The organism is Bradyrhizobium sp. CCBAU 11430 (assembly GCF_028128855.1).
GTDB classification, from domain to species: domain Bacteria; phylum Pseudomonadota; class Alphaproteobacteria; order Rhizobiales; family Xanthobacteraceae; genus Bradyrhizobium; species Bradyrhizobium ottawaense.
In genome coordinates this window covers 113164-169269 of record NZ_LBJV01000062.1, presented here as the reverse complement: position 1 = coordinate 169269, position 56106 = coordinate 113164, and the positions used below count along the sequence as shown (strand labels likewise).

Annotated in this window: 53 protein-coding genes (2 of these 53 cut by a window edge); 16 read left to right on the top strand and 37 right to left on the bottom strand. The window is 63.7% G+C overall.

Annotation, left to right across the window (positions count from 1 at the left end):
* The 3 genes from XI04_RS22285 to XI04_RS22275 form a co-directional block, all read right to left on the bottom strand.
* Positions 1-260 carry the start of a carbonic anhydrase gene (locus XI04_RS22285; protein WP_038948696.1) on the bottom strand. The gene continues 484 nt to the left of window position 1, outside the view, so only the first 260 of its 744 coding nucleotides appear in the window; its start codon is at positions 258-260; its stop codon lies beyond the left edge, outside the window.
* A 130-nt stretch (positions 261-390) separates the two neighbouring features.
* Positions 391-3894 carry a DNA polymerase III subunit alpha gene (dnaE, locus tag XI04_RS22280; RefSeq protein ID WP_271608976.1) on the bottom strand — a complete coding sequence of 1168 codons (3504 nt, stop codon included), beginning with the start codon at positions 3892-3894 and terminating at the stop codon, positions 391-393.
* A 487-nt stretch (positions 3895-4381) separates the two neighbouring features.
* A complete protein-coding gene (locus XI04_RS22275; protein WP_271608977.1) occupies positions 4382-5107 on the bottom strand; it encodes an outer membrane protein in 726 nt (241 codons plus the stop codon).
* A gap of 253 nt (positions 5108-5360) precedes the next feature.
* Here XI04_RS22275 and XI04_RS22270 point away from each other — a divergent pair, with 253 nt between their 5' ends.
* Together XI04_RS22270 and XI04_RS22265 are read left to right on the top strand one after the other, a co-directional pair.
* Complete coding sequence (locus XI04_RS22270; RefSeq protein WP_028141507.1) at positions 5361-5678, top strand: DUF3551 domain-containing protein; 318 nt, start codon at positions 5361-5363, stop codon at positions 5676-5678.
* Between the two features lies 1 nt (position 5679).
* Complete coding sequence (locus XI04_RS22265; protein WP_028141506.1) at positions 5680-5946, top strand: DUF3551 domain-containing protein; 267 nt, start codon at positions 5680-5682, stop codon at positions 5944-5946.
* A gap of 59 nt (positions 5947-6005) precedes the next feature.
* Here the strand turns inward: XI04_RS22265 and XI04_RS22260 are convergent, their stop codons facing one another.
* The gene (locus tag XI04_RS22260) at positions 6006-6644 is read right to left on the bottom strand and encodes an HD domain-containing protein (RefSeq protein ID WP_028141505.1); all 639 of its coding nucleotides are present in this window, start codon (positions 6642-6644) and stop codon (positions 6006-6008) included.
* A gap of 44 nt (positions 6645-6688) precedes the next feature.
* Entirely contained in the window at positions 6689-7150 is a 462-nt protein-coding gene (locus XI04_RS22255) for a carboxymuconolactone decarboxylase family protein (protein WP_028141504.1), read from the bottom strand.
* Between the two features lie 108 nt (positions 7151-7258).
* Between XI04_RS22255 and pdxR the strand changes: the two genes are divergently transcribed.
* A complete protein-coding gene (pdxR, locus tag XI04_RS22250; RefSeq protein ID WP_271608978.1) occupies positions 7259-8668 on the top strand; it encodes a MocR-like pyridoxine biosynthesis transcription factor PdxR in 1410 nt (469 codons plus the stop codon).
* 21 nt (positions 8669-8689) lie between these two features.
* On the opposite strand, the gene map is transcribed toward pdxR, so the two are convergent.
* The 3 genes from map to XI04_RS22235 form a co-directional block, all read right to left on the bottom strand.
* On the bottom strand, positions 8690-9439 hold the full coding sequence (map, locus tag XI04_RS22245; protein WP_212476799.1) for a type I methionyl aminopeptidase: 750 nt from the start codon (positions 9437-9439) through the stop codon (positions 8690-8692).
* Between the two features lie 123 nt (positions 9440-9562).
* On the bottom strand, positions 9563-10462 hold the full coding sequence (locus XI04_RS22240; RefSeq protein ID WP_167456569.1) for a GNAT family N-acetyltransferase: 900 nt from the start codon (positions 10460-10462) through the stop codon (positions 9563-9565).
* Positions 10463-10524: 62 nt separating this feature from the next.
* A complete protein-coding gene (locus XI04_RS22235) occupies positions 10525-11901 on the bottom strand; it encodes an FAD-binding oxidoreductase (RefSeq protein WP_028141500.1) in 1377 nt (458 codons plus the stop codon).
* A 108-nt stretch (positions 11902-12009) separates the two neighbouring features.
* On the opposite strand from XI04_RS22235, the gene XI04_RS22230 reads away from it, so the two are divergent.
* Positions 12010-12918: a LysR substrate-binding domain-containing protein gene (locus tag XI04_RS22230; protein WP_028141499.1), complete on the top strand. Its 909-nt coding sequence runs from the start codon at positions 12010-12012 to the stop codon at positions 12916-12918.
* A 211-nt stretch (positions 12919-13129) separates the two neighbouring features.
* Here the strand turns inward: XI04_RS22230 and XI04_RS22225 are convergent, their stop codons facing one another.
* Positions 13130-16279: a GAF domain-containing protein gene (locus tag XI04_RS22225; protein ID WP_271608979.1), complete on the bottom strand. Its 3150-nt coding sequence runs from the start codon at positions 16277-16279 to the stop codon at positions 13130-13132.
* 401 nt (positions 16280-16680) lie between these two features.
* Here XI04_RS22225 and XI04_RS22220 point away from each other — a divergent pair, with 401 nt between their 5' ends.
* Positions 16681-17976, top strand: coding sequence for a hypothetical protein (locus tag XI04_RS22220; RefSeq protein ID WP_271609013.1), 1296 nt, complete (start codon positions 16681-16683; stop codon positions 17974-17976).
* Between the two features lie 47 nt (positions 17977-18023).
* Here XI04_RS22220 and XI04_RS22215 read toward each other — a convergent pair whose 3' ends face one another.
* Entirely contained in the window at positions 18024-18803 is a 780-nt protein-coding gene (locus tag XI04_RS22215; RefSeq protein ID WP_038948707.1) for a helix-turn-helix transcriptional regulator, read from the bottom strand.
* A gap of 110 nt (positions 18804-18913) precedes the next feature.
* Between XI04_RS22215 and XI04_RS22210 the strand changes: the two genes are divergently transcribed.
* Positions 18914-19993, top strand: coding sequence for a zinc-binding dehydrogenase (locus XI04_RS22210; RefSeq protein WP_152102890.1), 1080 nt, complete (start codon positions 18914-18916; stop codon positions 19991-19993).
* 94 nt (positions 19994-20087) lie between these two features.
* Here the strand turns inward: XI04_RS22210 and XI04_RS22205 are convergent, their stop codons facing one another.
* The 10 genes from XI04_RS22205 to XI04_RS22160 all read right to left on the bottom strand — a co-directional run bounded on the left by XI04_RS22205 (position 20088) and on the right by XI04_RS22160 (position 30934).
* Entirely contained in the window at positions 20088-20792 is a 705-nt protein-coding gene (locus XI04_RS22205; protein WP_018320184.1) for an ABC transporter ATP-binding protein, read from the bottom strand.
* A 7-nt stretch (positions 20793-20799) separates the two neighbouring features.
* Positions 20800-22080, bottom strand: a complete 1281-nt coding sequence (locus tag XI04_RS22200; RefSeq protein ID WP_018320183.1) for a lipoprotein-releasing ABC transporter permease subunit — start codon at positions 22078-22080, stop codon at positions 20800-20802.
* Positions 22081-22168: 88 nt separating this feature from the next.
* Positions 22169-23488 carry a proline--tRNA ligase gene (gene proS, locus XI04_RS22195; protein ID WP_271608980.1) on the bottom strand — a complete coding sequence of 440 codons (1320 nt, stop codon included), beginning with the start codon at positions 23486-23488 and terminating at the stop codon, positions 22169-22171.
* 144 nt (positions 23489-23632) lie between these two features.
* Positions 23633-25195 carry a copper resistance CopC/CopD family protein gene (locus XI04_RS22190; RefSeq protein ID WP_271608981.1) on the bottom strand — a complete coding sequence of 521 codons (1563 nt, stop codon included), beginning with the start codon at positions 25193-25195 and terminating at the stop codon, positions 23633-23635.
* Entirely contained in the window at positions 25195-25737 is a 543-nt protein-coding gene (locus tag XI04_RS22185) for a YcnI family copper-binding membrane protein (RefSeq protein ID WP_271608982.1), read from the bottom strand. Before XI04_RS22185 ends, XI04_RS22190 begins: the two co-directional genes overlap by 1 nt.
* Positions 25738-25766: 29 nt before the next feature.
* On the bottom strand, positions 25767-26303 hold the full coding sequence (locus XI04_RS22180) for a copper chaperone PCu(A)C (protein WP_152102889.1): 537 nt from the start codon (positions 26301-26303) through the stop codon (positions 25767-25769).
* 28 nt (positions 26304-26331) lie between these two features.
* On the bottom strand, positions 26332-26829 hold the full coding sequence (locus XI04_RS22175; RefSeq protein WP_152102888.1) for a TlpA disulfide reductase family protein: 498 nt from the start codon (positions 26827-26829) through the stop codon (positions 26332-26334).
* Positions 26826-28037: a sialidase family protein gene (locus tag XI04_RS22170; RefSeq protein ID WP_271608983.1), complete on the bottom strand. Its 1212-nt coding sequence runs from the start codon at positions 28035-28037 to the stop codon at positions 26826-26828. The genes XI04_RS22175 and XI04_RS22170 overlap by 4 nt, the downstream gene beginning before the upstream one ends.
* 26 nt (positions 28038-28063) lie before the next feature.
* On the bottom strand, positions 28064-30217 hold the full coding sequence (locus XI04_RS22165) for a TonB-dependent receptor family protein (RefSeq protein ID WP_370157321.1): 2154 nt from the start codon (positions 30215-30217) through the stop codon (positions 28064-28066).
* Between the two features lie 342 nt (positions 30218-30559).
* The gene (locus XI04_RS22160) at positions 30560-30934 is read right to left on the bottom strand and encodes a DUF2946 family protein (protein ID WP_271608985.1); all 375 of its coding nucleotides are present in this window, start codon (positions 30932-30934) and stop codon (positions 30560-30562) included.
* Between the two features lie 479 nt (positions 30935-31413).
* On the opposite strand from XI04_RS22160, the gene XI04_RS22155 reads away from it, so the two are divergent.
* The 7 genes from XI04_RS22155 to XI04_RS22125 all read left to right on the top strand — a co-directional run bounded on the left by XI04_RS22155 (position 31414) and on the right by XI04_RS22125 (position 37802).
* Positions 31414-31818, top strand: coding sequence for a globin (locus tag XI04_RS22155; RefSeq protein ID WP_161966434.1), 405 nt, complete (start codon positions 31414-31416; stop codon positions 31816-31818).
* Positions 31819-31956: 138 nt separating this feature from the next.
* Complete coding sequence (locus XI04_RS22150) at positions 31957-32979, top strand: sugar ABC transporter substrate-binding protein (RefSeq protein WP_028141484.1); 1023 nt, start codon at positions 31957-31959, stop codon at positions 32977-32979.
* Positions 32980-32985: 6 nt separating this feature from the next.
* Positions 32986-34488, top strand: a complete 1503-nt coding sequence (locus XI04_RS22145; protein WP_212476811.1) for a sugar ABC transporter ATP-binding protein — start codon at positions 32986-32988, stop codon at positions 34486-34488.
* An 11-nt stretch (positions 34489-34499) separates the two neighbouring features.
* Entirely contained in the window at positions 34500-35525 is a 1026-nt protein-coding gene (locus XI04_RS22140) for an ABC transporter permease (RefSeq protein ID WP_028141482.1), read from the top strand.
* Between the two features lie 349 nt (positions 35526-35874).
* Positions 35875-36393 carry a hypothetical protein gene (locus XI04_RS22135; protein ID WP_271608986.1) on the top strand — a complete coding sequence of 173 codons (519 nt, stop codon included), beginning with the start codon at positions 35875-35877 and terminating at the stop codon, positions 36391-36393.
* Positions 36394-36652: 259 nt separating this feature from the next.
* Positions 36653-37318, top strand: coding sequence for a hypothetical protein (locus XI04_RS22130; RefSeq protein WP_271608987.1), 666 nt, complete (start codon positions 36653-36655; stop codon positions 37316-37318).
* Positions 37319-37553: 235 nt separating this feature from the next.
* Positions 37554-37802 carry a hypothetical protein gene (locus XI04_RS22125; protein WP_271608988.1) on the top strand — a complete coding sequence of 83 codons (249 nt, stop codon included), beginning with the start codon at positions 37554-37556 and terminating at the stop codon, positions 37800-37802.
* 44 nt (positions 37803-37846) lie between these two features.
* On the opposite strand, the gene XI04_RS22120 is transcribed toward XI04_RS22125, so the two are convergent.
* The 5 genes from XI04_RS22120 to XI04_RS22100 are packed head-to-tail and all read right to left on the bottom strand — an operon-like array spanning position 37847 to position 43257.
* Entirely contained in the window at positions 37847-38896 is a 1050-nt protein-coding gene (locus XI04_RS22120; RefSeq protein ID WP_271609014.1) for an ABC transporter ATP-binding protein, read from the bottom strand.
* Complete coding sequence (locus XI04_RS22115) at positions 38889-39869, bottom strand: ABC transporter ATP-binding protein (RefSeq protein ID WP_271608989.1); 981 nt, start codon at positions 39867-39869, stop codon at positions 38889-38891. Before XI04_RS22115 ends, XI04_RS22120 begins: the two co-directional genes overlap by 8 nt.
* Positions 39866-40687 (bottom strand): ABC transporter permease, encoded by an 822-nt coding sequence (locus XI04_RS22110; RefSeq protein WP_018320167.1) that lies wholly within the window; start codon positions 40685-40687, stop codon positions 39866-39868. Before XI04_RS22110 ends, XI04_RS22115 begins: the two co-directional genes overlap by 4 nt.
* Entirely contained in the window at positions 40684-41607 is a 924-nt protein-coding gene (locus tag XI04_RS22105) for an ABC transporter permease (protein ID WP_038971434.1), read from the bottom strand. Before XI04_RS22105 ends, XI04_RS22110 begins: the two co-directional genes overlap by 4 nt.
* A gap of 60 nt (positions 41608-41667) precedes the next feature.
* Positions 41668-43257, bottom strand: a complete 1590-nt coding sequence (locus XI04_RS22100) for an ABC transporter substrate-binding protein (protein ID WP_028141476.1) — start codon at positions 43255-43257, stop codon at positions 41668-41670.
* A 272-nt stretch (positions 43258-43529) separates the two neighbouring features.
* Between XI04_RS22100 and XI04_RS22095 the strand changes: the two genes are divergently transcribed.
* Entirely contained in the window at positions 43530-44414 is an 885-nt protein-coding gene (locus XI04_RS22095; RefSeq protein ID WP_028141475.1) for a hypothetical protein, read from the top strand.
* 163 nt (positions 44415-44577) lie between these two features.
* On the opposite strand, the gene mtnK is transcribed toward XI04_RS22095, so the two are convergent.
* Complete coding sequence (gene mtnK / locus XI04_RS22090; RefSeq protein WP_028141474.1) at positions 44578-45867, bottom strand: S-methyl-5-thioribose kinase; 1290 nt, start codon at positions 45865-45867, stop codon at positions 44578-44580.
* On the bottom strand, positions 45864-46166 hold the full coding sequence (locus XI04_RS22085) for a hypothetical protein (protein ID WP_162130971.1): 303 nt from the start codon (positions 46164-46166) through the stop codon (positions 45864-45866). Before XI04_RS22085 ends, mtnK begins: the two co-directional genes overlap by 4 nt.
* Here XI04_RS22085 and XI04_RS22080 point away from each other — a divergent pair.
* Entirely contained in the window at positions 46144-46593 is a 450-nt protein-coding gene (locus XI04_RS22080) for a YidB family protein (protein WP_028141472.1), read from the top strand. The genes XI04_RS22085 and XI04_RS22080 overlap by 23 nt on opposite strands.
* Positions 46594-46625: 32 nt before the next feature.
* Positions 46626-46889, top strand: coding sequence for a GlsB/YeaQ/YmgE family stress response membrane protein (locus tag XI04_RS22075; protein ID WP_028141471.1), 264 nt, complete (start codon positions 46626-46628; stop codon positions 46887-46889).
* A 90-nt stretch (positions 46890-46979) separates the two neighbouring features.
* Here XI04_RS22075 and XI04_RS22070 read toward each other — a convergent pair whose 3' ends face one another.
* From XI04_RS22070 to XI04_RS22025, 10 genes are all read right to left on the bottom strand, one after another.
* A complete protein-coding gene (locus tag XI04_RS22070; RefSeq protein ID WP_028141470.1) occupies positions 46980-47327 on the bottom strand; it encodes a hypothetical protein in 348 nt (115 codons plus the stop codon).
* A 48-nt stretch (positions 47328-47375) separates the two neighbouring features.
* The gene (locus tag XI04_RS22065) at positions 47376-47651 is read right to left on the bottom strand and encodes a DUF1467 family protein (RefSeq protein WP_028141469.1); all 276 of its coding nucleotides are present in this window, start codon (positions 47649-47651) and stop codon (positions 47376-47378) included.
* A 9-nt stretch (positions 47652-47660) separates the two neighbouring features.
* Complete coding sequence (mce, locus tag XI04_RS22060) at positions 47661-48065, bottom strand: methylmalonyl-CoA epimerase (protein WP_028141468.1); 405 nt, start codon at positions 48063-48065, stop codon at positions 47661-47663.
* A 67-nt stretch (positions 48066-48132) separates the two neighbouring features.
* A complete protein-coding gene (locus XI04_RS22055; protein ID WP_212428612.1) occupies positions 48133-49803 on the bottom strand; it encodes a ribonuclease J in 1671 nt (556 codons plus the stop codon).
* A complete protein-coding gene (locus XI04_RS22050; RefSeq protein WP_271608990.1) occupies positions 49803-50609 on the bottom strand; it encodes a biotin--[acetyl-CoA-carboxylase] ligase in 807 nt (268 codons plus the stop codon). Before XI04_RS22050 ends, XI04_RS22055 begins: the two co-directional genes overlap by 1 nt.
* 1 nt (position 50610) lies before the next feature.
* Positions 50611-52047 carry an NADH-quinone oxidoreductase subunit NuoN gene (gene nuoN / locus XI04_RS22045; RefSeq protein ID WP_028141465.1) on the bottom strand — a complete coding sequence of 479 codons (1437 nt, stop codon included), beginning with the start codon at positions 52045-52047 and terminating at the stop codon, positions 50611-50613.
* 22 nt (positions 52048-52069) lie between these two features.
* Complete coding sequence (locus XI04_RS22040) at positions 52070-53578, bottom strand: NADH-quinone oxidoreductase subunit M (protein ID WP_038948733.1); 1509 nt, start codon at positions 53576-53578, stop codon at positions 52070-52072.
* Entirely contained in the window at positions 53579-55657 is a 2079-nt protein-coding gene (gene nuoL, locus XI04_RS22035; RefSeq protein WP_095425441.1) for an NADH-quinone oxidoreductase subunit L, read from the bottom strand.
* A gap of 8 nt (positions 55658-55665) precedes the next feature.
* A complete protein-coding gene (gene nuoK / locus XI04_RS22030) occupies positions 55666-55974 on the bottom strand; it encodes an NADH-quinone oxidoreductase subunit NuoK (RefSeq protein ID WP_008547737.1) in 309 nt (102 codons plus the stop codon).
* Positions 55971-56106: the final stretch of an NADH-quinone oxidoreductase subunit J gene (locus tag XI04_RS22025; RefSeq protein WP_018320150.1), read on the bottom strand. The gene runs 503 nt beyond the window's last position; the window shows 136 of its 639 coding nt (coding positions 504-639); its start codon lies beyond the right edge, outside the window; its stop codon occupies positions 55971-55973. Before XI04_RS22025 ends, nuoK begins: the two co-directional genes overlap by 4 nt.

The following is a 56106-nucleotide window of genomic DNA, read 5'->3' as shown; positions in this document are numbered from 1 at the left end:
CCGACCAGCGCTTCGCGCTCATGCGTGAAGTCGTGGCGGCGCGACACACCCGACACGTAGCGCGCATTGCCCTCCATCAGCTTCTTGAGCGCCGCATCGGGCGACAGCACGTTCTGAGGTTTGGGCGGCGCCTTCGCCTCCTTGGCCGACGCGGTCCCGCCAAACGCTGCCACTCCGAGCGCCGAAGCGGCAAAGAGCATCATGGAGCGCCGCGAAGGAGCGGTCGATTGAAGCAGATTTTCAGAGCATTTGTCGCACATGGTTGTTGTTCTTCCTGGCTTCCCGCCCAACGCGATTCTCGTGACAACAACTGATAGCTGCGCGCGAGCGACTTCGAAACCGGGCGCGGGCCAAATAGTTAAGCTTTGGTTTGCGGCGGGGCCCGCAATGTCAGAGCTGTTGCACGTCTACCACGCCCGCGACCGCCTTGATCGCGCCGGCGATCTGCGGCGAGACCTTGAAGCGGCCGGGCAGCTTCATCTCCACCTCGGTCTCGAGGTCGAGCATCATTACCAGTGAGACCTCACCGTCGCCATTCGAGCGCGGTGCGATGCCCGGACTGCCGACTTTCGGCGCGGCGCCGTTCGAGGCGGCCATGTCGGCCCCGGCCAAACGCTTGGCGATCGAGTCCAGCGGCTTGGTGTCGCGCAGGAAGATGCGCAGGCCCTTCTGCGTCTTGGCGGCGGCATCATCCAGCGGCTCGGCATGCAGCACGCGGGCGCGAACGTCCTCGCCCTGCAGCTCGGCGCCGAGCTGCAGCAGCACGGCAGCGCCCGGCTCCAGCACGTCGCGATATTGCGCGAGGCCTTCGGAGAACAGCACCGCCTCGAAGTGGCCCGTGGGATCGGAGAGCCCCATGATGCCCATCTTGTTGCCGGTCTTGGTGCGCCGCTCCATGCGCGAGACCACGGTGGCTGCGACCTTGCCGGCGGTGGCACCGGTCTTCACCGCGCGCGAAAACTCGGCCCAGCTCTGCACCCGCAGCCGCTTCAGCACGGTGGCGTAATCGTCGAGCGGATGGCCCGACAGGAAGAAGCCGACGGCATCGTATTCGCGGCGGAGCTTTTCGGCCGGCAGCCACGGCTCGATCTGCGGCAGCATGATGGTCGGCGCATCCGCCGACATGCCGAACATGTCGTTCTGGCCGATGGTCTCGGCCTGATGCGCGCGCTGGCAGGCGGCGAGGATCGAGTCCGCGCCGGCGAAGACGCGGGCGCGGTTCGGCTCCAGCGTGTCGAAGGCCCCGGCGGCGGCAAGACTTTCGATGATACGCTTGTTGATCGCGCGCGGATTGACCCGCGCGGCGAAGTCGGCGAGCGAGGTGAACAGTCCGCGCTTGGCCCGTTCCTCGATGATCTGCTCGATCGCCTGGATGCCGACGCCCTTCAACGCTGCGAGCGCGTAGTAGATGACCTTGTCGCCGACCTCAAAGGTCGCGCCGGAACGGTTGATGTTCGGCGGCTCGACCTTGATACCGAGGCGCTGCGCCTCGGCGCGGAATTCGGAGAGCTTGTCGGTGTTGTTCAGATCGAGCGTCATCGACGCCGCGATGAACTCCACCGGATAATGCGCCTTCATGTAGGCGGTGTGATAGGACACCAGCGCATAGGCCGCCGCGTGGCTCTTGTTGAAGCCGTAGTCGGCGAACTTGGCCAGCAGCTCGAAGATGGTCTCGGCCTGCGCCTTCGGCACGCCGTTCTTCACCGCGCCGGCGACGAAGATGTCGCGCTGCTTGTCCATCTCGGCGCGGATCTTCTTGCCCATGGCGCGGCGCAAGAGGTCGGCGTCGCCGAGCGAATAGCCCGACATCACCTGCGCGATCTGCATCACCTGTTCCTGGTAGATGATGACGCCGAACGTCTCTTTCAGGATCGGCTCCAGCACGGGATGCAGATATTCCGGCTCCTCGTCGCCGTGCTTGCGCGCGCAATAGGTCGGGATGTTCGCCATCGGACCCGGGCGATACAGCGCCACCAGCGCGATGATGTCCTCGAAACGGTCGGGGCGCATGTCGACCAGCGCGCGCCGCATGCCCTGGCTTTCAACCTGGAACACGCCGACCACCTCGCCGCGCGCCAGCATCTGGTAGCTCTCGGCATCGTCGATCGGCAGCGTGGCGAGATCGACGTGGATGTCGCGCGGCTTGAGCAGCTTGCAGGCGACATCAAGCACGGTCAGCGTCTTCAGGCCGAGGAAGTCGAACTTGACGAGGCCCGCGGGCTCGACCCATTTCATGTTGAACTGGGTCACCGGCATGTCGGATTTGGGATCGCGGTAGAGCGGCACGAGCTCGCTCAGGGGGCGATCACCGATCACGATGCCGGCGGCGTGGGTCGAGGCGTGGCGGGTCAGGCCTTCCAGGCGCTGGGCGATGTCGAAGGCGCGTGCCACCACCGGATCTTCATCACGGAACGCCTGGAGCTTCGGCTCGCTCTCGATCGCGGCCGCGAGCGTGACGGGCGCGGCGGGATTCTGCGGCACCAGCTTGGTCAGCTTGTCGACCTGGCCATAGGGCATCTGCAGCACGCGGCCGACGTCGCGCAGCACGCCGCGCGCCTGCAGCGTTCCGAAGGTGATGATCTGCGCCACCTGATCGCGGCCGTAGCGCTGCTGCACGTAACTGATCACCTCGCCGCGGCGGTCCTGGCAGAAGTCGATGTCGAAGTCCGGCATCGAGACGCGTTCGGGATTGAGGAAGCGCTCGAACAGCAGGCCGAACTTGATCGGATCGAGATCGGTGATGGTGAGCGCCCACGCCACCAGCGAGCCTGCGCCGGAGCCGCGGCCCGGCCCAACCGGAATGCCCTGGCCCTTCGCCCATTTGATGAAGTCGGACACGATCAGGAAGTAGCCCGCGTATTTCATGCGCATGATGACGTCGAGCTCGAACGCCAGGCGCTTGCTGTAATCCTCGTCCGTCATGCCCTGCGACAGGCCGTGGACCCGCAGGCGATTGACGAGCCCCTCCTCCGCCTGGCGCTTCAGTTCCGCCGCCTCGACCGCGGCGGCGTCCGAGCTCTGCGCGGCACCGACGGTGAAGAACGGCAGGATCGGCTTGCGCGTCATCGGGCGGAACGAGCAGCGCTCGGCGATCTCCACCGTCGAGGCCAGCGCCTCCGGAATGTCGGCGAACAGCACCGCCATCTCGGCGCGCGTCTTGAAGCGATGATCCGGCGTGAGCTGCTCGCGCTCGGTCTCGGCGATCAGCCGCCCGCCAGCGATGCACAGCAGCGCGTCATGCGCTTCGTAATCGTCGGTCGCGGCGAAATACGGCTCGTTGGTCGCAACCAGCGGCAGTCCCTTGGCGTAGGCGAGGTCGATCAGGCCGCTTTCGACGCGCCGCTCCTTCTCGGTGTTGTGGCGCTGCAATTCGATGTAGAGGCGGTCGCCGAACAGGCCGGCCAGACGCTCGCAGCGCAAGGCGGCGAGCTCGGCATGACCGCCGGCCAGCGCCAGCGAGATCGGCCCGTCAGGTCCGCCCGTCAGCGCGATCAGCCCCTCGGTCTCGCCCTCGAACCAGTCGAATTTGACGAACGGAGCATGGCTATCCGGCGATTCGAGGAAGGCGCGCGAGTTGAGCCGCATCAGGCTGCGATAGCCGCGCTCCTGCGCGGCCAGCAGCACCACGCGCGACGGCCCCATCGCGTTGCGCGCATTCGGATCCTGGTCGCCGAAATCGATCGCCAGCTCGCAGCCGACGATCGGCTGGATGCCGGAGCCCGCCATCTTGTCGGAAAACTCCAGCGCACCGAACAGATTGTCGGTGTCGGTCAGCGCCAGCGCCGGCTGATGGTCCTTCTTGGCAAGCTCGGCGAGCTTGGCGATCTTGATCGAGCTCTTGAGCAGCGAATAGGCCGAGTGAACGTGAAGGTGGACAAATCCGGCGCTCGGCATGGTCGCGTGACGGCCTCTTGCAGATGGAATGGAGCGGTCGCCGGCTCCTCAAGGCATCATGCACTCGCCGTTTGCCTTCGTTTGCCGACTCGCCTCGCAATGGTGAGGTGTCGCAGCTTCAGAGTCTACGCCGGAGCGGCCAATTGGCCGCGTCGTCCTGCTTTTCCCCAAGGGGGCACCGGTAAAGGGGAGCTGCGGTTTACAAAACCGCTGCCCCTAGAGCTGCGGTATGACCTGCGCCCAGATCGCGATCATCCCGACGAACAGCGTGATCGACGCCAGTGCGGCGGCCTCTTCCACGAAAACCCTGAACATGGCTTGCTCCCTTGTTGGAACGTATGAAGAACATTGTTCTCATTTCGTTCTCAAGAGTCAAGCATGGCGGACGACCTCCAGGAGCAATGGTTAACTCGCTGAATTCACGCAATAAAAAAGCCCCGGCCAAGGCCGGGGCTTTCGAGGACCGCTCAACGAAGAACGATCAGTCTCAGTAACGGCCAATCATCGGGCCGCCGAACTTGTAGTTCAGGCGGACGAGACCAATGTCGACGTCCTGCTTGATGCGGTCGGTACCCGCGAGGCCGGCGAAGGTGACGTCCTTGTCCGACAGGAAGATGTGGTTGTACTCGACGCCAACCGACCAGTTCGGCGCAAAACCGTACTCGAGGCCGGCACCGACCGTACCACCCCACCGGGTCTGGTCGTTCGAGGACAGCAGCGCGCCCGAGACCGTGCTGGAAACGTCGTACTTGACGCCGACCACAGCCGCACCGCCCTTGACGTAGAGCAGGACGTTGTTCCAGGCGTAGCCGACCTGACCGGTGATCAGACCGAACGAGTCGATCTTCGAGCGGTTGCGAGTTGCGAACAGCGCGCTGACATTGTCGCCCGAGAAGTCGGCCCAGTTGCCCTGACCTTCCACGCCGAACACCCACTGGCCGGACTGAAAGCGATAGCCGATCTGACCACCGACCGTGCCGCCGGTCGCATCATGCGAACCTTCGCGGCCGCCGCCGACGAGATCCCAGGTCGAGTGCGACGAACCGCCGCCGCCGTTGATGCCGATGTAGAAGCCGCTCCAGTCATAGACCGCGGCGATCGCCGCCGGCGGCGCCTTGGTGTACGGCCGAGCTGCGAGGTCGGCAGCCAGCGCCGGCGCAGTCGCGCTCAGCGCGACAAGGCTCACAGCGGCAAGCAACAAATTCTTCTTCATTTGAGTCCCGTTCCAGTTTCGTCGTTAGGCCCCCTGGCCGCAGCGTGGTCATAACAGTGATCGACGGAATTGCTGTAACCTCGACGCAACAGTTCGCTCCAAAGGCCCCCGCTTCATTAATGAAGATTTATCAGCGCGTTCTGGAAACCCTTTGAAATAAGTGTTTTCTGTAGTTCCATTGTCGGCGACACGAGATAAATTGCATGCGCGCGTAACAACGTCGCGCGCACATTCGCGTGATGGAGAATTGAAGATGCGCAGACGAATTGTCCTCCCCATTGTCGCCACACTTTCGCTCGCTACCGCCACATTTGCACTCGTGTCGAGCACATCAACACCCGCACGCGCGTTCGGAACGCATCATCCATTCTGCCTCACCGGCGATGAATGGCCGGGCCTGAGCAATTGCAGGTTCGACACCTACGCGCAGTGTCAGGCAAGCGCATCGGGACGCGCGCTGACCTGCATCGCCAATCCGTATTTCGTCGGGCAGAGCGACGACCCCTACGCCTACCAGAATCGTCCGCGCGCGCAGACGCCGGGCTATTCACCAGGCTACTTCCTGCGCTGAGATGCGCCGGGCTCGCCTCGCACTGGTCGTGATCGGCCTGCTTCTCGCGGGCGGATCTGCACCCGCGCAGACCTACGATCCGAGCTATCCCGTGTGCATGCAGATCTACGGCCCCGTCGGCTATTTCGACTGCCGCTACGGCTCGCTCGAGCAGTGCCGATATCTCGCCGTCGGACGCTCGGCGAGTTGCGTGGTGAACCCGTATTTTCCGCTGAAGAAACCAACGCGCCCTCGCCGCTCGAGCGCGCCGCCTCGCCCCGGATCCTAACCGTTCAGTTTCCGCCGGAGATAGGGCGGCGTAGGCGTGCGGCGAATGCCGTCATCGGCTCAGCTCTGCCAGGGCGTGCTGCGGATGCGCGTGCACGCATTCGGCTTGCGGAAGCTGGGATCGTGATCCTCGATGTAGTCGAAATTGACCGTCCCGAACGTCGTCTGCGGCTTCTTCAGCGCCGAGCAGGTCTGCACCTTCAGGAACTCGTTCTTGAAGTCGCCGCGCGGAAACGCCGAGATCACCTGGTCGCGCTGCTCCGGCGTGTAGTCGTCATACCCAATGCCCACGACGTCCACCAGGACACCCGCGTTGGTGAGCGCGATTTCCGGCCGCATGAATTGCGGAATGCCGGGCGTGGTGTGCAGCGCGATTGCCTCCCACACCAGATCGGCTTGCGGCTCGGCGATGCCGCGCGCCCGCAGGAACTCACGCGCAGCGTCGGCTCCGTCAACCTCAAATCGCTTTGTCTGCGTGTGGTAATGGTCGACGAGGCCGAGATCGTGAAACAACGCCGCGACGTAAAGAAGTTCGGGATCGAATTTCAGCTGCTGACGCAGCCCCTTCATGGCACCGAAGACGTAGACTCGGACGGAATGGTTGAAAAGCATGTCGTCTTCGTGGCTGCGCACCAGTTCAGCCGCCTCGCGCGCCAGCTTGCTGTCGGGGATTTTGACGCTGGAAATCACGCTCATCATCTTCAAGCTCCTACTTTGCATTTCGACTGATGCCGCGCGATCCGTCAGGCCGCCTTCTCGAGCGCGGCCTGCGGAGTATTTCGGAAGCTGATCGACATGCGATTGTACGCATTCATCAGGCTGATTGCGATCGTGAGATCGACAAGCTCGCGCTCGCTGAAGACCTTGCGGGCGGCTTGATAGGCTTCATCGGGCACGTTGGTCTCGGCGACGCGGGTGACAGTCTCGGCCCAGGCGAGGGCCGCGCGCTCGCGGTCGTCGAAGAGATCGCCGGCCTCGGCCCAAGCCTGCAGCAGCGCGAGCTTTTCGACCTTCACACCGCTCTTCAGCAGATCCCGCGTGTGCATGTCGAGGCAGTAGGCGCAGTTGTTGATCTGTGAGACGCGCAGGTAAGCGAGGGTCACCAGCGTCGCGGGAAGCCCACTCTGCATGACGTAGCCATAGACGCCGCCCAGTGCCTTCGCGCCTGCCGGTGCAATGTGGTTGTAGTTGAGGCGTTCACTCATCCGCTTTCTCCTTGATGATCGAGGGAGCCCCTCTTTCCTCCCTCAGATGCCCCTGCCGTGGTCTATAAAAAAGGACCAAGAACGCGGGAAAATCGTGTACCAAGGATCATGACCAGATCGCTGCGGCTGAAGCTCGACCGGTCGGCGAAGACGCCGCTGGCGGAGCAAATCCACAGGGGGATCAGGGCCGCCATCGAGCGCGGCGTGCTCGCCCCGGGCGCGCGCCTGCCCTCATGGCAGGATTTGGCGGCCCAGCTTGGCGTCGCGCGCGGCACCGTGCGCTCAGCCTATGAAAAGCTCTCATCGGCCCAACTGGTCATCGCGGCCCGCGCGACAGGCACGCATGTCGCCGACCGACCGTCCATTCCCGTGCGGCGGGACAAGGCGCCGGACCCCGGCTCGTTCATGGAGATGTACCAGGAGCTCACGGCGGGGCCGGCGATCTTCCAGATGGGCGTTCCTTCGCAGGAGACCTTTCCTGCGACGCTGCTCGCGCGAATGCGCGCACGGGCGGTTCGCGTCGAGATGAGCGCACCTGCGATCTACCCCGACCCGCGCGGCGAACCGGACTTGCGACGCGAGATCGCGGCCTACCTTGCGCTGGCGCGCGGGATCGAATGCGCACCGTCCCAGATCATCATCACCAGCGGCTTCAGCGGCGGCCTCGGCCTGGCGCTCCGTGTCCTCGACCTCGGGCAAAGGAAGAAAGTCTGGATGGAGGATCCCGGCTTTCCCTTCACCCGGCACGGCCTCGAACTTGCGGGCCTGTCGATCGTGCCAATCACGGTTGACGCAGATGGGATCGATGTCGATGACGGCCTGCAACAAGCGCCCGACGCCGCGCTGGTTGTCGTGACACCGGGGCAGCAGGCGCCGCTCGGATCCACGCTGTCACTGGCACGTCGATCGCGCCTGCTCGACTGGGCGAACCAAAACAACGCCTGGGTGATCGAGGATGACTATCTCAGCGAACTTCAGCTCAAGGGCCGGGCCACGCCGGCGCTCGCCTCGCTCGATCGCGCCGGCCGCGTCATTCACATTGGCTCCTTCAGCAAGACCGTAACCCCTGCCCTACGGCTCGGCTTTGTCGTTGCACCGGCCGCTCTGGCGTCGCGATTCGCCGAGACCGCAGCGTGCCTCGCGCCGGCACCCGGACCCGCGGTGCAGCTCGCCACGGCAGACTTCATCCGCGAGGGCCATTATCTGCGGCATCTGCGGCGCACCAAGCGCGCCTACACCGCGCAAGGCGATGCATTGCTGAAGCAGCTTCGAACGCGCACCACGAACGTTGCGATTGCAGGACTGGCCGCGGTCCTGCGCTTGCCGGACGGAGCGCCTGATCTTGCCATCGCCAGGCAAGCCGCAGCGTTCGGACTTGCGCCCACGCCGCTCTCGCTCTGGTATGCCTCGAAGGCTTCGGCGCGCCCGGGACTGTTGCTAGGCGTCGCGACGTCTCCACTCAAAAGGATCGAGGCGTCCTGCGACCGGCTCCTTCAGATCATCGACCGCCTGACGTGATCCGACTCCGGCGTCGGCGGCTTAACCCGCCAGCGTCACGATCAAGGGTCCGTTGCGGGTGGCGATCACGGTGTGCTCGTATTGAACGGTCGGCGCCTCGGGGCTGCTGTAGAGCGTCCATGGGTCGTCGCCATTCTCCGCCCATTCGGCACCCATGGAGAGGAACGGCTCGACGGTGAACACGAGGCCATCGTTCATGATGCGGCGTTCGGAGCGGTCGGGCCAGGTTGCAATCTCCGTCGGCTCCTCATGGAGCGACAGGCCGACGCCGTGACTGGCCAGATTCCTGACCAGGCTGTAGCCTTTCTTCCGCGCAAAGGTCCCGATCGCCTGGCCGATCCCGGCAATCGGTTTGCCGGCGCCGACCTGCTGCAGGCCGGTCCACATCGCCCGCCGGCCGTCCCGGCAAAGACGTTCGATCGCGCGGTTTACGGGGGGAACGGCGAAGGAAGCACCCGTATCGGCGAAGAAGCCATTCTTCTCGGCTGACACGTCAATGTTCACGAGGTCGCCGCGCGCGATCCGCCGTTCGCCCGGAATGCCGTGAGCGATCTCCTCGTTCACGCTGATGCAGGTCGCCCCGGGAAAATCATAGGCCAGCTCCGGGGCCGAACGCGCGCCGGCGGCCTCCAGGAGCTTTCGCCCGATCTGGTCGAGCTCGGAGGTGCTCATGCCCGGCTCAATCGCCTTGCCCATCGCCTCCAGCGTATTGGCGACGATGCGACCGAGCTCTTTCAGGCGCGTCAGGTCGTTGTCATCGGAGATTGTCATGTCAGGGCTCTTGTCCGGGAGGCCCGGACATAGCCCCTGCGAGGTCGGCTTGCAAACGCAGCGTGTACGCCAGAACCGTTCGCGCGGCCTAGTCAGCGTTCCGCCAACGCGGGATCGCAAGATCTACATGAAACCCGGATTACGCGGGAGGTAACTGACCCAATCTCCGAACTGCCGATTGGACATCAGCAGCATCGGGAGCGTCAGATGCATGCCGTGGTCGGTCGCCACTTTGAGCGCCGGCTCGCTCGTACCCGGCACGAAGGCCGAGATGGTTGGAACACCGCCCCGTGCCGCGAGCGACAGCGCAGCCGCAAGGGCGGGGCCAACCAGATCCTGCCGGCGGACCGCGAGCGGACCAATGTGTCCATCCGAAACGTAGACGTACCCGACGCACTCGCGGCCGGCGTGAATGGTGAACCCGTTCGTCGTGCTGTCGCCCAGGAGATATCGGTGATGCTTCGCTCTGGAAACGCCGAGAGCGCTGATATCAATGGGCACCAGGTCCTCGAACCGGGCCGTCGCGGCGGCAAGAGGTTCAAGACGCAGCAGCGGCTCAGCCAACCGTGACGCCAGGCGGTCACGAGGCGCGCTGACCATGTAGATCGGACAGCGCGGGAATAGTCCGTGACGGATGTAGAGGCCTTGAGACACGTTGTTGAAGGTGAAGGTGATCAACGCCTTGACGGATGCTCCGCGCGTTGCCGCGTGAGCGAATGACTTCCCGAGCAATTGATTGCCAATGCCGTCGCTCTGGCGATCAGGCGCCACGAACAACTGCGCCAAGAACCAAAGCTCGCCACACACCCAGCTCCACGCGAAGCCGACAATGTCTCCGTCGACATCGGCAACCCATAGACCTTCGGGATCATCCGCAAGCGAGAAGGCCTGAAAATGGTGCGGGCGAGAGGATGCCATCTTGCCGAACCCCCGCCGTTCCGTGAGTTCGTTGATGCTGGCGACCACGATCTCGTCGGCTCTCGCCAAATCGTCGCTACAAGCGGGCCGGCACACGACAGCCATTCTCGAATCCTCCCGAAGAGATCAACACGGCCCATGGGAGCGACGAAATCCTCAGCCGGCAATCAGGCCAGGGGCCGGATGTTCTGGTTCATGCGGAAGAAGTTGGTCGGGTCGTATTTCGCCTTGATCCGCTGCAGTCGCCGGTAGTTCGGTCCATAGGCGGCCGCGACGGGATCGCCCGTCTCGTCATCATCGAGATAATTGACATAGCGGCCGGAGGCGAAGAAGGGCCGCATCCTTTCGTAGGTGTCGCGCGCCCAGGACATGCAGCGGCTGGTATCGCTGGCCTGCATCCACTGCGCGAGAATCAGGAAATTATAGCCCTCCTGCCGATGCGGAAATGCCGTATCCACGGCATCGACGCGGGCCGCCGCGCCGTGGACGTGTTCGACCAGAAACTGCCCCATGGGAGTCGGGCAGCGCGCGAAGCATTCGATCATGGTCGCAATCGCGCCATCACTGAGCTCCGCGAGGAAGTTCGATTTCCAATAGTTGAAGGCGCCTTTCGGATAGTTGGCGTCGAGCATGCGGTTGAGGTCGCAATAGGGAATCGGCCCGACTGCATCCAGGATCGGAGTCCCGAACTGTTTCAGCGGCCGCACCGCTCGTTCGGCATCCGCCAGCGGTCCGCAGTGACTGGTGACCAGGACCGCGACCTCCGTGCCGGAGCCGTCTGGCGCATGCGTCAGGGATGCGAACAGCATGTGCTCGTCCGCGAGCGACCGCGTGCTGGTCCGGAAGAATTCGAGCACCTCGCGGGAGCGTTCGATGGGATGGACGATCGGGCCGCCGGTGATGATCGGCCCGATTGTATGAAGATCGTATTCGAGACTGGTGGCGATCCCGAAGTTTCCGCCGCCGCCGCGGAGAGCCCAGAACAGATCGGGCTCCTCTTGCCTGCTGGCGCGCAAAACCCTGCCATCGGCGGTGACGAGTTCGACGGCCCGCAGATTGTCCAGTGCCAGACCGTACTTGCCCATCAGCCAGCCCAGTCCTCCGCCGAGGGTCAGGCCGGCAATCCCGGTGGTCGAGACCACGCCGCCGGTGACCGCAAGTCCGTGAAGTTGCGTTTCGCGATTGAGCTCGCCCCAGGTGGCCCCGCCCTGCGCCCAGACGGTCTTGCCGACCGGATCGACCCGGACGCCCTTCATGGGCGAGAGGTCGATCATGATCCCGCCGTCGATGGTTGCGCGTCCTGCTACATTGTGGCCACCGCCGCGAACGGCGACCTCGAGGCCGAGCCTGGTCGCAAGAGCGACGGCGTCGACGACGTCGGCCACGCTGCGGCACCTGGCGATCAATGCCGGCCGCTTGTCGACCAGCCCGTTATGGACCTTTCGCGCCTCCTCATAGCCCTCGTCCGCCGGTTTGAGCAGTTGTCCTCCGAAGGAGGCGCCAAGATCGGCGGCAGCGCTGGCGACAGATGCGATGGACGACATGACCTGATCTCCTCAGCTTGACCCGCCATATCCTTGGCCGCGCACGATCTCCGCGCAAATCCGAAGAATTCAGGTGACGATGAATTGATTTCACCTAGACTGGCCGGCATGCACAAGCTCCCGCCCCTGATCGAGCTTCGCGCTTTTGAAGCCGCCGCCCGCCATCTGAGCTTCAAGAAGGCGGCGGCAGAACTCGGCGTGACGCCAACGGCGATCAGCCACCAGATCGGGTTGCTCGAGCAATATTGCGGTCGCGCTCTGTTCCGCCGCAGACCACGGCCACTCTCGCTGACCGATGCCGGAGCGCGGCTTTTCCCCGTCATACGCGGCGGGCTCGAGGCGTTTGCCGCCGCCGTTGCGAGCGTCAAGCAGGAAGGCGCCCAACAGCCTCTCCGCGTGACGACGACCAACGCGTTCGCCAGCCGCTGGCTCGTGCCCCGCCTGCCCCTGTGGCGCAAGTTGCATCCCGACGTGCCGCTGGAGGTCATCGGCACTGACACGGTGCTCGATCTGCAGGCCGGAGACGGCGACGTCGCCATTCGCTACGCGACCAGCCGAGTACGGCCGACAGACGGCATCGTCGAAGATCTCTTCACCGATACATTCTGGGCCGTCTGCAGTCCGCGCCTGCTTGCAACGGGGCGCTTGATGCGACCGGTCGACCTCGCAAATCACGTCCTGATCCACTCTTATTGGTCGCCGGCCGATCGTGAGCCGCCCACCTGGCAGCGATGGCTCGCCGCGGCTCAGCGCAGATGGCGTGACGTCCCCCCGTTCAAGGACATGCAGCACCTGAGTTTCCGCGAGGAATTGCACGCCATCGAGGCGGTGATCGCAGGACAAGGAATAGGAGTGTTCAGTGATGTGCTCACGGCACACGACCTCGCCGCCGGTACGCTCGTGAAGGCGTTCAAGTTGAGCTTGCCTGGCTACGGCTTCCATGTGGTCAGTAAGGCAGGCCATCCGCGCGCAAGAACCATCCGAGCCTTTTCGGAGTGGCTGCGATCAGACCCTTGATCCGTTTCTTGGTGTCGAACATCGGCCAAGTCATGATGTTGAGACCGATGCGTGTTTCGGATCTCGTGCGGCCCTCGCCATTCGAGGAATCCGGGGCCACCGTGCCGCATGCAGGCCGACGGTTTCGCCAGTCGGCTGCAAACGAGAGCATCAGGGCTTGAATGGATACCCGTCGGCTGGACCGGCTGGATTTGCCGGACCGAATAGACGATCAAATTTCGTCCAGCAAGGCACGGACTTTCGCGGCCAGATCTTCGATCGCAAAGGGTTTGGACAGCAGATGCTTGCCGGCATCGAGCATGCCGTTGTGAACAATTGCGTTGCGCGTGTAGCCGGTGGTGAACAGCACCTTCAAAGCCGGGTATCGTTTCGACAGTTCGCCCGCAAGTTCAGCGCCGGTCATGTCGGGCATGACGACGTCGGTAAACAGCAGATCCGGGACGAGACCGTTTTCGATCATCCTGATCGCCTCCTTGGCGCTCGCGGCCTCGATGACCGTATAACCAAGCTCCCGCAGGCTTTCGGATGAGATGCTGCGGACCCGCTCGTCGTCCTCGACGACGAGAATGGTCTCACTTTGAAGGCTTGCGCCGGGATGCGTCACTCCTTGCGATGGGGTCGATACTCCCTCGTCGCCGGCGAAGCGTGGAAGATAGATCTTCACCGTCGTGCCAACGTCGACTTCCGAGTAGACTTTGACGTGGCCGCCCGACTGCCGCACGAAGCCGTAGACCTGACTGAGGCCGAGGCCGGTGCCCTTACCCACGACCTTGGTCGTGAAAAACGGGTCGAACACCTTTCCCAGCACGTCGGGCGGAATTCCGGTGCCGTTATCCGTCACGGCAACGAGAACATATTGTCCGGGCGACAGGGCATATTCCCGGGCAAATTTCCGATCGATCGAGGCGTTGCTGGTCTCTATCGTCAGCCGCCCGCCCTTCGGCATGGCATCGCGCGCATTGACCGCAAGATTGATCACGGCGCTTTCCAGTTGGGCCGGATCTGCCTTGACGCGCCAAAGACCGGCCGCCAGGACTGCCTCGAGGCGGATAAGCTCTCCGAGCGAGCGTTCGAGCAGTTCGCTCATCCCCCCGATCATCTTGTTGATGTCCACGACTTCAGGCGCCAGAGGCTGCTGGCGCGAGAACGCCAGCAGCCTCTGCGTCAAAGTGGCCGCGCGATTTGCGCCGTCGATTGCACCCTCGATGAAGCGGTCAATGTTGACCTCTCCCTTGCCGAGCCGTCGTTTGGCGAGATTCAAGCTGCCGAGGATCACGGCCAGCATGTTGTTGAAGTCGTGGGCGATGCCTCCGGTCAGCTGCCCCACGGCCTCCATCTTCTGGGATTGGCGCAACTGCTCTTCGGCCTTCATGCGTTCGGCAATCTCGTCGGCGACACGTTGCTCCAGTTCGGCATTGAGCGCCTCGAGCCGGGTCAGGAGCCGAGCGTTGTCGATAGCCGTGGCGGCGTGGCCGGCAATCCCGAGCAAGGCGGCTTCGTGCTCTGCCTGGAATTTACCCGTCTCTGCATGGCCGAAGAAGAGTCCGCCGAGGACTTCGCTCGTTCGCGAGATGACGGGGACCGCGAGGTAGGATCGGACTGGAAGATGCCCCTCCGGCATGCCTTTACGCGGCGCGTTCCTGCCATAGCGCGGGTCCTGCAGGATGTCGTCAGACCTCACCACGCCCGTACCCTTGAACGTGGGCTCGAACACCGCGGTGTTGCGCGGCATAGGAAACTTCTCGAAGGCGGATCGCGGCGCTCCGGACAGCGAATACAGCATGTAGCTGCCGCCGTCCGGCGCCAGAACGTTGTAGAAGAAGGCTCCGAACTGGGCGCCCGTCAGCTCCACGCCGGCATCTGTAACGATCTGCACGATCTTCTCGAGGTCGCGTTCGCGGGCGACCGACGCCCCCGTATCATTCAGTATTCGAAGCTGGCGTTCGGTCTTCTTTTGCGCGGAAATATCCAGAACCGTCCCGATGAACCGGACGGCCTGCCTATTGGAAAAGATCGCCTGCCCCGTCGCCGCGATCCAGCGTTCGACACCATCCTCGATGCCGATGGTTCGGAATTCAATGTTGTAGCTTTTCGGGCAATCCGGCGTCAGGGCTGCGGAGACGGCCTCGTGGGCCCGCTGCCTGTCGTCTGGATGGAGACCCTTCAGGAACGCCCCTTCGTAGCTCACTTCGGCGTCCGGCGACAAACCGAACACCTCCTTGCAGCGGTTGTCCCATCTAAGAACGTCGTTCACCGGATTATAGTCCCAGATGCCTATACCTGCCGCCCTGTTCGCAAGACTCAGGCGTTCGGCAGCTTCTCGCGCCGCCTGTTCCGAACGAACCCGCTCGATGTGGGCCCACGATCTCTCGGTGACCTCCGTGAGCAACGCGAGCTCGCGCGCCGTCCACCGATGCGGGCCGCGGTGATGAATGGCCATCAAGGCCGTGAGCTGCCCTTCCTTGACCAAGGGCATGCAGATCGTCGAACCTATTCCTATGTTCTGAAAGGTGGCCGCCTCCTCCGGCGCGATCTCCTTCAAATTGTCATTGATGACGAGAGGCCTGCCAGCACTGAGCTCTCGCACCGCCTTCTCACCGAAGTCGGCCAGGCTGTAGTGGCCAAGGATATGCATCGCACCAGGAGCCGCCCAATCCCCGCGGATGGTGAAGCCGTCTTGATCGGGATCCATGTCGGCATAAGCGCAGTTCGAGACGCCGAGGTGCTCTCCGACCATTCTCGTCGTCACTGCCATCACGCCGTCGGCATCGCGGGTCCTGGCCGTCTCCTTGTTGAGGGCGTCAAGGAAGAGCAGACGGATCTCGTTCTCCCGCACCGCCGCCTCGGCGCGTCGACGTTCGACGGCGGTTCGCGTGCGCTCGGCAACATCGTGGATGAGCTCGAGCTCCTCGGAGCTCCAGACCCGCGGGGTTGCGTTGTTGAGGTAGAGCAGCGCGACGACTCCGTCGGGCTCGGAGATCGGCATGTTGACAAGCGCGCGAGCGGATATCGCTTCGAGCGCGCGGGCGCGGTCGCCAACGCGAGGATCCTTCTCCGCATCGGCACAGATGACCGTCTCGCCGCGCTTCAAATCTTCGATGTAGTTGCCATAGTCGCGGAAGTGCAGCACCCCCGCCAGGCTCAAAATGCCCGGCGCGTTCCAGTCACGGGCGATGGTAATGGTCTCGGCCGATGTGTCGACCGTGCCGTAGCCTGCCCGGCTGACCTTGAGGCTGCGGCCGAGCAGCTCTACCGCTGCATAAGCGAGATCGTCGGGGTTGGCGATCTCTCGGATGTAATCGCCAAGTGCAGCCAGGACGGCATTGCGATCGGTCGAGTTCTCCCCGGCCGTCGATGTCATCTGACCTCCCCTGACACTTGGCTCGTCACCGAATAGCGTTTCTTGCGGCATCCGCTTCAGGCCGACGACGATGCCAGCGGGAGAGTGGCACCCGCGCGTTCTGATAACTTCATGAAGGCATCAAGGTTCCGGCCCGGCCTGTGCCATGCGCGGGCTCGAGCAAATCACGACGTCAGTGCTTAGTTAGCGCATGCTGCCGCGACCTCGACCGCCTCGCCGCAACAGCGTGAGCGCCTGGGCCGATGGACACGCTGCCGGCGTCAAAGTTGCGTGTCCCCGCACGCGGCCATCTGCAGGTGTCGGCAGAAAATAAACGCGACTGCCCGCGCCACCGCAAGTTGTGGACGCACCCTTGGTCGTATAGCGTCAGCATCAGGATGCACCTCGTGGTCTCACAATTCATGCTCGTCCGTGCCCTGCTTCTGCTGGCCTTGCTGTCGCTTCCCGGCGCATTGCGTGCCGAAGGGACCCCGGCCGAGAAACCCGGCTTTGCCTCCAGGCTGACGATCTATCTTGCCAAAGGCGCGCCCGACGCGTGCGGGCCGGGCTGCGACCGCTGGATCGCGATCGAGGGCCAGATCGATCAAGACGCAGCGTCCCGCATTCGCCGCTTCCTCGCCGGCGTCAAGGACCTGCAGCGCCCGATCTACCTCCATTCGCCCGGCGGAAACGTTGAGCAGTCCTATGTGATCGCCCGGCTGCTGCGCAGCCGCAAGGCGATCGCCCGGGTTGGCCGGACGATCGCGACGGCGTGCGCCGCGGGCACGCAGATCGACGCCGCATGCCAGAAGATCAAGAACGGGAACGGCGAGGTCGAGGCCGAACTCAGCACCTATCATGCGATGTGCAACTCGGCCTGCGGTTACCTGTTTCTCGGAGCGACCTCTCGCGAGGTTGCGCCCGATGCCGCGCTGGCGGTCCATAACTCCAGGCTCATCCTCCGGTTTCAAGGCAATCCGCCTCCGGAAGTGGTCGCCGAAGCGCGGCGGCGCCGGATCGCCGGTGCCGACCGCGACCGCGCCGCGTTCATTGCGGCGATGGGAATCAGTCGCGAGCTCGATGCACTGATCAGCACCGTGAAATTCGAAAACCTGCACGTGCTGACGCGGCCCGAACTCTACCGGTTCGGGATCGACACGCGACCGCTGGCCGAGACGATGTGGCGGCTGGAAAAGGGAGCGCGACCGTTCATCAGCAAGATCGCCGCGGTGAAGAAGGAGAACGATGCCTCGTTCCGGACCATGGAATGGCGCCTGTATTGCGAAAACAAGAAGCGCGTGCCGCTGATGTTCGCGGGTGAGATCGACGCATCGGCCGCCGGCAAGAAAACGATCCTGATCGCGGCCAGCGCCGACATGAGCAAGCAAGCGGGAGGGCCTCCGGTGCGGTTAGGGAAGTACGAGGTCTGGAACGGCGCCGTCGACCCGGACATGGTCAAGGCGGTGCTGGCCTCGCACTCCCTGCAGGTCCGGGAAACCACGCCGGAACCAGAGGGACGGGCTGACGTCACAAGCTTCAACATCGACACGACCGGCTTGGCGTCGGTGTGGACGCAACTCGGGACGTCGTGCACTTCAGTGGCGACGGGCCCGGCAAAACCCTGGCCGGCGAATTCTCTGCAGCCGACACCCTGGACGGACAGTCCATGGAAAGCAGGTGGTACCCTGCCGAACGTCAGCGCAACGCCTGCGCCGTAGCGCGCAGGCTTGCAACAGTCTTCAAGAGCTGAAGCCTGCCCCCTCCCTCAGCCCTCGACCCGCGTGTAGATCACGAGCTTCAGCGCGGGATCGTCGTTGGCCTGGAAGCTGGTGTGCTCGAACCGGAGCACGCCCCTGGTCGGATGGTTCATGGTCTTGAGGCCTGAGGCGGTGTTGCGGATGTCGTGGGCTTCCCACCATTTGACGAACTCCGGACTGCCCTGGCGCAGCCGCGTCAGCAACTCCGTGAAAGCGGGATCGCCGGCCCAGACGTCGTGATTGGCGCGGAACATCGCGACCATGCTCCTGGCGACGTCGGTCCAGCTCGCGCCGTAGAATTTTCGCGTCTGCTTGTTGGTCATCACCAGCAGCAGCGTGTTGCGATCCTGCTCGGGCAACTGACCGAAGGCAAAGACCTCCTCGGCCGCCGCGTTCCAGGCCAGCACATCCCAGCGGCGCCCCGTGATATAGGCCGGCTGGTGCAGGCTCTCGATCATCCGCCGAATGGGCGGCGGCACGGTCTCGCGCGTGAACGCCCCCCTGGCGCCGTCGCGCGCCAGCGCCTTCAAATGCGCATGCTCGGTCTTGCTGAGGCGGAGTGCGCGGGCCAGCGCATCGACGGTGGTCACCGACGGGCTGACGGTGCGGCCCTGTTCGAGGCGGATGTACCAGTCGACGCCGATGCCGGCGAGCTGCGCGACCTCCTCGCGGCGTAGCCCCGCGGTGCGCCGGCGCCGGCCGACCGGAAGACCAACCGTCTTCGGCGACAGCTTTTCGCGGCGAGACCTCAGGAAGTCGCCGAATTCAACGCGGCGCGGATCGGCCATGATGTCGCTCCTACATGGAGGGTCTTTGGAATACTAGGATAATACCAGGCCTTCTTGGCCCCTCCAAGGCGGCGCATATGGGATTCACCGCGACTTTGAGGTGAACATCCATGAAAGCTGCCGTACTCAAATCCCTTGGATCGCCGCTGGTGATCGAGGACGTTCCGAAGCCGACCCTCGGTACCGGCGAAGTCGTTGTCGACATCGTCGCCACGCGCGTCCTGTCGTACATGAACGAGGTTTTTGACGGGACACGCAACTACGCGCTCGATCTGCCTGTTATCCCCGGTCCCGGCGGCATCGGCCGGGTGCGCGCGGTCGGCCCGGATGCCACCAAGCTCGGCGTGGGCGACTGGGTGTTCTGCGACCCGACGGTGCGCTCGCGCGACGACACCGTTGCGCCCGATATCGCTCTGCAAGGGCTCACCGCTGCCGGGCCCGGCGGCATGCGGCTGCAACAGCATTTTCGCCACGGCTCCTTTGCCGAACAAATGAGGGTGCCGACCGAGAACGTGAAGCGGCTCGGTGCGATCACGCCCGAGGACGCGACGCAATGGTGCGCGCTGGGCACGCTGCTAGTGCCTTACGGCGGCTTCCTCGCTGCGAACCTTAGAGCGGGCGAGACCGTGCTGGTGAGCGGGGCTACCGGCAATTTCGGCAGCGCCGCCGTCTCGGTTGCGTTGGCGATGGGCGCAGCCAGCGTGGTCGCGCCCGGCCGCAACGAGAAAATCCTCGCCGACCTCGTCCGACGCTTCGGCAGCCGCGTGCAACCGGTCAAGCTTACTGGCAATGAAGATCACGACCGCGAGGCGATGAAGCGCGCAGCGCCCGGCCCGATCGATTGCGCGTTCGACATCATGCCGCCCTCCGTGAGCACCGACGTCGTGCGTGCAGCGATCATGACGGTGCGCCCCTATGGGCGCGTCGTACTGATGGGCGGCGTCGGCATGGCCGGCGGCGCGGGCCTCGAGCTGCCCTACCCCTGGATCATGCGCAACTGCATCAGCATCCACGGCGTCTGGATGTACCCGCCGGATGCCGCGAGCCGTCTGATCGCGCTGGTGCGTGCGGGTCTGCTCAGGCTGGAGGAATACGAGACGACGGCCTTCGACCTCGACCATGCCAACGAGGCGGTGGCGCACGCCGCCGCCAATGGCGGGCCGTTCAAAATGACGGTGATCCGGCCTTGAAAAATTCAGACGACGGCGTGCCCGTCGTCATCGATTTTTTCGTCAGTCGGCCCAAGCACTTGGCTGCTGTGCATGGGGTTGTTTTCGCGATTTTCTACTCGAGCTCGACCACCTGGCCGTTCGACAGCGACACCCGCCGGTCCATGCGGCCGGCGAGCTCCATGTTGTGGGTCGCGATCAGCATCGAAACCTTGGTCGCCTTGACCAGCTGCATCAGCGCCTGGAACACGTGATCGGCCGTGTGCGGATCGAGGTTGCCGGTCGGCTCGTCCGCGAACAGCACCCGCGGCGCGTTGGCCACCGCGCGCGCGATCGCGACGCGCTGCTGCTCGCCGCCGGACAGCTCGGCCGGGCGATGGGTGATGCGGTCGCCGAGACCGAGATAGCCGAGGATCTCCTTGGCGCGCTTGACGCTCTCGGACTTCTTCAGGCCGCGGATCATCTGCGGCATCATCACATTCTCCAGCGCCGAGAACTCCGGCAATAGCCGGTGCGACTGGTAGACGAAGCCGATATCGGTGCGGCGCAGCTGGGTGCGCTCGATGTCGGGCAGCTGCGAGGTCGGCGCGCCCGAGACATAGACCTCGCCGGAATCGGGTGCTTCCAACAGCCCCGCGATGTGCAGCAGCGTCGATTTGCCCGAGCCCGACGGCGCCACCAGCGCGACAGACTGCCCGGCCCACAGCGCGAGCTTGGCGCCGTCCAGGATCGTCAGCGGCACCTCGCCCTGCAAGTACTGCCGCTTTATCTCGTGGAGATAAATGACCGGTACGTCTTCCGCCCCCTGCTGCTGCTCCATCAACCCCTCACTCGTACCGCAGCGCTTCGACAGGATCGAGGCGCGCGGCGCGCCACGACGGATACAGCGTCGCCAGGAACGACAGCGTCAGCGCCATGATGACGACGGCCGTGGTCTCGCCGACGTCGATCTCGGCGGGCAGTTTCGAAAGGAAATAGAGTTCTGGCGAGAACAGCTCGGTGCTGGTCAGCCAGGACAGGAATTGCCGGATGGATTCGATGTTGAGGCAGATCACGAGGCCGACGACAAAGCCGACCAGCGTGCCGACCACGCCGATCGAGGCGCCCGTGATCAGGAAGATGCGCATGATCGAGCCCTGCGAGGCGCCCATCGTGCGCAGGATCGCGATGTCGCTGCCCTTGTCCTTCACCAGCATGATCAGGCCTGAGACGATGTTCAGAGCCGCGACCAGCACGATCATGGTCAGGATCAGGAACATCACGTTGCGCTCGACCTGGAGCGCGTTGAAGAAGGTCGAATTGCGCTGCCGCCAATCCACCAGGAACACCGGCCTGCCCGCAGCCTCCGTCACGGCCTGGCGGAAGGCGACGATCTGATCGGGATTGGTGGTGAACACCTCGATCGAGGTGACGTCGTTGCTGCGATTGAAATAGGCCTGCGCTTCCGCGAGCGGCATGAACACGAAGCCGAGATCGTATTCGGACATGCCGATCTCGAACACGGCGACGATCTTGTACGGCTTGATGCGCGGTGTCGTGCCCATCGGCGTGACCGCGCCCTTCGGCGCCACCAGCGTGATGCTGTCGCCGGCATGCAGCGACAGCTGGTCGGCGAGGCGCCGTCCGATCGCGACACCCTGCCCGTCGTCAAAGCCCTCGAGCGAGCCCTGCTTGATGTTCTTGGCGATCGAGGTGAGGTTGTTGAGGTCGTCGGAGCGGATGCCGCGCACCAGCACGCCCGAGGCGTTCCAGGGTGAGGACGCCAGCGCCTGGCCGTCCACCACGGGCGCGGCGAGCCGGATGCCTTTGACCTGGCTGAGGCGGTCGGCGACGTCTTTCCAGTCGGTCAGCGGCGATTCCAGCGGCTGCACCAGGATGTGCCCGTTCAGCCCCAGGATCTTGTCGAGCAGCTCTTTGCGGAAGCCGTTCATCACGGCCATGACGATGATCAGCGTCGCCACACCCAGCATGATGCCGAGGAAGGAGAACCCGGCGATGACCGAGATGAATCCCTCCTTGCGGCGCGCCCGCAAATAGCGCGCCGACAGCATCCACTCGAATGGCGCAAAAGGCGCGGTTTGCACGGTCTCGGTCATGGTCTCATCCATCGCTCGATAATCCCATGATTCGGGGTCAATTGTGGCCGGATTGGCGGCCGCGATATCGCGATGAACAATATTCAGCCGACCAGGCTTATCAGCCCACAAGTCTTGCGACCGCGTCCGCTGGCGACATAGTCTCGCGGGAGCCGACACTGCGCCGCTTGATCTCGACCTTGCCGTCGGCGAGCCCCTTCGGCCCGATCATGATCTGCCAGGGGATACCGATCAGGTCGGCGGCGGCGAATTTGGCTCCGGCGCGCTGGTCGGTGTCGTCATAGAGCACGTCGACGCCCTTGGCCGTGAGCTCGGCATAAAGCTTCTCGCAGGCCGCATCGACCGCCGCATCACCCTGCTTGAGATTGAGGATCGACACGCGGAACGGCGCGACGGCCTCCGGCCATTTGATGCCGGCGTCGTCATGGCAGGCTTCGATGATCGCGCCGAGCAGGCGCGAGACGCCGACGCCATAGGAACCGCCATGGATCGGCACGTCGACGCCGTCGGGGCCCGCCACCAGGGCCTTCATCGCGTCGGAATATTTGGTGCCGAAATAGAAGATCTGCCCAACCTCGATGCCGCGGGTGTTCACCCGCTTGTCCGCCGGCACTTCCTGCTCGAACCGCGCGGCGTCGTGGACGTCCTCCGTGGCGGCGTAGACCGAGGTCCATTGCTTGATGATCGGCGTCAGGTCGCTGTCGTAGTCGACGTCCTCGCCCGGCACCGGCAGGTCGAGCACGTCGCGATTGATGAAAACGCCGGATTCCCCGGTTTCGGCCAGCACGATGAACTCGTGGCTGAGGTCGCCGCCGATCGGGCCAGTCTCCGCGCGCATCGGGATCGCCTTCAGCCCCATCCGCGCAAAGGTGCGCAAATACGCCACGAACATCTTGTTGTAGGCGACGCGCGCGGCCGCTTCGTTGAGGTCGAACGAATAGGCGTCCTTCATCAGGAACTCGCGGCCGCGCATCACGCCGAAACGCGGACGTTGCTCGTCGCGGAATTTCCATTGAATATGATAGAGATTCAGCGGGAGGTTCTTGTAGGACTTCACATAGGCGCGGAAGATCTCGGTGATCATTTCCTCGTTGGTCGGCCCGTACAGCAGCTCGCGCTTGTGGCGGTCGGCGATGCGGAGCATCTCCGGACCATAGGCGTCATAGCGGCCGCTCTCGCGCCAGAGGTCGGCAAGCTGGAGCGTCGGCATCAACAGCTCCAGCGCGCCCGACCGGTCCTGCTCCTCGCGCACGATCTGCTCGATCTTCTTCAACACGCGGAAGCCAAGCGGCAGCCAGGCATAGATACCGGCGGCCTCCTGCCGGATCATGCCGGCGCGCAGCATCAGCCGATGCGAGACGATCTCAGCCTCTTTCGGATTTTCCTTCAGGATGGGCAGAAAGAACCGCGACAACCGCATGGTAATACTCTGGGAATCAGTGATGGGTTGCAGTGAAACCGGATTGAGAGCGAAAACACAAGACCGGGAATGAGGAAAAGCCGCTAACGCAACGGAATTCCTGTCATTTTTCCGTCGGACTTCAGGTTCGGCCCAAGCTGCGTCTCACGACGGCGTGACGTCGAGTTCATCCTCGAGCGTGATCTGCTCGAAGTCGGTCACCAGCGCGTCGATCCGCACGTGCCAGCGGCCGGCAAACGGCAGTTCGACCTTGCGCACATGCCAATAGCCGTCGGGCCCGAGCGAGGCCCTTCGCTCCATCGGCTCTATGCCGCGCTCGGGCAGGCTCAGGGTCAACGTCGCCTCCTTGGCCGCCAGCGGCGTCCCCTCGCCGGTCATGAGCTGGAGCACGACATCATTGGCCCCCGCCTTGCCTGGCGAGACCAAGACCTGGAACATCGCCTTGTCGCTATGGATGTGGATCGCCAAAGGTGTCTCCGGCACGATCGTCCGCGGCGGCGGCGTGAAGCGCCAGCCGGCGACCACGGCCAGGATGGCAAGAGCAATCGTACCTTCCAGCACGATGGAGCGCTTGAGCGCGGGCGTCCCTGTCTCGTTCCGGGCCAGAGCCGGAGTCAGCCGGAACCGATTGAGCGCGGCCAGCGCCAGCAATCCCGTGACCAGAACTAGCTTGACCGAGAGGATTAGCCCGTAGCGGGTCCCGACCAGCGCTTCAGGCTTTTCGAGCTGCACGATCGCGAGTGCGAGGCCGGTCAAGGCCAACATGCCGACCGCGAGCGCAGCAATGCGGGAAAAGCGGTTCACAATCGCGAGCGTCGCAATCGTCGGCTTCGACACCAGCGCCACGAGCGGCGCGAGAGCACCGATCCAAATGGTGACACCGAGGCCGTGGAGAAAGATTGCAGGCCGGGTCAACGCCTCCGGCGGTGCCGTTGCGGCGTGCCCGGTCATGGCGAGCGACAGACCGACGCCGACCAACGCCATGATCGCAAGAGCACGCGCGTACCACGCACTGCGCAGCGCCATCAACGCGAGTAGCATCGCAAGCAGAGCAACCAGCAGCGCAGGGCCGGCACTGGTCGCGAGCGCGACTTTCCAGGGAGCGGCGGTCGCAAGGGCTGCCAGTGGCAGCCCGAGGAGATCGAGGCCCAACGCGCCGACGGACGCCACCGCGCTTGGGATGCCGATGGCGAGCGCCATGCGCGGCACGGCCATGCCGGTCATCGACCACGCAACCCAGCGCGCGAAGAACACGCCGCCGACGCCAATGAACAGCCCAACGTACAGGCCGACGCGCGCCAGCCAGATCAGCGCGTTCAACCCGCTATAATCAGCGGCGGCAGGCTTCGTCGCGGTCGGCATGCCAATCGAGAAGATCACCGATCCGGTGACAGGATGGCCGTCCTGCGAGATCACGCGATAGCTGACGACCGCGGTCCCCTCAGGCAGATCCGCCGGCATCGCGACCGAAATCGTCTCGCCCGATGCGCTGACGCGCGCATCATTTCGTGCCCTGCCCGCGCCATCGATCAGCCGGATCGCGCCCGGCGTCACCGCCTCGTTAAAGCGCAGTTCCACCGCCTTGGGCGCGGCCTTGAGCATGCTGCCGCTCGCCGGCTCGACCGAGACCAGCGCCGCATGCGCCGACGCACCGCTTGCGAAGCCGGCAACGAGGAGCAGCGTCGCAAGCGCGGCGAAGAGGCGCATCAGGATTTTGGCAACAGTTTCACGCCCGGCGCCGGCGACTTGCCCTCGGACTTGCCCTCGGACTTGCCCTCATGTGAATGCCCTGCCCCCGCCGCCGGAATTTCGATCCAGCGGCTGACGCCGGCCTCGCATTCCTGAACGACGGGGAAGTACAGAACCGTGTTCGGCTTCAGGCTATCGGTCAGGAACGTGCTGAGGACGAACTCGTCATAGTTCTTGTCCGGTAGCTTGCCGCCGGACCACGCCACCTCCTTGACGCCGGAGGACAGCTTGTTGCCGTGATAGTCGTACTCCCCGGCATATTTGCCCTCGACGACATCGATGGTCCAGCCGGCCTTCGGCATCGGCTTCACTGCGATCACCCCTTCCGGAATCTGCACCCGGATCTTCACCGTCGGCGAGCCCGCGCAGCCATGCGGCACGGTGAAGACGGCCTTGTAGGACGTACCGACCGTGGCTTGCTTGGTCTCGATCGACACGTGCGCCGCCGCCGGCGAGGCGGCGAGCGCGGCAATCAGGATCAGGCAGGATTGCTTCGACATGTTCGGCCTCCCGAGAGTCCAGATCCGTTTCATTTCATCTTCATTCCCGAGTGATCCGGCATTTTCTTCATGTCCATATGACCTGAATGCCCGGCATCGCCAGGCGCCTGCGCGCCGACGCCCTGGACGTCGAGGGACACGGCGACCTTGCCGGCCTTCTCGAATTGCAGCGTCACCGGCACCTTGTCGCCCTGCTTGAACGCGCCCTTCAGCTCCTGGAGCATCAAGTGGTTGCCGCCGGGCGCGAGCTTCACCGTCTTGCCGGCATCGATCGCCAGCCCCTTGTCGAGCGGGCGCATCTTCATCACGCCGCTGTCCATCGCCATCTCGTGGATCTCGGCCTTGCCCGCGATATCGGCGGACACGCTGACCAGTCTGTCGGCCGCAGTGCCCTTGTTCTCGATGGTCAGATAGCCGCCGGCGACCTTGGCACCGCCCGGCGTCGCACGGCTCCAGGCCTGCGAGACGACGAGATCGCCGGCCTTGACGTCGTCGGCGACCGCCGGGGCTGCGGAGATCGCGAGAGCGAACGCGGCGAGCAGCACGTTTTTCGAGATTGTCTTCATGTCGGTATTCCCTTTGCAGTCTTTAACTTCAGTGTTTGGAGCGTTGTTGCGCCGACCACTTTTCGAGATCGGCAATTTCGGCCGAGCCTTCGATCGTCGTGACGGTCCCTTCCGGGGAGATGAGCATGGTCCTGGGGATGTCGCCCTGCCAGGCCGGATCGATCTCGAACCGCAAGCGCTCGACAAAGCCGTCGTTGAAGATGAAATTTTCGGTCGACGCCAGACCCGCCTTGTCGAGCATCGATTGCGTGGCGGCCGGCAGGTTCGGCACGAGATCGGCGCTGACCGTGACGACGTCGATCTCCGGATGCTCCTTTGCAAACCGCCCGAGCAGCGGCAGCTCGACCTTACAAGGCCCGCAGGTCACACCCCAGAAATGCACGAGCACGGGGCGGCCGGCGTGCCCCCTCAGGACGCCTTGCCACGTGCCGCGTTCGAATGGCTTCAGAGCCGGAGATGCGCCGAGCGCAGCCGCCGATGCGATCAGAACAACAAGGCTGGCAATGCCTGCAAATCGAAATCTCATGGTTGGTCCTCGATTGCCGTGAGCCGATAGCCGTCCGCCTTCGTCATCCACGACAGGTAGGTCTGCTTGCCGCTGGAGACCAGCAAAGGGTGATCGGACGTGTCGGTCGTGCTCGATATCGCCTTCGGCGCCGACCACGTCTCGCCATCGTCGCGGGAGACCGTCATCTGGACCGAGGTCTTTTCACCGTCGAACTCCTTCCAGACCATCACCGTTCCCGCCGCGCCCGCGAGCACGAAGGGGCGCGTCGGATTACGATCCGGCCGCCCCAACACCATCGGCGAAGTGAACGTGCGGCCTTCGTCGCGCGAGTGGGCGTAGAACAATCCCTTCCGCGCCTTCCCGTTGGTGTACCAGGCGACGTGATAGGTTCCGTTCGGGGCAACGGTGAGGCTCGGGCCATGGTGTGGGCAGGCGTTGATCTGCCAGTCGTCGTTACTGACCCGACGGATTTCACCCGGTGTCGCGACGTCCGCGAAGGTCATCACCGCGTGGTCGCGCACGCCGCCCTCAAAAATGTTCCTGAAGATCACGACCGGCCGCCCGGACGCAGCGAATGCCAGCCCCAACCGGCAGCATTCGCAGGTGCCCTCGCGCGCCAGCTTCGCTTCTGCGTAGGTGGTGCCGCCGTCGCTGGACGAAGTGAAGAACAGCCCGGCTCCCTCGTACTTCTGTCCCGCTTCCTTCGCAAAAATGCGATTGCGCTTGTCCAGCCACGCCGCAAATACTGTTCCATCCTGATCGAGCGCCAGCGCCTCGAAACGTTCGCTCTCGTTGCTGGTGGTGATCGGCTTCAGCTCGGCAAAGCTCCTGCCGCCGTCGGCCGAGCGCGTGGTGAGCACCTGACCGTTGAAGGCCTCGTCCCTGAAGGTCGAGAACGCGAGCGCAATGCCCCCCTTGCGGTCGACCACGATCTTCGGCCGCGCATCCGGCCCCCAATCGAGGTTCAGCCGCGTCGTCGTGACCTGCGTGGGCGTCGAGAAACTTCGGCCCGCATCCTGCGAACTTGCGACCGAGACCTGCCCTCCCGCCATCCAGACCAGCCACAGCGTGCCGTCCGGACCGAAGGCAGGCGTCGCCTTGGTCGCACAGCGCAGCGTCGGCTCCTCGCACGCGGCTTCGGACGCGTGCTTGCCGTGCATCTGCCCCAGCGCCGCACCTTGCAGGCAGGCGAGAGCGGCTATCGCGAGCAAGCCAGTTCGGATCATGGCCCTATTCCCTTCGAGAGCCCGGATCATTTGAAGGCCACCTTCATACCTGCAACGAACAGGCGTGGCGAGCCCGCATAGATCGATCCGGGCGCCGTGCTTGCGAGCGTGCTCCCTGGAATTTGCAGGCCGGCCGCCGTCACAGTGTTTGCGATGTTGTTTGCCGACGCAACATAGGTGCGATCGAACACGTTCCTGACCTCAAGAAACAGATTGAGTGACTTGAAGGTGTCGGACACCAAGTCGGTCTTGTAATGGACGTTTACATTGACCAGCTCATAGCCCGGCGCCTTCAGCAGATTCGCGTTGTCCATGTAGAAAGAGTCCTTCCACTGGACCTCGACGAAGCCCCCGAGGCCTGCCAGCGGCCCGGCGAACTCGTCGTAGCCAATTCGAGCCGTCAGCTCGTTGGGCGAGATACCGGGAATTTTGTTGCCGGCACGGTTGAAGCTGAACACGGCGCCATTGGTGATGTTCTCGACATATTCGGTGTAGACCTCGTCGAGATAGGTATAGGCCGCCATGAACCGCCAGCCCGGATAGAACTTCCAATCGGCTGCAAGCTCGATGCCGCGGTGCTCCGACCGCGGCGCGTTGAACGAATAGCTTACGCCCGCGACCGGCGTCGCCTGGTTGACGATCTCGTTACGGAAGAACTCGTAAAAGCCAGTCGCGCTGAGCTTGAGCGCGCTGTTCGGCGTCCAATCGAAACCGAGATCGTAGCCAAGATTCTTCTGGGCTTGGAGCTGGGTATTGTTGCCCGACAGTCCCGTCTGAGCGACAAAGAGATTCGAGACCTGCGGTGTGCCATACCCCGTGGCAACGCGTGCCCGGAACAGCCATTCATTATTGAGATTGTAGAGCAGCGCCAACTCTGGTGCAGTGTTTTGAAACTGCCGGTCCGCGGTCGTCGGCGTTGTCGTGGTGATGCCGGTTGGACCAGCGTACGAATAGGCCGTATTGGTGCCCTTGAGCAAGGTCGTCTCCCAACCGATACCCGCAACAGCCGTTAGCGACGACGTAAGCTTGAGCTCTTCCCTGGCACGAACACCATAATTGGTCGTCTCGCTGTAGAGATTGCTCGACAACCTGCCGAGTGTCGCGTTGCCTCCCGGCATCACGTTTCGCGTGTCGCTCGACGCCGTCAGGGTATTGTAGAAGGCGCCGAAGAACGCGGTGGACTCCAGGCCGAGAATCTCTCCGCGCTTGGTGAGATCACTCATGTAGTTGTACGACGGGAAGTCGCCGATCGAGCTGGTTGAGCCAGTTGGCTGACTGATGTTCCGGTCGTCGAACACGAACTGGTTGCGCCACGTCGTGTTGTTGTCGAAATCGTGCTCCCACCGGCCCCCGACGATGGTGCGGCGGTCGTTGCGGCCGAGCCCGGCCTGCACGGCCGTCTCCGTATCGGTTCCGGCGGTCGCGTTGAAGCCATTGTTGAACAGCCTGACCGTACCGCATCCGGGCGCGGCCGTGGCACCGGTCGCACAACCCTGCTGGAAGGGATTTTGATAGTATTGGTTCAGCGTGGAGCGAAGCGGCAGCCGCGCGCTGAGATCGTTGTTGATGAACTTGACCGTGAAACGGTCGTCCGGCGTCGCCTTGAGCGTGCCGAGGAAGTTGACGGTCTGCGTGTTGAACCAGCTATTGCCGATATAGCCGTCGCCTCGCGTGTCGCTCGCGAACAGCGAGCCCTCGAAATTCCCGACCTTCTTGCCGGCCGCCAGGTAGTTGTTGAGGTAGCCATAGCTGCCGCCGTCGACGCCGTATTCGACACCGTCGATCGTGCCGCCCGGCCGTGTGCGAAAATTGAGCGCGCCGCCGGTCGCGTAATTGCCATAGAGCGCCGACGAGGGGGCGCGGATCACGTCGATCGCGCCATAGGCGTGGGGATCGATCAGGTCGCTGCGCGACAGGCCGTCCGGCTGCGTGACGGGGAAACCGTCGTCGAAGATCACGAGATTGCGGATGCCGAAACCGTTCCGGGCGTTGGACCCGCGAATCGAGATGCCGAAGTCCCGGGGACCGTTGCCCTGCTTGATCGAAATGCCCGGACTGTCCCGCAAGACGTCGCTGACCGAAAACGAGGGCCGGTTGTCGAACTGGCTGCGATCGATGGTCGTCGCGGTCTGGCCGGCCGGCGCCTGATTGAGACCGGCTCGCACTGCGCCGGCGGACATCGTGTTGTTCTGCCCCTGGGCGCCATCGATCCCGATCGGCGCGACCGGCCTCGCTGCGCGCGCCGCCGAAGCGGAACGCAGCCGCGCTGGCCGGGTGATTGGTTTGGGACGGGACGTCTTAGGCGCCTCGACCGTCACTGCGGGAATCGCTTCCGACGCAGCCTGGGCGAGCGCGTCTGAACCGATCGGGGACACCAGCCCGAAAAGCACGGGCAAGCCCGCACTTCCGATCGCACGAATGCGTAACATCTCTTGAATTCCTGACATCCGGCGCCTCGGCCGGTCCATTGAGCACGCCATCGGCGGCAACGGCGCGCGCCAACGGTTCGGTTTGTCGCTACGTCAGGAAAATTGAGGTGGGGCGCGGGCCTGAGCGCTCGAACCCCTGGGAGCGGCGATGGCGGACGCATCCGCCGGCTGCCACACCACGCGCGCGGCATGGCGGAAGGGAATCGAGAGTGCCGCGTGCGTCGGCGAATCGAGCGACGCGCCCGCCTGGGCGAGGCAGCACAGGGCGCACGTGCCGGCATGCGCGGTCGGGGTCCCCGTCCGATCGTCGAGGCCACCCTGATCGCTCGCACTGTGGCAGATGACGGCGGCAGACAGCGGATCGGCGATGGCTTGGCCCGTCGCCCAACAGGCGGCAATCGGCGCCAGCACCTGCATCACCAAGGCGAGCAGGACCAGGGGTAGGAATTTCTGTAACCGCGCGCGCATCTGCCGAACCGTTCGTTCGTCTGCTAACTAAACACCGCGCCGGGCCCAAGTCGAGATCAGTTCCGCCGCCTTCTTGGCCCAGCGCAAATTGGCGAAAACTGTGACCGTGGTACCCCAGCACGGCACCGAGCGGGGGCGTTTGAGGCAAATCAAACGGCCCGACATCCACAGATTTCTTATATTTGTCATATACTTGCAGGGCCAAAAGCCCGATCATTTCGTCTATTGCTCGAATTTTGAACATTCGTTGCCGAAAATGATGACAAGTGAGAAAAGTTGATCTAGCATCCCCCTTGCTCAGGCTGGCCGTGAGGTCGAAGTCTGGTGGTCCAAGTCTCGGGAGGAGCCCCTGGCGCGCAAAACGCAGCGTCGCCCCGTCAATCAAGAGCAAATCTTAGAATCGGGGATAATAGGGTCGACACAATTTTTGAGCGGGGCCAGGGCCCCGCTCTTTTTTTGTCTGCATGGCACTTTCGCCGATGAATATGCCCTCCAATCCAGTCGAACTCAGCTTTGAACTCGCCGCCTCGCGCTGCGCGGATCTCACGCCCCTCGTCTACAAGCGCCTGTTCGACGAGCATCCCGAAACGCAGGCGATGTTCCGCTCGAAGGGCAGCGACCTCGTGAAGGGATCGATGCTCGCGCTGACGATCGAGGCGATTCTCGATTTTGCCGGGATGCGTCATGGGCATTTCCGTCTGATTGCCTGCGAACTTGCCTCGCACGACGCCTATGGCATGTCGCGCCAGTTGTTCACCGCCTTCTTCACCATCATCAGGGATACGCTGCGCGATCTGCTCGGCGATGAATGGTCCATCGAGATCGCGCGAGCCTGGGACACATTGCTCGTCGACATCGACGCACTCACCGGATCGACCGCCTGACGCTTTGCGCTGCACCACGCGGCGTACTGCGATGGCGCGTGTGATTGCAGATTGAGTGGCATCAACTCTTGTGAGACACTTTCGACATCGGTCGCGCAATCAATGACGCGCCGACGATAAAGTTTATGGGAGCGAGCGATGTCCGGGACGAAAGATTTCTCGACGACGAGGCGCGATCTTCTTCAGGCGGCTGCGACCGCCGGCGCCGGAGCTGCCCTCCTCGGCAGCATGGGCATAAACCCCGCATTGGCCGCCGAGGTCGGGCGAAGCGAGAAGCCGCTGAAGGCGGCGTTCTCCAATGCGGGCCTGCAGGCCACATGGTGCGCGCAAGGAAAGCAAGCCGCCGAATTCTGGGGCAAGCTGTTCAACGTCGAAGTCACCTGGTTCGACGGCCAGCTCGACGCCGTGAAGCAGCGCGCGGCGATCGACAACATGGCCTCGCAGAAATGGGACTTCGTCGCGATCCAGGCCTTCGGCATCGGCACCCTCACCCAGCCCGTGCAGAAGATGATCGACGCCGGCACGCCCGTGATCGACATGGACACGCTGATCGCGCCGCTCGACCAGATCAACGTCCACTCCTTCCTCGCCCCCGACAACGAGTTCATGGGCGCCTCGGTGACCCAGGCGCTGTGCAATGCCATGGGCGGCAAGGGCAAGATCATCATGACGCAGGGCGCGCTCGGGCATACAGGCGCGCAAGGAAGAGCCAAGGGCTTCACCTCTGTGGTCAAGCAATTCCCGGGGATCGAGGTGCTCGACACCCAGCCGGCCGACTGGGACGTCTCCAAGACCGCGCGCCTCTGGGAAACATATCTGACCAAGTATCCGCAGATCGATGCGGCGTTCTTCCACAATGACGACATGGCGCTCGCGGCTGCCAACATCATGAAGGCGCGGGGCCGCACCAACATCCTGATCGGCGGCGTCGATGCCATGCCGCCGGCGATCCAGGCGGTGAGCGAAGGCCGCATGTTCGCGACCGTCCGCAATCCCTCCTGCCGCATCCATGGCGGCGCGATCATCGCGGGCGTATCGGCCGTAGTTGGCGGCGAGAAGAGCGGCCAGGGCATCCCCAAGAACGTCGTCACCGACGGCCCGGTCGTGACCAAGGCCAACGCCGCCGGGATGCAGTGGATGCAGGATCACTTCCTGATCTGAACTTTCATGCTCGAGGTGCGTTCGCCCATCCTTGAACTACAGGGCATCACGAAGAGCTTCGGCGGCGTCGAAGCGCTTCGTGGTGTCGACTTCGCGCTCCATCCCGGCGAGATCCACGGTCTCGTCGGCGAGAACGGGGCTGGAAAAAGCACGCTGATGAAGATCATCGCCGGCGTGCACACCGAATTCTCCGGCCGCTTCCTGATCGACGGGAAGGAGACACATTTCCGCTCGGCGCGCGATGCGCATGCGGCCGGCATTGCCATGGTGCATCAGGAGCTCAGTGTCGCGCCTGATCTCACGGTCGCCGAGAACGTCTTCCTGGGCAACCAGCCAACCAACGCCCTTGGCCTCGTGCAGTGGCGGCGCATGGCGCGCGAGGCCGGCGAGCAGCTCGCCCGCTTCGGCATCGACGTCGATCCGATGAGCCGGCTGGGTGACTTGCCCATCGGGCTGCAGCAGCTGATCGAGATTGCGCGCGTGCTGTTCTCCGGGGCCCGCATCGTCATCCTGGACGAGCCGACCTCCGCCCTCTCTCCGCCCGAGGTCGAGCGGCTGTTCGCGACGCTGCGGCGGCTACGTGAAGAAGGCACCAGCATCGTCTTCATCTCGCATTTCATCGAGGACATCCTGCGCGTGTCCGACACGGTGACCGTGTTCCGCAACGGGCGGAAGGTCGCCGAGACGGCAAGCGCCGCAACCAGCAAGGGCGCGCTGATCGAGGCCATGATCGGGCGCGGCGGCGAGGCGCTCGAGCACAGCTACACCGACGACCTTATGCTGCCGCAGCCGAGCGACAGCTCGGTCGTTCTGAAAGTCGACCAGCTGTCACTGGCCCGTAGCCTGAAGGACATCTCCTTCGAGGCGCGCGCCGGCGAGGTGCTCGGCATCTACGGCTTCATGGGTTGCGGCCAGCAGGAGCTATCGAGAATCCTGTTCGGCAAGCTGAAGCCTGATAGCGGCGGGCTTCTCGTCGAGGGTAAGCCAAAAACCTTTGCCAGCACGGCGGCGGCGCGGCGCGCCGGCGTGGCGCTGGTGCCCGAGAGCCGCCGCGACATGCTGTTTCACCAGGAGCCGGTCTACAAGAACATCTCGATCAGCATTCTCGACCGCATCTCGGCGCTGCTGCTCAAGCCGGCGCAGGAGCGCGACATCGCGCAGCGCCAGGTCGAGCAGTTGCAGATCCGGCCGCCGGTGGTCGGCCTCGACCTCGGCATGCTCTCCGGCGGCAACCAGCAGAAGGTGGCGCTGGCAAAATGGCTGACCTACCCGCCCAAGCTCCTCGTGCTGTGCGAGCCGACCCGCGGCATGGATGTCGGCGCCAAGAACGACGTCATCAACATCGTCCGCGACCTCCGCGCCAAGGGGCTTGCGATCATCGTGCTGTCGACTGAGCCTGAAACGGTGCTGTCGCTGGCCGACCGCATTCTCGTGCTCAAGCGCGGCGCACTGGTGCGGGAATTCAAGAACGAGCCGGTCAGCAAGGACCGCCTGCTGGAAGCGGCGTGACGGAGAAGCACATGAGCAGCGAAACGGCTTTGGCGGCGGGGCAGCGGGCGCGAGGCGTTGCGCCCTTCCTGCGCTCGCAGATGCGCAACATCGCCCCGTTCCTGACCCTGATCTTCCTGTCCGGCTTCTTCGCCTTCGCAAGCCCCTCCTTCGCGACGCTCGACAATCTCGGCAATATCCTCACGCAAGTGTCGGTCACGGGCATCATCGCGGTCGGCCTCACCTTCGTGATCCTCTGCGCCGAGATCGACCTCTCGATCGCCAGCATCGCCAACGTCACCGGCATCGCGGTCGCCTATTTCACGCTGCAGGAATCCTACGTCAACATCGCCAACATTCCGCTGCCAGGCGCGGTCGCGATCATCCTGTCGATCCTGCTCTGCGCCCTGCTCGGCCTCGTCAACGCGCTGGGGCTGACCGTGATCGGCATCCCCTCCTTCATCATGACGCTGGCGATGATGCAGATCGCCGCCGGCATCTCCGCGCTGCTGGTGCGCGGCCAGATCGCCTACAAGGTGCCCAGCCTGATCACCACGCTCGGCTCGGGCTCGATCGGCGGCATCCCCTGGCTCGTCATCATCGCCGCGCTGATGCTGCTCGGCGGCCATCTGGTGCTGACCTACACGCGCTTCGGCCGTTACGTCTACATGGTCGGCGGCAACCGCGAAGCGGCCGAATATTCCGGCCTCAACGTCAAGCTCATCCTCGGCGCCGTCATGGTGATCTCGGCGGTGTGTTCCGGCATCGGCGGCATGCTGGGCGTCGCCCATTTCGGCAGCGCGCAGCAGAACGAGTTCGACACCTATCTGCTCGACTCCATCGCCGCCGTCGTGGTCGGCGGCACCAGCCTGTTCGGCGGCCGCGGCGGCATTGGCAACACCATCGTCGGGCTTTTCGTTCTCGGTGTTCTCAATAACGGCCTCGACCACGTCAACATCGACAGCTTCCTGAAGATCCTGATCCGCGGCCTGATCCTCTTGGCAGCGCTGGTCATCAACGTCTACGCGCAGCGCTTGAGGGAGAAAGCAGCGGACTAGAGGCCCCCTGCACCAAAATCTACGAAAACAACCCCATGCACAGTAGAAACTGTGAGGGATCTCAGCCCTTTATCAGGGCGCGATTGTGCGCATCGAGAGCTTCGGCGAGGTTTGACTCGTCGGGCAAAACAGGCGCATGATACCACCATCGCGATCATCGTCACGGCACGATGCCCATGCGCGGATATACCAAGCTTTAGCGACTGACGTTCTCACCGATGCGGCTCAAGGCAGCGACGGTGCAGAGGCCATACGCAAGCGCCCCTACATACATCGACCAAAGGCAGATTGACTTAGGCCTTCCCGCCGTCAATCTGTAGTTGTTTTTTGATGAATCTCAGGGGCAATTATGGCAAAACGCATAACTCGAAAATTCGAAGCCTACGTGATGCACGCTCACCATGACACGCCGGCCACATACTCGGATCTCTTTGCGAAGCTTGCGAGCCTGAAGCGCGAAGATCGCATCTACCGTTACTCCGACGAAGTTGTGGTCGGCTTTCCGATCGTCGCTAGAGAGGGTGATGGCTATTTCATTCAAGCCGTTGAAGGTGGAGACGAGTCGGCACTCGTTCTGAACGTCGAGACTGGGGACACACGCGAAAATATCTTAGACCGGTCGGAGATGTTGAGTTATGCGACGCACTTTGTCGTGGCTCCGAAGAAGCGACGCGCGGCGATCGAGTTCTCGCATCGAGGCGCAAAGTCTCAAATTCTAGCTCTCTCAATCGAACAGATTCTGCGCGACCACTATCCGGACCTGGACAACATCGGATTCAGTTTTGCACCTGTTATCCGCAAAAACTTCATTACTGAAATTAACGCATTCGAGCGCATATCCCGGCAATCTTTATTGGCGACAGCGTAACTCTCTCACCTGGCACCGACCTCAGCTCGCTCCGCGTTTTTATGTTTTTTGTTCTTTGGGTCCAATTCTATGCTTGCTTCCAGTTCCTTGTGACCACCATCGGAGTTTACGAGCTTGCCGACTTATATGGTACCTATTGCGCAAGCCTGCGAAAGGCTGACGACACTCACTGAAAGCGCGACTCTCTGCATCTGCGCTCGCAGATTTTATAATTACGACCCCTGACAAGCAAGATGACGTTCTGCACGATGCGCGCTACATGCGGAGTTCCCCCGTCTCACATTACGCTGACGCAATTCGGTCAATAAAGGCTTACTGCGAAGATCCTCGCCGCGATTTCGAGGTCCTCGACTCTGCTGCCGCCGCTCTGAAGACGAAAAGCGAATCGAAGGAGTTCAAGCCCTCGCAGCAAGAGGACGCTAAACGGTGCATCGAAGTCATCGGGCGCTTCACTGAGTCGGTCAACGTTTTTGGCGCTCGTAGCGCGCCGCTCTTGCAGGCGCCGCCTTTCGAACTATGCAACATCAATGGCGTGTCGGTTTCGATTCAGCCTGATCTCATTGTCGGCACCGCGTTCCCGCCGCCTGCAAAAGAGGCGATCGGAGCAGTGTTCATTCGACTCCAGAAGGCACCCGACCCTGACGCCTGCAAGACAGAAGAGACGAAAGTAATCCGACAGGAGTACCGTGTCGAACTTGCGAAATATATGCTTGTGTTGGGTTGGATGAACTTCAAGGACTGTGGGCTGAGTGAAGGGCAGATCGATACAAAGAAAATGTCGGTCTGGGATATTCGCCTCAAAGAGTCCATCTCATTTCCGTCAGACCGTGTGTCTCGCATCAAGCGCATTGAGGCTGCATGCGGTCAAATCGTCCGGCTGTGGGATACCATAGAGGCTAAGCCGGGCGACTATGCCAAAGACTAGCTAGTACATGTCGGCCTTTCTCCGATAGTGACTGCTTTGTGCAATTGAACCAAGTGCGGCGATAGCCTGTGTCATCGCCCACCTAGATAACAATCGTCGCGCGGATCGATTGGAATTGCATGTGGGCGTTCCCGACCTCAAGCCCGTGGTGCCAAGATGTCGTGGGATCAATGATCGCTTTGAAGAAGGGTTGGGGCGTACCCGGATTTTTGGGTGAAGCTGAACGGGTGTTGCCATGGACTTTGAATTCTCCGTCAGTCTGGATGATCGAAGAAACCTGCTCCTTACTGAAATTAGCAGAAGAACATTTGAAGAACAAGCGCTCTTTCAACTGGACAGCGACTGCGGACTATTCGTCGTGCTGGAAGATACCGTCGCTGGCACTTTCGATGTACTGGCAAAGGCAGCATCGATATCCGCGGGACGTTCACTTATTGAAATGATGACTAGAGCCGCGCGGCCGCCGCGCTTAGCGTCTGCCTAACTTGTTCGGCCACGCGCAGCTATCGCGCAAGTCGCCTATCATTCCTAGAGCAGTCCACCTTCGCTCGATGCTAGCACCCGTCCCGCAATCTCCTCACTCCGCCAGCAGCGCACTGCATGTCCATCGGCTCGCGTCTCCAGCAGCGGCCCCGGCTCGCGGCGGCACACCGCCTCCGCATAACGGCATCTTGGGCTGAAGGCGCAGCCGTTCGGCGGATTGAGCGGGTTGGGAAGGTCGCCGCCGGTGGTCGCCAGCGGGGCGTGGCGCAAGGGATCGGGGATGGCGGCGATCAGGGCCTGCGTATAGGGGTGCGCCGGACGTTCGAAGATCTCGCGCCAGTGGCCGTTCTCGACGATGCGGCCGAGATACATCACCGCGACGCGGTCGCTCATGTGCTCGACGACGCCGAGGTCGTGGCTGATCATGATGTAGGACAGGCCGAGCGTGTCCTTCAGTTCCAGCAGCAGGTTGATGATCTGGGCGCGGATCGAGACGTCGAGTGCCGAGACCGGCTCGTCGCAGATGACGATTTTCGGGTTGAGGATCAGCGCACGCGCAATGCCGATGCGCTGGCGCTGGCCGCCGGAGAATTCATGCGGGTAGCGGCCCGACTGCTCGGGCCGCAAGCCGACATGCCGCAGCATGGTCGCGACGCGATCCTCGATCTCGCTCTTCGCGGTGACGCCGTGCACACGCAGGGGATCCTCCAGCGTGCGGCGAACGGTCTGGCGCGGATTGAGCGAGGCGTAGGGGTCCTGAAACACCATCTGCACGGTGCGCGCCAACGCCTTCCGATCGCCGGATTGCCTGCTCCTCACGACCTGCCCGTCCAGCACGATGCGGCCGCGCGTCGGCGTCAGCAGGCCAAGGATCGACAATGCGACCGTCGACTTGCCGGAGCCGGACTCACCGACGAGGCCGAGGCATTCGCCGCGCTTCAGCTTGAGATCGACGCCATCGACAGCCCGGAGCATCCGCTTGCCGCGGCCCAGCAGGCCGCCGCCGAGCGGAAAGTGAACCGCGAGATCCTCGACGCTGAGGATGAGGTCATCGTCCGGCCTTCGGTCACCCAGCATGCTTTGCGGCTCATGCATGGTGATGACACCTGACCAGACCGCCTGCGTCCAGTACATCCGTCTCCGGCACGACTGTCCGGCATATCTCGGTCGCCTGCGCGCAGCGCGGATTGAACCGGCAGCCATCGGGGAAATTCGTGATCGCCGGGACGACGCCCGCGATCTCCTTGAGCCTGGTGCGCCCGAGCGCAGCGCGGCTGCCGAGCCTCGGCAGCGAGGCGACCAGGCCTTGCGTATAGGGGTGCGAGGGCGAGCGGAAGATATCGGCCGAACCCCGCTCCTCGACGATGCGGCCGGCATACATCACGGCGACGCGGCGGCAGACGTTCGCGACCAGGCCGAGATCATGGCTGATCATCAGGATGGCCGTTCCACGCTCGGCGCACAAATTCCGCATCAGCTCGATGATCTCGGCCTGCACGGTGACGTCGAGCGCTGTGGTCGGCTCATCGGCGATGAGGAGATCCGGACCGCAGGCGAGCGCAATCGCGATCATCACGCGCTGGCGCATGCCGCCGGAGAGCTGGTGCGGGTAATCGTGGACGCGGCGCTCGGGCGCGGGGACGCGGACGCTCGCCAGCGCCTCCACCGCCAACCGGCTCGCTTCCCGCCAGCTCTTGCCCTTGTGCAGCACGAACATCTCGGCGATCTGCCGGCCCACGGGCGAGACGGGGTTCAGCGCCGTCATCGGCTCCTGGAAGATCATGGCAATGCGGTTGCCGCGCAACTCCCGCTGTTTGGCCGCCGAAAGGTGCTGGATCTCCTGTCCCTCGAACCGGATGAGGCCGCCGCCGATCGAGAGCGGCGGCCGCAACAGCCCGATCAAGGCGAGCGCCGTGATGCTCTTGCCGCAACCGGATTCGCCGACGAGGCCGAACGTCTCGCCGCGTGAGATGCGGAACGAAACGCCCTCGGCCGCCGCGACGCGCCTCGATCCGTCGTCGAGATCGATGCGCAAATCCTCGACTTCGATCAGCGGCGCGCTGGTCATGTCCGCCGGCTCCGCGATTGGGGATCGAGAATGTCGCGCAGGCCATCACCGAGCAGGTTGAGGCCAAGCACCGTCAGGAAGATGGCCAGGCCCGGAAACACCGAGAGCCACGGCGCCGTCGTGATCTGCTCGCGGGCCTCCGACAGCATGCTGCCCCAGCTGGGAAACGGCGGACGGACGCCGAGGCCGAGAAACGACAATGCGGCTTCGGACAACACCGCGCTGCCCATACCCAGCGTGCCGATAACGATGATGGGGCCCAGCATGTTCGGCAGCAGCTGCGTGATCATGATGCGCAGATCGCCGTAGCCCAGCACGGTCGCAGCCTGCACGTAACCCTGGCTCCTCAGCGACAGCGCCGAGGCCCGCGCGATCCGGCACGTAAAGGACCAGTTGGTCAGCCCGAGCGCGATGAGCAGGCTGGTCAGGCCGGGGCCGAGCACCGCCATGATGGCCAGCGCAAAGATCAGCGAGGGGATCGCGAGCATGAGATTGGTCAGGGCGTTGACGACATCATCCCACCAACCGCCAAAATAGCCGGCGCTCAGCCCCAAGGCCACGCCGATGACGCTGTTGATGAGCTGCGAGATGATGCCGACCGTCAGCGAAACCCGCGCGCCGTACACGACGCGGGAATAGATGTCACGGCCCTGGTCGTCGGTCCCGAACCACCAGGTCCAGCTCGGGGGCTCCTCCGCGTTCATCAAATTCGCGTCCATGACGGGATCGGTGTGCGCCAGCCAGGGCGCGAGCAAACCGACCAGGATCGCCAGCGCGAACAACACCCCCCCGATGACGAGATTGGCGCGGAGCTTCATGCGTATCTGATCCTGGGATCGATCACGCCGTAGAGCACGTCGATCAGCAGATTGATCGCGAGAAAGGCCAGCACCACCACGAGAATGGAGCCCTGGACCGCCGGAATGTCGCGCTGCAAGACGCTGTCGACCAGCAATGAGCCGATGCCTGGCCACGAGAACAGTTTCTCGACCACGACCGCCTGCCCCATCAGCGCGCCGAATTGCAGGCCGACGGTGGTGAGAATGATGACGAGCGCGTTGCGCATCACGTGCCACTTCACCACCCGCGTCTCGCTCATGCCCTTGGAGCGCGCGGTGCGGACGAAATCGGCGGTCATGATCTCGAGGACCGCGGCGCGCGTCGTCCGGGCAAACAGCGCCATGGGCGAGACGCCGAGGGTCACGGCCGGCAGCAGCAGATATTTCAGTCCGCCGTCGCCATAGCCGAAACTCGGCAGCCAGCCGAGCTTCAACGCGAACAGGTACATCAGAACAAGTCCGAGCCAGAATTTGGCGATGGAAAGGCCCGATACCGCGACGACCATGGCAAGCGTATCAACGATTCCGCCCGGTCGCAGTGCCGCGATGAAGCCAAGCGGCACGCCGATCACGACGGAAAACGCCATGGCCGCGAAGATCAGTTGCAGCGTCGGCCAAGCCCGCTTGGCGATCATGGTCGTGACAGGCTCGCGGGTCCGGAACGAGGTGCCGAAATCACCGGTCGCGAGCTTGGCAATGTAGACGCCGAAACGCACGTAAACGGGATCGTCGAGGCCGAGCTGCTTCTTCATGCGCAGCTCGACCTGCGGATCGCTGTCGTCGCTCATGGAGGAGACGATGCTGCCGGGAACCACGCTGAACAACACGAAGACCAGCAGCACGACGGCAAGCACGGTCGGAACGGTTTGCAGCAGGCGACGGAACAGGAAGGAGAGCATCGGCACTTTTCCTCTCTCCCTCCATCGTCTGTGGCGACGGAGGGAGCGCGAGAGCGCATGTCACTTCGCGGGCGAGGTCTCGTCGACCCAGAGGTCTTCGACGTTCTGATGGGTCAGCTCCGTCGCGTTCAGCTGAATCCCCTTGAGCCATGGCTGCACCGCCATGACCGCCTTGTTGTAGTTGAAGAACCAGACCGGTGCCTCCTCATAGAGCAGCGCATTGGCCTTTTGCAGCAGCTGGGCGCGCTTTGCCGGGTCGTCGGCCTGCCCGGCCTCGTCGACGATCTTGTCGAAATCGGCGTTCTTGAAGATCATGTAGTTGCAGGCTGGCTGCGGCGTCGACGAGTGGAAGCATTTGAGGGCCGCCTGGGGATCGGGCCCGCTCGCCTGGGAATAGATGAAGGCCTGGTAGTCGCCGGTGCGAACCACCTCCGCCAGCACCGCGGTCTCAACCTGCTTGACCTTCGCCTTGATGCCGACCTTGTCCAGCATGGGGATCACGGCCGCGACGATCGGCAAGCCCCAGCTTTCGTTCTGGCTGGTGGTCCATTCGAACTCGAAGCCGTTGGGATAGCCGGCCTCGTTAAGCAGCTGCTTCGCCTTGGCGGGATCGTAAGCGTACGGCTTCATCGCCTTGTCGTAAGCGGGCGAGGTCAGCGGCAGCCAGCTGGTGGCGCGATAGGCCTTGCCCTTGACCAGCTTGTTGATGATCAGGTCGGTATCGATCGCGTAGTTGATCGCCTGTCTCACGCGCTTGTCGGCGAACGGCTTGAATGACGGATTCATGCCCATGTAGCGGGTGAAGACCTCGGCGACCTCGACGATGGTGCCCTTGAGATTGGCGTCGGACTGGTAGGCCACATATTGCGCGGGCCCGAGCACCGAGGTGTCGACCTCCTTGTTGCGGAAAGCGACATCGCGCGCCGCGGCCTCGCCCATGATCGACACGACGATCTTGTCGGCGTAGGGCTTGCCGGGCTTGTAGAACCGGTCCCACCGCTCCAGGACAATGCGCGATCCCGGTACGTGCTCGACGAATTTGAAGGGCCCGAGACCGATCGGCTTCTGGATAAAACTCTCCTTGGCACCCTCGTCGGCGGGATAGATCGAGGTCAGCGCGGTGAAGAAGTAGAAGCCGGGATCGACCTTCTCGGTCAGCTTCATCTCAACGGTGAGGTCGTCGATCTTCTTCAGCCCGGAGATCTCCTTGGCCTGGCCCTTTTCGACCGCGGCCGCGCCCTCGATCACGCGGACAAACCGCGCGCCGGGATAGGCCTTGGTGCCGTCCATGATGCGGGTGTACGACCAGATGATATCGTCGGCCGTCATCTTGCGGCCATGGTGGAAATAGGCGTCATCGCGCAGCTTGAAGGTGTGAACGAGGCCTCCGCCCGAGACCACATCCTCCTTGGCAAGCTCCAGGACCGGCTTTCCTTCCGCGGAATTCCAGATGTAGAGCGAACGATGCAGCGCCTTGGCGTAGATCTCGTCCTGGGCGCGCTGTGTGGTGTGAATGTCCAGGCTGGTGAAACTCGAGCCATAGGGCGCTGTCATGCGGATGGTTCCGCCCTTGCGCGGCGTCTGGGCCTCCGCAGATCCAGCGAGCGCCAGTCCCAAGCCCGCGACGATCGCCATCATCCTGAACATCATGTGTGTGTGTCCCCACCAGCGCAGGTATTCCGATCAGGGATTTGATCATTCGTTGCCCGTCGAGCGCAAGCTTCGTTTTTGATGGAGACCAATGTCAGTTCCGGAAGGCGGCTCTTCGATGGAGGACCCGGAAGTCAGGTTGCATCCGTCCGGCGATGCAAGCCGTCGATTGACGCGGTGCGTCATCCGGCGACCAGGGATAGTGAACTTTTTCCGTGATCGACGCGACCAAGCTCAGGATCGTTATCTGAGCCCAAGGGATCGCGCAAAAAATGACCCGCCGAACGCTAGGTATTCTGCTCGCCGGCAGTCTGGTCGCCGCGACAGCGGCGATGGCGATCCCCGTCACGCTGGACCCTGCCCGCGACGGCGCGACGAAAAACATTCAAATCAATTGGTCCCACACCAAGCGGTCAAGCGGATTTGTCGACGATACATGGTGGGCGACAAGGGACCGTTGCGCCCCGGACTATCTTGGCGAGCGCCTGCTCTGCGGCACTATCGGGCTTCTGACACAAGCCACGGGCCGGACATTCGAGGCCAAAATGTCCGACGACATGGGCCTGCCGCTGGTCGACCGTTGGGCCCTGATGACCGCGAAGAATTCGCCCTTCATGAGGTCGGCTCACGTCGAGACGCCGCTCGGTCTCGAGGCCGTGCTCGGCTTCTATCGCGCTGCACTCGAAAAACGCGGCTGGACCGAGAACGACGGTGCCGTCGTCGAGCCAGACAGGGCCGTTGTCGCCTTCACGACGTCGGACGGGCCGGCGCTGCTCCGGCTCGTCCGTCAGGACAACACAACGATCGCCGACCTTGCGCTGCGCAAGCCGTTGGCCGCCACGGCCAAAATCCGGCCGGCGCCGGGACAAGTGATGTTGTTGCTCGGCAACAAGACCGATGAAGCGGCCGACATCACGGTCAATGAGCGAACCATCAGACTGGCGGCTCACGCCGGAGAGAACCTGATGGACTCCGACGCCGCCGCGGACAAATTGCCTGATGGCCAGAAGATCGATCTGCCGCCGGGCAAGTACAAGATCACCCTCAAGCTCAAAGGCAGCGCGGCCCAGACGCGTGCGTTCGAGGTCGCCGTCAACGAGACCTGGGGGCTGCTGGTCGGACCCGAGGGCGTCCCGCTGCCGATGCGGCTGTATTGAGGGCCAGCCTGCGCTCCCTCCCCGTCATTGCGAGCGAAGCGAAGCAATCCAGAATCTCGGTGGCAGTCTGGATTGCTTCGTCGCATTAGCGCAAAATTGCTACGCAATTTTGTCGCGACTCCTCGCAATGACGGAGTATGCGGGTCCATCCTTCGCGACGTCTTCAACCCGCTAGCTCCGGCTGCCAATCCCGCAGTTTTCGCGCAGCACTCGTAACGTCGGCGATCGTCCGAAACGTCCCCGTCTCCACCATCATCGCCCGTGCGAGCCGCACCGCGCGGGCTTCGCTGACGGCGCGCTTCTTCGGGTCCTCGATCAGCTCGAAATCGATGTTGTGGGCAAGGCCGAAGATGCGGCGGATGGTCTTTGCGGCCGCGAAGCCGGCGGTGTCGGCGAACAGACGCTGCATGTAGACCTGCCGCTCGGCCTCCAGGCGCGCAGCGCCCTGCGCGCCGGCAAAGAGTGAGACCGGATAGGCATCACCGGTGCCATTCGCCCGCCAGAGGTCGAGGAACTTTCGTGCAAACTCGTTCCAGACCTGTTCGACCGTCTCCAGCACCCAGGCCTCGAACGCAGCCCGCTCGCCCGGTGAGCGCTCGTGGCCGGCGGAGGCAAAATAAGCCATCACGAGGTTGGCGATCACGGCGCCGACGTCGAACCCCATCGGACCATAGAACGCAAATTCGGGATCGATTACCCGCGTCTGGTTGTCCGTCACCATGATCGAGCCGGTGTGGAGGTCGCCGTGGAGCAGCGCCTCGGGGCCTGCCATGAACTTCAGCTTCAGCCGGGAGATCGCGACATGCAGCTCCATGTCATCACGCAGGCTTGTAGCGAGGGCATCGAGATACGGCGCAGTCCAGCGGTTCTGTTCGGCGATGCGGTAGGGATCGGTGAAGATCAGATCCTCGGTGATCTTGCAGAGCGCATGGTTGCCGGCGAACGCGGCGATGCCCTGCTTCTTCTCGGCCGCGGACAGCGTGAGGTCGGAGGTGAAGAACAGCGTTCGCGCCATGAAGGTGGTGATGTCACCGACGAAGCCTGGATATTGCGTTCCCGCAACCAGCCCCTTGCGCATGATGATGTGGGGTTCGAGCAGCTCCATCACCGTCAGCGCCAGGGCCTCGTTGTGATGCAGCAAAGCCGGCACGAGGCCGGGCGCGAGCTGGGCTTGCCGGGACAGAGCCAGATATTCGTAATGGGCCCGCGACAGCGGCAGCGGCCAGCTCTCGCCGACGAGGCGGACATAAGGCAGCGCCTGCTTGACGGCGACGCCGCCGCGCGCGCCCTTCATGATGAAGACGAGATTGAGATTGCCGTCGCCGACCTCGGTGATCTCCCATGAGGCCGGCTCGCCGCCCAGGAGTGCGGCGATATCAGGGAGGCCTGCCAGATAATCCCGCAGCGCCGCTTCATGCAGAATTCGATAGTCCCCTGCCCGGTCCCCGGTCATGACGATCCCACCCCATGCTTGGCATGGCCTGATCGCAATTCCCGCTCCTGGGAAGCTTGGGCGATCCCGGCCATTCTTTTGATCGGATCGTAATCGCAATCAAGGCGGTCCGCCACATGAGTGTCGCCGGCGCACGCCAGGAGCAGTTGCAGGCAAAGTTCTCCGTGTCGGGCGACCAGGCCGGGCCGCGCGGTCGCGAGCCCACGATTTGCCGATTTTTGGAACACAAGCGGGCTGAGACAGTTTTGCGTTTCTGAGATTTTAAAGGAGTTGCCAATGAACCGCGGGATGCCCTCCATGACTGCCCTTCTGGCGATGCTGGCTATGGCTGGCTATCAGAACCGCGACAAGTTGGCTGAGCTGCTGAAAGGTGCGACCGGCGGCTCGTCCGCGGGCAGTCAGCAGCCGCCCGGGGGAGTGCTCGGCAATCTGGGCGGCATGCTCGGCGCGGGCGGGATCGGGGGCCTGCTCAATGGCGGTATTGGCGAGCTCCTGGAGCGGTTCAACCAGAACGGCCAGGGTGAAGTCGCCGATTCATGGGTGAAGCCCGGACCCAACAAGGAGATTTCGTCGCCTGAGCTGAGGAATGCGATCGGCTCCGACGTTCTGGAGAAGCTCGAACAGCAGACGGGGCTCTCGCAAGACGAGATCCTCACAAGGCTATCCCGGGAATTGCCCTCGGCGGTCGACAAATACACGCCGGATGGACGTCTGCCTGAGGCATAGCTGTTGCCGCTTAACCTGGAAGAGGTGTGGAAATGGGTGTTCTCTGGACAATCATCATCGGCTTCGTCGCCGGCGTGATCGCCAAGTTCATCATGCCTGGCGACAACGAGCCGTCCGGCTTCATCCTGACGACCATCCTCGGGATCGTCGGCGCCTTCGTTGCGACTTATCTCGGGCAGGCGCTCGGCTGGTATCGTGCCGAAGAAGGTGCGGGACTGATCGGTGCAGTCGTCGGCGCGATCATCGTGCTGTTCGTCTACGGGCTCATCGCCGGCCGACAACGCCGAGCGATCTAGCCCGACTGCGTAAGCGGCCGATCGGGCGTGCGCGAACTCGCGCCGCATCGAGCAGGCGGCGGCGCGCTCATGCCTGCCAGCGCCGGATCGTTACTCCCGCTCCAAAAAGCTGGAGCCGATCTCGGCTTTTCTTTTGATCGGATCGTAATCACAGTAGACGCTGTCCGCCACCAGCGTGTAGCTGGCGCTGACCGTGTATTTGTCCAGCTTGGCCGAGTTCAGGCCGATCACCGAGGTGCTCTTGCCCCCGTTCCATTTGAACGGCGTCGAGCTCTTGGCCTGCTCGCAGGCCATCACGGCTTCGTTGAAGACATAGCCCTCGACGAACGCCTTCAGGGTGCGCACCTGCGCGGCCATCCGCCATTCGAAATAGCCGATGGCGCCGATGCCGGCGACGATCAGCACCAGAAGTGCAATGACGATCCTCTGAAAAGTCATTCGTTCCCCCCAAACAATGTCGTCGGCAAAAACGTCTAGCAAGAACGTCTAGAAAGGCATTCCCATCAATTTCGACAGGCGCTCGATCGAGAGATAGCCGGCGTGATAGGCCGCGAGGCCGAGGCCGTAGATGATCGCCGAGATGATGGTGGTCCAGATCAGCTTGCGGCCCATCCGCGTCAGGATCGGCGCACCGGGGTCGGTGCCGGGCGCACCGACGCCATCCTCGTGCTGGCTGCGCACGCCGAACGGCAGCGTCAGGAACAGCGCGACCCACCAGATGACGAAGTAGATTGCGATCGCGGTTGAGATCTGGATGGCCATGGTTCGGCCCTATGCCTGCTCGATCTCGACCAGCGCGCCGGAAAAATCCTTCGGGTGCAGGAACAGCACCGGCTTGCCATGGGCGCCGATCTTCGGCACGCCGTCGCCGAGCACCCGCGCGCCCTCCTTCACCAGCGTGTCGCGCGAGGCGACGATGTCGACGACCTCGTAGCAGACATGGTGGATGCCGCCGTCGGCATTGCGCTCGAGGAATTTTGCGATCGGCGAGGTCTCGCCGAGCGGCTCGATGAATTCGATCTTGGTGTTGGGGAGCGTCGCGAACACGGTGGTCACGCCGTGCTCTGGCAGCGCGACAGCCTCCGAAATCTCGGCGCCGAACGCGGCGCCATAGATCCTGGCGGCCTTGACGGCGTCCTTGGTCGCGATCGCGACATGGTTGAGCCGGCCCAGCATGTGTCTTCTCCCCTAAGGCAAGATCCGGAAAAATGTGAAGCGGTTTTCCGAGAAGATCATGCCCAAATTATACTGTCAGTACGTGTACCAGACAGGGGGGCTTTTTGCCCCAATGTTCGTTGATCACGGCCCGGACAGCACGTCGCACAGACTCGCCCAATGCGTCGGGGTCGCGGCGGCGCGCCTTCGGCAGGCCCTCGATGGTGGAGACCACGGCATCGAAGACGAGGTCGTCGAAGGGCTCGCCTGCCCTGTTCTTATCGGGGATGCCGACCAGATCGACCTCGGGATCGTCGGCCAGCTCGCCCTGCTCGGTCATGGCGATGGCGACGAAGGCACAGCCGGAAAACGCCATGCGCCGCCGCTCGACCACGGCGCGGGACTTGGAATCCTCCAGGATCGTGCCGTCCTTGTAGAGGCGGCCGGAAGGCACTTCGCCAATGATGCCGGGATCGCCCGGGCCGAGCTTGATCAGGTCGCCGTTGCGGACCACCAGCACGCGCGGCACGCCGGCGGCGCGCGCCAGCTTGGCGTGCTCGTTCAGATGCAGCGCCTCGCCGTGGACGGGGATCAGGAGCCGCGGCTTCACCCAGCCAATCATGTCGCGCAATTCGTCGCGGCGGGGATGGCCGGAGACGTGGACGAGATGGTCGCGATCGGTGATGATCTCGACGCCCTGCAGCACCAGATTGTTGATGATCGAGCCGACCGCCTTCTCGTTGCCCGGGATCGTGCGCGAGGAGAAGATGACGCTATCGCCGCGGTTCAGCGTGATCTCGGGATGGTCGTCATTGGCGATGCGCGCCAGCGCCGCGCGCGGCTCGCCCTGGCTGCCGGTGCACAGCGCCAGCACCTTGTCCTGCGGCAGATGGCCGTAGACTTCGGGTGAGCGGAAATTCTGCACGCCGTCGAGATAGCCGCATTCGCGCGCGACCTGCACCACGCGCTCCATGGCGCGGCCGACCACGACAACCTCGCGGTCGGCGGCCTTGGCAGCGGCAGCGACGGCCTTGATGCGCGCGACGTTGGAAGCGAAGGTCGTCACCGCGACGCGGCCCTTTGCGGCCTTCACCAGATCGATGATGGTGCGGGCGACCTCGGCCTCGGACGGCGAGCGGCCGTCGCGCACCGCATTGGTGGAATCGCCGATCAGAGCGAGCACGCCCTCCTCGCCGAGTTCGCGCAGACGCTTCTCGTCGGTCGGGCTCCCCAGGGTCGGGGTCGGATCGATCTTCCAGTCGCCGGTGTGCAGCACCGTGCCGGCTTCGGTGTGGATCGCCAGCGCATGCGCTTCAGGAATGGAGTGGGCGACGGGAATGAACTCGACGTTGAACGGGCCGACGTCGACGCGGCCGCCGGACGGCACCACCGTCACGGGGATCTTCGGCGCGTTGCGCTCGGCAGCGCATTTGGCCTCGAACAGGGCCGCACTGAACTGCGTCGCGTAGATCGGGCATTTCAGCTTCGGCCAGAGGTCGATGATCGCGCCGAAATGGTCCTCATGAGCATGGGTCAGCACCAGGCCCATCAGGTTCTTGCGCTCCTTCTCCAGGAAGCTGATGTCGGGCATGATCAGGTCGATGCCCGGCAGGTGCTCTTCGTCGCCGAAGGAGACGCCGAGATCGACCGCCATCCAGGCGCGCTGCTGGCGGCTGCCGAGCCCATAGATCGACAGGTTCATGCCGATCTCGCCGACGCCGCCCAGCGGCGCAAACACCAGTTCTTCGGGCTTCGCCATCACGCAGCTCCTACGGACGCGGCCGAACCGAAGAACACCTCGCCCGCGGCCACCGGCACGCGGCGGCCCTCCGCAGTGCGGACGATCAGGCAGCCGGTGTCGTCGATCGTGTCAAAAATGCCTTCCAGCGTCATCGCTCCCGTGTGGATTGCGACCCGCTCGCCGAGCCCCGCGGCGCGCTCCAGCCACAGCTTGCGGATCGCGGCAAAGCCTCTTCCATTGTCCCAGATGCCGCGGAACTCGACCCAGGCGTCGGAGAGCGCCGAGAACAGTTCCTCCGCACTGATCTGCACCCCGAGCGCGGCCAGCGACACCGCAGGCGTCGGCATGCCCTCGGGCGCTGCGACGACATTGGTGCCGATGCCGACGACGACGGCAAGGCGGTCGTCGATGGCTTCGGCTTCGAGGCCAATGCCGACCAGCTTCTTGCCACCGGCCAAAACGTCGTTCGGCCATTTCAGGGCGTAGCGCGGACGATCAGGGCCGAGGCGGATTGCGGCCTCGAGGCTGACCTTCTCCAGCGCGGCCTCCTCGGCGAGGCCCGCGGCGAAGCCGAGGGTGGCGGCGACGGCGGGAGCCACGTCCATGACTTCGAGGATGCTGGCGGCGAGATTGCCGCGCGGCGCGATCCAGGCGCGCTGACGGCGGCCGCGGCCGGCGGTCTGCTCCGACGTGACGAACCACATCGGGCCGCGCTCGCCGCGCCTGGCTTGCTCGATCGCCTCGGTATTGGTCGAGCCGGTCCGTTCGAAGGCCGCGAGCCTGTAGCCCGCGGATGATGCGCGAGGACCGAGCGCGAACCCCATCCTAGAACAGCGACTTTGCCGCGGCGGAGGCGACGCTCACCACGGGACCTGCGAACAGCGCGAACAGGATGTTGAACAGGCCAAACACCGCCAGCACCGTCTTCACCTCGACGCGCACCGGATCGACCTGGCCGGCCGGCTCGTCGAAATACATCGTCTTGACGATGGCGAGATAGTAGTAGGCGCCGACCACGCTGGTCAGCACGCCGACGACGGCGAGCGTGAACAAATTCGCCTTGATGGCGGCGACGAACACGTACCATTTGGCGAAGAAGCCCGCGAGCGGCGGAATGCCCGCGAGCGAGAACAGCAGCATCGCGAACATGAAGGCGAGCAGCGGATTGGTGCGCGACAGGCCGGCGAAATCGCTGATCTGCTCGACCGCCTGGCCGTTGCGGCGCATGGCAAGGATGATCGAGAACGAGCCCAGCGTCATCGCGACATATATCACGATGTACATCAGGACGCCCTGCGCGCCCTCGACCGTGCCGGAGGCAAGGCCGACCAGCGCGAAGCCCATGTGACCGATCGAGGAATAGGCCATCAGGCGCTTGATGTTGCTCTGGCCGATCGCGGCGAAGGAGCCCAGCGCCATCGAGGCGATCGCCACGAACACCAGGATCTGCTGCCACTGCGAGACGATACCCGGGAAAGCGGTGAGCGTGACGCGGGTGAACACGGCGAGCGCGGCGACCTTCGGCGCCGACGCGAAGAAGGCGGTGACCGGGGTCGGCGCGCCCTCGTAGACATCAGGGGTCCACATGTGGAACGGCACGGCCGAAACCTTGAAGCAGAGGCCGACGAGCAGGAAGACCAGACCGAAGACGAGGCCGACATTCGAGACCGTCGCGGCCGCCGCGATACCAGTGAAGCTGACCGTGCCGGTGAAGCCGTAGATCAGCGAGGCGCCGTACAGCAGCATGCCCGAGGACAGTGCGCCGAGCACGAAATACTTCAGGCCGGCTTCGGTCGACTTGGCGTTGTCCCGGTTCGAGGCCGCCACGACATAGAGCGCCAGCGACATCAATTCGAGGCCGAGATAGAGCGAGATCAGGTCGCCGGCCGAGATCAGCACCATCATGCCGAGCGTCGAGAGCAGCACGAGGATGGCGTATTCGAAGATCCGACGCGACGGGTCGGACAGGAACTCGGTCGACAGCACCAGCGTCACCGCCGAGCCGATCAGGGCCAGGATCTTCATGAAGCGGGCGAAGTCGTCGACGATGAAGCTGCCGCCGAAGGTCACCTGCTTGCCCGCAGGCAGCATGTATTCGAGCACGCCGACCACGACCAGAAGCACGACCGCCAGCGAGGTGACCGCACCGGTCGTCCCCTGCCCGCGATAGGCTCCCAGCATCAGCAGAGCCATGGCGCCGATCGCGAGCACGATCTCGGGCAGCACCGGCGCCAGTTGATAACCTGCAGTCTCAAAGCTCATGGCGATATCCTGACCTGCCCGATCACTGGAGCAGTGCGGCGGCCTTCACGGCCGTCACAGCGGTGTTGTAGTTGTTGACGAGTTGCTGGACCGAGGCGGCCGACATGTCGAGCACCGGCTTCGGATAGACGCCGAACAGGATCGTCAGCGCGATCATCGGGAACAGGATCACGCATTCACGCAGGGTCAGATCCTTCATGCTCGCCAGCGACGGCTTGACCAGCGCGCCGAACACGACCTTGCGGTAGAGCCACAGCGCGTAGGCCGCCGACAGGATCACGCCGAAACTGGCGAAGAACGCGGTCGGGATCGAGACCTTGAAGGTGCCGAGCAGCGTCATGAACTCGCCGACGAAGCCGCTGGTGCCGGGCAGACCGACATTGGCCATGGTGAAGACCATGAAGGTCAGCGCGTAGAGCGGCATCCGGTTGACGAGGCCGCCATAGGCCGCGATCTCGCGGGTGTGCAGGCGGTCGTAGACGACGCCGACGCAGAGGAACAGCGCGCCGGAGACGATGCCGTGCGAAATCATCTGGAACACGCCGCCGGCGACGCCCTGCATGGTGCCGGCGAAGATGCCCATGGTGACGAAGCCCATATGCGCGACCGAGGAGTACGCGATCAGCTTCTTCATGTCCTCCTGCATCAAGGCCACCAGCGAGGTGTAGATGATGGCGATGGCCGAGAGCGTGAAGATCAGCGGCGCGAAGTCGTGCGAGGCCAGCGGGAACATCGGCAGCGAGAAGCGCAGGAAGCCGTAGCCGCCCATCTTCAGCAGGATCGCGGCCAGGACCACGGAGCCGGCCGTTGGCGCCTCGACGTGCGCGTCGGGAAGCCAGGTATGCACGGGCCACATCGGCATCTTCACCGCGAAGGAAGCGAAGAAGGCGAGCCAGGCCCAGGTCTGCAGCGAGCGCGGCACGGCGGTGTGCATCAGGGTCGGAATGTCGGTGGTGCCGCCATTCCAGTACAGCGCCATGATGGCGAGCAGCATCAGGACCGAGCCGAGCAGCGTGTAGAGGAAGAACTTGAACGACGCGTAGACCCGGCGCGGACCGCCCCAGACGCCGATGATCAGGAACATCGGGATCAGGCCGCCTTCGAAGAACAGGTAGAACAGCACGAGATCGAGCGCCGAGAAGGTGCCGATCATCAGCGTTTCCAGGATCAGGAACGCCATCATGTATTCGCGGACGCGGTTGGTGATCGCCTTCCAGCTCGCGATGATGCAGAACGGCATCACGGCGGTGGTCAGGATCACCAGCGGCAGCGAGATTCCGTCGACGCCCATGTGGTAGGTGATGCCGGTCGCGAGCCAGTTCGCCTTCTCGACGAACTGGAAGTCGGGATTGGTCGGGTCGAACCGCATGACCAGGATCACCGACACCGCGAAGGTGATCAGCGTGGTCCAGAGCGCGATCCAGCGCGAGTTGCGCTTGGCCGCCTCGTCATCGCCGCGGCTGAGATAGACGATCAGCGCGCCGACCAGCGGCAGGAACGTCGTGACCGATAGGATGGGCCAGGTTGTCATTTACTGGCCTCCAAAGCCGAACATGAACCAGGTGATCAGGCCGGCGGCGCCGATCAGCATGGCGAATGCGTAGTGATAGAGATAGCCGGTCTGGATCTTCACGACGTTGCGGGTGACGTCCAGGACGCGGGCCGAGACGCCGTCGGGACCGAGGCCGTCGATGATGAAGCCGTCGCCCTTCTTCCAGAGCTGATAGCCGATCCACTTCGCCGGACGGACGAAGATGATGTCGTAGAGCTCGTCGAAGTACCATTTGTTGAGCAGGAACTGGTACAGCATCGGCTGCTCTTTAGCGAGCTGCACAGGGATGTACGGCCGGCGGATGTAGAACAGGTACGAGACGAGGAAGCCCAGCACCATCATCACCGTCGGCAGGACGGCGATGGTCTCGGGGATGTGGTGCATCTCCTCGATGATGTGCGGGTTCATCTTCACGGACTCGCGGAAGAACTCCTCGATGCCGTGACCTGCGAACAGCTCCTTGAACGGGAAGCCGGCGATGATCGAGCCGACCGCGAGCACGCCGATCGGGATCAGGATCCAGAGCGGGGCCTCATGTGCGGCCTCGTAGTGATGCTCGTCATGCGGCTCGCCGTGGAAGGTCTTGAAGATCAGGCGCCAGGAGTAGAACGAGGTCAGGCCGGCGGCGACGACCGTCATCAGGAAACCGTACATCGCAAACGGATTGTGCGAGGCGTAGGCGGACTCGATGATTGCGTCCTTGGAGAAGTAGCCGGCGGTGAGCGGGAATCCGGTGAGCGCCAGCGTGCCGACCACCATCACCGCATAGGTGTAGGGGATCTTGCGCCAGAGGCCGCCCATGTTGCGGATGTCCTGCTCGTGGTGCATCGCGTAGATCACCGAGCCGGAGCCCAGGAACAGCAACGCCTTGAAGAAGGCGTGCGTGAACAGATGGAACATGCCGACCGAATAGGCCCCTGCTCCCATCGCCACGAACATGTATCCGAGCTGCGAACAGGTCGAATAGGCGACGATGCGCTTGATGTCGTTCTGGACGAGGCCGATGGTCGCGGCAAAGAACGCGGTGGTCGCGCCGAAGAACATCACGACGGCCTGCGCGTTCGGGGCGAGCTCGAACAGCGGCGACAGGCGCGCTACCATGAAGACGCCCGCGGTGACCATGGTCGCGGCGTGGATCAGCGCCGACACAGGCGTCGGGCCTTCCATCGCGTCCGGCAACCAGGTGTGCAGCAGGAACTGCGCCGACTTGCCCATCGCGCCCATGAACAGCAACAGGCAGGTCAGAGTCAGCGCATCGGCGTGCCAGCCGAGGAAGTTGATGGTCTTGCCGGTCAGGCCGGGCGCGGCATGGAAGATGGTCTCGAAATCGGTCGAGCTGGTCAGCATGAAGATCGCGAAGATGCCGAGCGCAAAACCGAAGTCGCCGACGCGGTTGACCACGAAGGCCTTGATGGCGGCCGCATTCGCCGACGGCTTCTGGTACCAGAAGCCGATCAGCAGATAGCTCGCCAGACCCACGCCTTCCCAGCCGAAGAACAGCTGCACGAGGTTGTCCGCCGTCACCAGCATCAGCATGGCGAAGGTGAACAGGCTGAGATAGCCGAAGAAGCGGGGCCGGTTCGGGTCCTCGTCCATGTAGCCGATGGAATAGAGGTGCACGAGCGAGGACACGGTCGTCACCACCACCAGCATCACGGCGGTGAGCGTGTCGACGCGTAGCGTCCACCAGACCTGGAGGTCGCCGGAAAAGATGAAAGGCAGCAGCTGGATGCGGGCGTCATGGTGCATGAAGCCGACGTCGACGAGCGTCATCCAGGACAGCGCCGCCGACACGAACAGCAGACCCGTCGTGATCAGCTCGGCGCCGCGCGAGCCCGCCGCCGGCGGCTCGACCGGGCCGTGGCCGTGGTCGTCATGGGCGTGATCGTCGTGGCCATGGTCGTCATGGGCGGCCGCGGCATGGGCATCGCCATGACCGTGATCGCCGTGATGCTCGACCTCGTCACCCGAGGGGTTGCGGGCATGCGCGCCGGCCAGGGCGATGAGCCCGGCCAGAATGGCGCCCAGCAGAGGCAGGAATACGATTGCCTGAACCATGACTGAGCTCAGCCCTTCATCAGATTGACGTCCTCAACCGCGATCGAGCCGCGGTTGCGGAAATAGACCACCAGGATGGCGAGACCGATCGCGGCTTCAGCGGCAGCGACCGTCAGCACCAGAAGCGCGAAGACCTGGCCGACGATGTCGCCGAGGAAGGTCGAGAACGCGACGAGGTTGATGTTGACCGAGAGCAGGATCAGCTCGATCGACATCAGGATGACGATGATGTTCTTGCGGTTCAGGAAGATGCCGAGGATGCCGAGCGTGAACAGGATCGCGCCGACCGCCAGATAGTGTCCGAGCCCGATCGTCATTTCACCCACTCCGCCGCGTCAGAGTCCTGGAGCCCCTGCCCCGGCGCCACCTTGCGCATCGCCATCGCCATGTCGGGCGTGCGCGCGTTCTGAACGTTGATGTCCTGCCGCTTCACGCTCGCCTTGTGCCGC

Excerpts from the sequence above, each read along its gene's own strand:
- XI04_RS22230 (WP_028141499.1), top strand. The coding sequence starts at position 12,010 with ATGCACAAGCTCCCGCCCCTGATCGAGCTTCGCGCTTTTGAAGCCGCC.
- proS (WP_271608980.1), bottom strand. The coding sequence starts at position 23,488 with ATGCGGTTGTCGCGGTTCTTTCTGCCCATCCTGAAGGAAAATCCGAAA.
- XI04_RS22105 (WP_038971434.1), bottom strand. The coding sequence starts at position 41,607 with ATGCTCTCCTTCCTGTTCCGTCGCCTGCTGCAAACCGTTCCGACCGTG.
- XI04_RS22150 (WP_028141484.1), top strand. The coding sequence starts at position 31,957 with ATGTCCGGGACGAAAGATTTCTCGACGACGAGGCGCGATCTTCTTCAG.
- dnaE (WP_271608976.1), bottom strand. The coding sequence starts at position 3,894 with ATGCCGAGCGCCGGATTTGTCCACCTTCACGTTCACTCGGCCTATTCG.
- nuoK (WP_008547737.1), bottom strand. The coding sequence starts at position 55,974 with ATGACGATCGGGCTCGGACACTATCTGGCGGTCGGCGCGATCCTGTTC.
- XI04_RS22155 (WP_161966434.1), top strand. The coding sequence starts at position 31,414 with ATGAATATGCCCTCCAATCCAGTCGAACTCAGCTTTGAACTCGCCGCC.
- XI04_RS22120 (WP_271609014.1), bottom strand. The coding sequence starts at position 38,896 with ATGCATGAGCCGCAAAGCATGCTGGGTGACCGAAGGCCGGACGATGAC.
- XI04_RS22125 (WP_271608988.1), top strand. The coding sequence starts at position 37,554 with ATGGACTTTGAATTCTCCGTCAGTCTGGATGATCGAAGAAACCTGCTC.
- pdxR (WP_271608978.1), top strand. The coding sequence starts at position 7,259 with ATGACCAGATCGCTGCGGCTGAAGCTCGACCGGTCGGCGAAGACGCCG.
- XI04_RS22110 (WP_018320167.1), bottom strand. The coding sequence starts at position 40,687 with ATGAAGCTCCGCGCCAATCTCGTCATCGGGGGGGTGTTGTTCGCGCTG.
- XI04_RS22205 (WP_018320184.1), bottom strand. The coding sequence starts at position 20,792 with ATGGAGCAGCAGCAGGGGGCGGAAGACGTACCGGTCATTTATCTCCAC.
- XI04_RS22210 (WP_152102890.1), top strand. The coding sequence starts at position 18,914 with ATGAAAGCTGCCGTACTCAAATCCCTTGGATCGCCGCTGGTGATCGAG.
- XI04_RS22085 (WP_162130971.1), bottom strand. The coding sequence starts at position 46,166 with ATGGAGGGCATCCCGCGGTTCATTGGCAACTCCTTTAAAATCTCAGAA.
- XI04_RS22270 (WP_028141507.1), top strand. The coding sequence starts at position 5,361 with ATGCGCAGACGAATTGTCCTCCCCATTGTCGCCACACTTTCGCTCGCT.
- XI04_RS22185 (WP_271608982.1), bottom strand. The coding sequence starts at position 25,737 with ATGTCGAAGCAATCCTGCCTGATCCTGATTGCCGCGCTCGCCGCCTCG.
- mtnK (WP_028141474.1), bottom strand. The coding sequence starts at position 45,867 with ATGACCGGGGACCGGGCAGGGGACTATCGAATTCTGCATGAAGCGGCG.
- XI04_RS22130 (WP_271608987.1), top strand. The coding sequence starts at position 36,653 with ATGCGGAGTTCCCCCGTCTCACATTACGCTGACGCAATTCGGTCAATA.
- XI04_RS22065 (WP_028141469.1), bottom strand. The coding sequence starts at position 47,651 with ATGGCCATCCAGATCTCAACCGCGATCGCAATCTACTTCGTCATCTGG.
- XI04_RS22145 (WP_212476811.1), top strand. The coding sequence starts at position 32,986 with ATGCTCGAGGTGCGTTCGCCCATCCTTGAACTACAGGGCATCACGAAG.
- XI04_RS22080 (WP_028141472.1), top strand. The coding sequence starts at position 46,144 with ATGAACCGCGGGATGCCCTCCATGACTGCCCTTCTGGCGATGCTGGCT.
- XI04_RS22115 (WP_271608989.1), bottom strand. The coding sequence starts at position 39,869 with ATGACCAGCGCGCCGCTGATCGAAGTCGAGGATTTGCGCATCGATCTC.
- XI04_RS22265 (WP_028141506.1), top strand. The coding sequence starts at position 5,680 with ATGCGCCGGGCTCGCCTCGCACTGGTCGTGATCGGCCTGCTTCTCGCG.
- XI04_RS22040 (WP_038948733.1), bottom strand. The coding sequence starts at position 53,578 with ATGACAACCTGGCCCATCCTATCGGTCACGACGTTCCTGCCGCTGGTC.
- XI04_RS22070 (WP_028141470.1), bottom strand. The coding sequence starts at position 47,327 with ATGACTTTTCAGAGGATCGTCATTGCACTTCTGGTGCTGATCGTCGCC.
- XI04_RS22225 (WP_271608979.1), bottom strand. The coding sequence starts at position 16,279 with ATGACATCGACGGCCGGGGAGAACTCGACCGATCGCAATGCCGTCCTG.
- XI04_RS22235 (WP_028141500.1), bottom strand. The coding sequence starts at position 11,901 with ATGTCGTCCATCGCATCTGTCGCCAGCGCTGCCGCCGATCTTGGCGCC.
- XI04_RS22215 (WP_038948707.1), bottom strand. The coding sequence starts at position 18,803 with ATGGCCGATCCGCGCCGCGTTGAATTCGGCGACTTCCTGAGGTCTCGC.
- XI04_RS22180 (WP_152102889.1), bottom strand. The coding sequence starts at position 26,303 with ATGAAGACAATCTCGAAAAACGTGCTGCTCGCCGCGTTCGCTCTCGCG.
- nuoN (WP_028141465.1), bottom strand. The coding sequence starts at position 52,047 with ATGAGCTTTGAGACTGCAGGTTATCAACTGGCGCCGGTGCTGCCCGAG.
- XI04_RS22075 (WP_028141471.1), top strand. The coding sequence starts at position 46,626 with ATGGGTGTTCTCTGGACAATCATCATCGGCTTCGTCGCCGGCGTGATC.
- XI04_RS22170 (WP_271608983.1), bottom strand. The coding sequence starts at position 28,037 with ATGATCCGAACTGGCTTGCTCGCGATAGCCGCTCTCGCCTGCCTGCAA.
- XI04_RS22050 (WP_271608990.1), bottom strand. The coding sequence starts at position 50,609 with ATGGGGTTCGCGCTCGGTCCTCGCGCATCATCCGCGGGCTACAGGCTC.
- XI04_RS22190 (WP_271608981.1), bottom strand. The coding sequence starts at position 25,195 with ATGCGCCTCTTCGCCGCGCTTGCGACGCTGCTCCTCGTTGCCGGCTTC.
- XI04_RS22255 (WP_028141504.1), bottom strand. The coding sequence starts at position 7,150 with ATGAGTGAACGCCTCAACTACAACCACATTGCACCGGCAGGCGCGAAG.
- XI04_RS22165 (WP_370157321.1), bottom strand. The coding sequence starts at position 30,217 with ATGTCCGCCGGCGCAGTGCGAGCCGGTCTCAATCAGGCGCCGGCCGGC.
- XI04_RS22135 (WP_271608986.1), top strand. The coding sequence starts at position 35,875 with ATGGCAAAACGCATAACTCGAAAATTCGAAGCCTACGTGATGCACGCT.
- XI04_RS22055 (WP_212428612.1), bottom strand. The coding sequence starts at position 49,803 with ATGGCGAAGCCCGAAGAACTGGTGTTTGCGCCGCTGGGCGGCGTCGGC.
- mce (WP_028141468.1), bottom strand. The coding sequence starts at position 48,065 with ATGCTGGGCCGGCTCAACCATGTCGCGATCGCGACCAAGGACGCCGTC.
- XI04_RS22140 (WP_028141482.1), top strand. The coding sequence starts at position 34,500 with ATGAGCAGCGAAACGGCTTTGGCGGCGGGGCAGCGGGCGCGAGGCGTT.
- map (WP_212476799.1), bottom strand. The coding sequence starts at position 9,439 with ATGACAATCTCCGATGACAACGACCTGACGCGCCTGAAAGAGCTCGGT.
- XI04_RS22200 (WP_018320183.1), bottom strand. The coding sequence starts at position 22,080 with ATGGATGAGACCATGACCGAGACCGTGCAAACCGCGCCTTTTGCGCCA.
- XI04_RS22220 (WP_271609013.1), top strand. The coding sequence starts at position 16,681 with ATGCTCGTCCGTGCCCTGCTTCTGCTGGCCTTGCTGTCGCTTCCCGGC.
- XI04_RS22160 (WP_271608985.1), bottom strand. The coding sequence starts at position 30,934 with ATGCGCGCGCGGTTACAGAAATTCCTACCCCTGGTCCTGCTCGCCTTG.
- XI04_RS22260 (WP_028141505.1), bottom strand. The coding sequence starts at position 6,644 with ATGATGAGCGTGATTTCCAGCGTCAAAATCCCCGACAGCAAGCTGGCG.
- XI04_RS22100 (WP_028141476.1), bottom strand. The coding sequence starts at position 43,257 with ATGATGTTCAGGATGATGGCGATCGTCGCGGGCTTGGGACTGGCGCTC.
- XI04_RS22240 (WP_167456569.1), bottom strand. The coding sequence starts at position 10,462 with ATGGCTGTCGTGTGCCGGCCCGCTTGTAGCGACGATTTGGCGAGAGCC.
- XI04_RS22175 (WP_152102888.1), bottom strand. The coding sequence starts at position 26,829 with ATGAGATTTCGATTTGCAGGCATTGCCAGCCTTGTTGTTCTGATCGCA.
- XI04_RS22275 (WP_271608977.1), bottom strand. The coding sequence starts at position 5,107 with ATGAAGAAGAATTTGTTGCTTGCCGCTGTGAGCCTTGTCGCGCTGAGC.
- XI04_RS22095 (WP_028141475.1), top strand. The coding sequence starts at position 43,530 with ATGACCCGCCGAACGCTAGGTATTCTGCTCGCCGGCAGTCTGGTCGCC.
- nuoL (WP_095425441.1), bottom strand. The coding sequence starts at position 55,657 with ATGGTTCAGGCAATCGTATTCCTGCCTCTGCTGGGCGCCATTCTGGCC.